This window comes from Faecalicatena sp. Marseille-Q4148, from assembly GCA_018228665.1.
Taxonomy (GTDB): Bacteria; Bacillota; Clostridia; order Lachnospirales; family Lachnospiraceae; genus UBA9414.
This window is the reverse complement of the sequence record CP073692.1, coordinates 1,429,388-1,487,058: the sequence shown is the minus strand read 5'-3', so window position 1 is coordinate 1,487,058 and position 57,671 is coordinate 1,429,388. Positions and strand designations below refer to the sequence as shown.

The 57,671-nt window shown below is 40.8% G+C and carries 49 protein-coding genes (2 of these 49 running past the window's edge); 45 read left to right on the top strand and 4 right to left on the bottom strand.

Annotation, left to right across the window (positions count from 1 at the left end):
- The 18 genes from KFE17_07000 to KFE17_06915 form a co-directional block, all read left to right on the top strand.
- Window positions 1-1,257, top strand: partial view of a hypothetical protein gene (locus KFE17_07000; GenBank protein ID QUO33463.1) — the 3' portion only. The gene continues 672 nt to the left of window position 1, outside the view; only the last 1,257 of its 1,929 coding nucleotides appear in the window; the start codon falls outside the window, past its left edge; the stop codon is at window positions 1,255-1,257.
- 61 nt (window positions 1,258-1,318) lie between these two features.
- Window positions 1,319-5,341 carry a GBS Bsp-like repeat-containing protein gene (locus KFE17_06995; protein ID QUO33462.1) on the top strand — a complete coding sequence of 1,341 codons (4,023 nt, stop codon included), beginning with the start codon at window positions 1,319-1,321 and terminating at the stop codon, window positions 5,339-5,341.
- Between the two features lie 208 nt (window positions 5,342-5,549).
- Window positions 5,550-7,628: a hypothetical protein gene (locus tag KFE17_06990; GenBank protein QUO33461.1), complete on the top strand. Its 2,079-nt coding sequence runs from the start codon at window positions 5,550-5,552 to the stop codon at window positions 7,626-7,628.
- 193 nt (window positions 7,629-7,821) lie between these two features.
- Window positions 7,822-8,382: a dTDP-4-dehydrorhamnose 3,5-epimerase gene (gene rfbC / locus KFE17_06985; GenBank protein ID QUO33460.1), complete on the top strand. Its 561-nt coding sequence runs from the start codon at window positions 7,822-7,824 to the stop codon at window positions 8,380-8,382.
- Window positions 8,383-8,401: 19 nt separating this feature from the next.
- Window positions 8,402-9,178 (top strand): ABC transporter permease, encoded by a 777-nt coding sequence (locus tag KFE17_06980; protein QUO33459.1) that lies wholly within the window; start codon window positions 8,402-8,404, stop codon window positions 9,176-9,178.
- A gap of 9 nt (window positions 9,179-9,187) precedes the next feature.
- Window positions 9,188-9,922 carry an ABC transporter ATP-binding protein gene (locus KFE17_06975; protein QUO33458.1) on the top strand — a complete coding sequence of 245 codons (735 nt, stop codon included), beginning with the start codon at window positions 9,188-9,190 and terminating at the stop codon, window positions 9,920-9,922.
- Window positions 9,923-9,941: 19 nt separating this feature from the next.
- Window positions 9,942-10,547, top strand: coding sequence for a hypothetical protein (locus KFE17_06970; GenBank protein QUO33457.1), 606 nt, complete (start codon window positions 9,942-9,944; stop codon window positions 10,545-10,547).
- Window positions 10,548-10,558: 11 nt separating this feature from the next.
- On the top strand, window positions 10,559-12,997 hold the full coding sequence (locus KFE17_06965; protein QUO33456.1) for a glycosyltransferase: 2,439 nt from the start codon (window positions 10,559-10,561) through the stop codon (window positions 12,995-12,997).
- Window positions 12,998-13,017: 20 nt separating this feature from the next.
- Window positions 13,018-13,860, top strand: a complete 843-nt coding sequence (rfbD, locus tag KFE17_06960; GenBank protein ID QUO33455.1) for a dTDP-4-dehydrorhamnose reductase — start codon at window positions 13,018-13,020, stop codon at window positions 13,858-13,860.
- A gap of 4 nt (window positions 13,861-13,864) precedes the next feature.
- A complete protein-coding gene (locus KFE17_06955; protein ID QUO33454.1) occupies window positions 13,865-14,500 on the top strand; it encodes a GerMN domain-containing protein in 636 nt (211 codons plus the stop codon).
- Window positions 14,501-14,525: 25 nt separating this feature from the next.
- Entirely contained in the window at window positions 14,526-16,373 is a 1,848-nt protein-coding gene (locus KFE17_06950; protein ID QUO33453.1) for a glycosyltransferase family 2 protein, read from the top strand.
- Between the two features lie 205 nt (window positions 16,374-16,578).
- Window positions 16,579-17,994, top strand: a complete 1,416-nt coding sequence (locus KFE17_06945) for a sugar transferase (GenBank protein ID QUO33452.1) — start codon at window positions 16,579-16,581, stop codon at window positions 17,992-17,994.
- Window positions 17,991-18,755, top strand: a complete 765-nt coding sequence (locus KFE17_06940) for a glycosyltransferase family 2 protein (GenBank protein ID QUO33451.1) — start codon at window positions 17,991-17,993, stop codon at window positions 18,753-18,755. The genes KFE17_06945 and KFE17_06940 overlap by 4 nt, the downstream gene beginning before the upstream one ends.
- The gene (locus KFE17_06935; GenBank protein ID QUO33450.1) at window positions 18,734-19,516 is read left to right on the top strand and encodes a glycosyltransferase family 2 protein; all 783 of its coding nucleotides are present in this window, start codon (window positions 18,734-18,736) and stop codon (window positions 19,514-19,516) included. The genes KFE17_06940 and KFE17_06935 overlap by 22 nt, the downstream gene beginning before the upstream one ends.
- A gap of 164 nt (window positions 19,517-19,680) precedes the next feature.
- Window positions 19,681-20,877 (top strand): LCP family protein, encoded by a 1,197-nt coding sequence (locus KFE17_06930; GenBank protein ID QUO33656.1) that lies wholly within the window; start codon window positions 19,681-19,683, stop codon window positions 20,875-20,877.
- A gap of 113 nt (window positions 20,878-20,990) precedes the next feature.
- Window positions 20,991-22,217: an LCP family protein gene (locus tag KFE17_06925; protein ID QUO33449.1), complete on the top strand. Its 1,227-nt coding sequence runs from the start codon at window positions 20,991-20,993 to the stop codon at window positions 22,215-22,217.
- Between the two features lie 14 nt (window positions 22,218-22,231).
- A complete protein-coding gene (locus tag KFE17_06920; protein QUO33448.1) occupies window positions 22,232-23,698 on the top strand; it encodes a hypothetical protein in 1,467 nt (488 codons plus the stop codon).
- Window positions 23,699-23,816: 118 nt separating this feature from the next.
- The gene (locus KFE17_06915; GenBank protein ID QUO33447.1) at window positions 23,817-25,127 is read left to right on the top strand and encodes a trypsin-like peptidase domain-containing protein; all 1,311 of its coding nucleotides are present in this window, start codon (window positions 23,817-23,819) and stop codon (window positions 25,125-25,127) included.
- Window positions 25,128-25,187: 60 nt separating this feature from the next.
- Here KFE17_06915 and coaBC read toward each other — a convergent pair whose 3' ends face one another.
- Complete coding sequence (gene coaBC, locus KFE17_06910; GenBank protein ID QUO33446.1) at window positions 25,188-26,390, bottom strand: bifunctional phosphopantothenoylcysteine decarboxylase/phosphopantothenate--cysteine ligase CoaBC; 1,203 nt, start codon at window positions 26,388-26,390, stop codon at window positions 25,188-25,190.
- A 174-nt stretch (window positions 26,391-26,564) separates the two neighbouring features.
- On the opposite strand from coaBC, the gene KFE17_06905 reads away from it, so the two are divergent.
- The 10 genes from KFE17_06905 (at window position 26,565) to KFE17_06860 (ending at window position 39,255) form a co-directional block, all read left to right on the top strand.
- The gene (locus KFE17_06905) at window positions 26,565-27,227 is read left to right on the top strand and encodes an ECF transporter S component (protein QUO33445.1); all 663 of its coding nucleotides are present in this window, start codon (window positions 26,565-26,567) and stop codon (window positions 27,225-27,227) included.
- A 15-nt stretch (window positions 27,228-27,242) separates the two neighbouring features.
- Window positions 27,243-28,034 (top strand): type III pantothenate kinase, encoded by a 792-nt coding sequence (locus KFE17_06900; protein QUO33655.1) that lies wholly within the window; start codon window positions 27,243-27,245, stop codon window positions 28,032-28,034.
- Between the two features lie 459 nt (window positions 28,035-28,493).
- The gene (locus KFE17_06895; protein ID QUO33444.1) at window positions 28,494-29,543 is read left to right on the top strand and encodes a LacI family DNA-binding transcriptional regulator; all 1,050 of its coding nucleotides are present in this window, start codon (window positions 28,494-28,496) and stop codon (window positions 29,541-29,543) included.
- A gap of 85 nt (window positions 29,544-29,628) precedes the next feature.
- Entirely contained in the window at window positions 29,629-32,703 is a 3,075-nt protein-coding gene (locus KFE17_06890; GenBank protein ID QUO33443.1) for a DUF4981 domain-containing protein, read from the top strand.
- A 32-nt stretch (window positions 32,704-32,735) separates the two neighbouring features.
- Window positions 32,736-33,644, top strand: a complete 909-nt coding sequence (locus KFE17_06885) for a sugar ABC transporter permease (GenBank protein QUO33442.1) — start codon at window positions 32,736-32,738, stop codon at window positions 33,642-33,644.
- Window positions 33,644-34,477: a carbohydrate ABC transporter permease gene (locus tag KFE17_06880; protein ID QUO33441.1), complete on the top strand. Its 834-nt coding sequence runs from the start codon at window positions 33,644-33,646 to the stop codon at window positions 34,475-34,477. The genes KFE17_06885 and KFE17_06880 overlap by 1 nt, the downstream gene beginning before the upstream one ends.
- 24 nt (window positions 34,478-34,501) lie before the next feature.
- Window positions 34,502-35,794 carry an extracellular solute-binding protein gene (locus tag KFE17_06875; GenBank protein ID QUO33440.1) on the top strand — a complete coding sequence of 431 codons (1,293 nt, stop codon included), beginning with the start codon at window positions 34,502-34,504 and terminating at the stop codon, window positions 35,792-35,794.
- A 66-nt stretch (window positions 35,795-35,860) separates the two neighbouring features.
- Window positions 35,861-37,228 (top strand): MATE family efflux transporter, encoded by a 1,368-nt coding sequence (locus tag KFE17_06870; GenBank protein QUO33439.1) that lies wholly within the window; start codon window positions 35,861-35,863, stop codon window positions 37,226-37,228.
- A 7-nt stretch (window positions 37,229-37,235) separates the two neighbouring features.
- On the top strand, window positions 37,236-38,129 hold the full coding sequence (locus KFE17_06865) for a DMT family transporter (protein ID QUO33438.1): 894 nt from the start codon (window positions 37,236-37,238) through the stop codon (window positions 38,127-38,129).
- Window positions 38,101-39,255 (top strand): M20/M25/M40 family metallo-hydrolase, encoded by a 1,155-nt coding sequence (locus KFE17_06860; protein ID QUO33437.1) that lies wholly within the window; start codon window positions 38,101-38,103, stop codon window positions 39,253-39,255. Before KFE17_06865 ends, KFE17_06860 begins: the two co-directional genes overlap by 29 nt.
- 75 nt (window positions 39,256-39,330) lie before the next feature.
- On the opposite strand, the gene KFE17_06855 is transcribed toward KFE17_06860, so the two are convergent.
- From KFE17_06855 to KFE17_06845, 3 genes are read right to left on the bottom strand one after another with little or no spacing between them, the layout of a single operon-like run.
- Window positions 39,331-39,945 (bottom strand): manganese catalase family protein, encoded by a 615-nt coding sequence (locus tag KFE17_06855; protein ID QUO33436.1) that lies wholly within the window; start codon window positions 39,943-39,945, stop codon window positions 39,331-39,333.
- Between the two features lies 1 nt (window position 39,946).
- Window positions 39,947-40,216, bottom strand: coding sequence for a spore coat protein CotJB (locus KFE17_06850; GenBank protein ID QUO33435.1), 270 nt, complete (start codon window positions 40,214-40,216; stop codon window positions 39,947-39,949).
- Entirely contained in the window at window positions 40,213-40,452 is a 240-nt protein-coding gene (locus tag KFE17_06845) for a spore coat associated protein CotJA (GenBank protein ID QUO33434.1), read from the bottom strand. Before KFE17_06845 ends, KFE17_06850 begins: the two co-directional genes overlap by 4 nt.
- Before the next feature lie 133 nt (window positions 40,453-40,585).
- Between KFE17_06845 and KFE17_06840 the strand changes: the two genes are divergently transcribed.
- From KFE17_06840 to murD, 17 genes are all read left to right on the top strand, one after another.
- On the top strand, window positions 40,586-40,828 hold the full coding sequence (locus KFE17_06840; GenBank protein QUO33433.1) for a hypothetical protein: 243 nt from the start codon (window positions 40,586-40,588) through the stop codon (window positions 40,826-40,828).
- 102 nt (window positions 40,829-40,930) lie between these two features.
- Window positions 40,931-41,362: an ACT domain-containing protein gene (locus KFE17_06835; GenBank protein QUO33432.1), complete on the top strand. Its 432-nt coding sequence runs from the start codon at window positions 40,931-40,933 to the stop codon at window positions 41,360-41,362.
- Between the two features lie 209 nt (window positions 41,363-41,571).
- Window positions 41,572-42,480: a quinolinate synthase NadA gene (gene nadA, locus KFE17_06830; GenBank protein QUO33431.1), complete on the top strand. Its 909-nt coding sequence runs from the start codon at window positions 41,572-41,574 to the stop codon at window positions 42,478-42,480.
- 16 nt (window positions 42,481-42,496) lie between these two features.
- On the top strand, window positions 42,497-43,801 hold the full coding sequence (locus KFE17_06825; protein QUO33430.1) for an L-aspartate oxidase: 1,305 nt from the start codon (window positions 42,497-42,499) through the stop codon (window positions 43,799-43,801).
- A complete protein-coding gene (gene nadC / locus KFE17_06820; GenBank protein QUO33429.1) occupies window positions 43,794-44,651 on the top strand; it encodes a carboxylating nicotinate-nucleotide diphosphorylase in 858 nt (285 codons plus the stop codon). Before KFE17_06825 ends, nadC begins: the two co-directional genes overlap by 8 nt.
- A 20-nt stretch (window positions 44,652-44,671) precedes the next feature.
- On the top strand, window positions 44,672-45,190 hold the full coding sequence (locus tag KFE17_06815) for a transcription repressor NadR (GenBank protein ID QUO33428.1): 519 nt from the start codon (window positions 44,672-44,674) through the stop codon (window positions 45,188-45,190).
- Between the two features lie 66 nt (window positions 45,191-45,256).
- On the top strand, window positions 45,257-47,137 hold the full coding sequence (gene asnB / locus KFE17_06810) for an asparagine synthase (glutamine-hydrolyzing) (protein QUO33427.1): 1,881 nt from the start codon (window positions 45,257-45,259) through the stop codon (window positions 47,135-47,137).
- A gap of 22 nt (window positions 47,138-47,159) precedes the next feature.
- Window positions 47,160-48,338 (top strand): cell division protein FtsW, encoded by a 1,179-nt coding sequence (locus KFE17_06805; GenBank protein ID QUO33426.1) that lies wholly within the window; start codon window positions 47,160-47,162, stop codon window positions 48,336-48,338.
- 135 nt (window positions 48,339-48,473) lie between these two features.
- Entirely contained in the window at window positions 48,474-49,313 is an 840-nt protein-coding gene (locus KFE17_06800; GenBank protein ID QUO33425.1) for a DegV family protein, read from the top strand.
- A gap of 19 nt (window positions 49,314-49,332) precedes the next feature.
- Entirely contained in the window at window positions 49,333-49,575 is a 243-nt protein-coding gene (locus KFE17_06795) for a hypothetical protein (protein ID QUO33424.1), read from the top strand.
- 420 nt (window positions 49,576-49,995) lie between these two features.
- Entirely contained in the window at window positions 49,996-50,433 is a 438-nt protein-coding gene (gene mraZ, locus KFE17_06790; GenBank protein ID QUO33423.1) for a division/cell wall cluster transcriptional repressor MraZ, read from the top strand.
- A gap of 26 nt (window positions 50,434-50,459) precedes the next feature.
- A complete protein-coding gene (gene rsmH / locus KFE17_06785; GenBank protein ID QUO33422.1) occupies window positions 50,460-51,395 on the top strand; it encodes a 16S rRNA (cytosine(1402)-N(4))-methyltransferase RsmH in 936 nt (311 codons plus the stop codon).
- A 34-nt stretch (window positions 51,396-51,429) separates the two neighbouring features.
- Window positions 51,430-51,945 (top strand): hypothetical protein, encoded by a 516-nt coding sequence (locus KFE17_06780; GenBank protein QUO33421.1) that lies wholly within the window; start codon window positions 51,430-51,432, stop codon window positions 51,943-51,945.
- Window positions 51,946-51,956: 11 nt separating this feature from the next.
- Window positions 51,957-53,879, top strand: a complete 1,923-nt coding sequence (locus KFE17_06775; protein ID QUO33420.1) for a penicillin-binding protein 2 — start codon at window positions 51,957-51,959, stop codon at window positions 53,877-53,879.
- A gap of 56 nt (window positions 53,880-53,935) precedes the next feature.
- Window positions 53,936-55,690, top strand: coding sequence for a peptidoglycan glycosyltransferase (locus KFE17_06770; GenBank protein ID QUO33419.1), 1,755 nt, complete (start codon window positions 53,936-53,938; stop codon window positions 55,688-55,690).
- A 115-nt stretch (window positions 55,691-55,805) separates the two neighbouring features.
- The gene (gene mraY / locus KFE17_06765) at window positions 55,806-56,765 is read left to right on the top strand and encodes a phospho-N-acetylmuramoyl-pentapeptide-transferase (GenBank protein ID QUO33418.1); all 960 of its coding nucleotides are present in this window, start codon (window positions 55,806-55,808) and stop codon (window positions 56,763-56,765) included.
- An 11-nt stretch (window positions 56,766-56,776) separates the two neighbouring features.
- Window positions 56,777-57,671, top strand: partial view of a UDP-N-acetylmuramoyl-L-alanine--D-glutamate ligase gene (murD, locus tag KFE17_06760; GenBank protein QUO33417.1) — the 5' portion only. Its footprint extends 461 nt past the window's final position; 895 of the gene's 1,356 nt are visible here — the first part of the coding sequence; it begins with the start codon at window positions 56,777-56,779; the stop codon falls past the right edge of the window.

The window sequence follows — 57,671 nt, the reverse complement described above, 5'->3', positions numbered from 1 at the left end:
TATCCGGCATGGCAGATACCGTATGGATACCTGTTTCTTGGCATCTTTATTTGGATATTGGTTGACAATAAAGAAAAATTATCATGGAAACGATTTTTATATTTGATAATTTCAGTAGCAATTGTGTGTGCGATTGTTGCTCCGGGACTGATTATGTCACTGGATGTCATAGAAGCGATGGGAAATACGGTATATCCGGGAGAAAGAAGTGCAGTTGGAGGAACTGGCTGGCAATTAAACTTTTACTATTTACTGTCATGGTTATTTGGAAAATATCCGGTTGTGAATTCGTCAGAAGCAGCGCAGTTTATTAGTCTATACCCATTGCCGATTCTTGTGGGAATATATTTATGTATCAAAAACCATATTCAGCATAAAAAAGACAGTCTGCTAACGATATTGGTAACGATAGCAGCACTTATGACACTTTGGAACTATGTTCCAATGAAATACCTAAGTAAAATTACACTTATGTCAATGTCAACACCGGAACGGTCACAGCTGATTGTGAATGTCATTTGTGTAATCTTATTAATTAAAATTTTGTCAGAGTATGTTTATACGAATAAAAAAAGTGTAAAATACTATTTTGTGTGCGGGTTCTCTTCGTTAGCTGTAGTTTGCGTTGGAATAAAAGCGCTGCAAACGCTGCAGCCAGTATACTTTTCACTGAAAAAGCAAATTTTTGTTTTAGTAATTTTTGGAGTGATTGGATTTTTGTTCATGTTACGTGACAAAAAAGTGAATGGTATTTTGACAACAATTCTCTTAGGAATGTCTGTTATTGTTGTGATTACAGTTCCACCACTGACAAAAGGAACTGGTGTGTTACATGAGAAACCGCTGGCAAAAAAAATACAGGAAATTAAGACTGCGGATGCAGAAGCCGTGTGGCTGGGGGTTGATTCCGGAATTGCGCTGCAAAGTTACGCATTAGCCAATGGAGTAAGAGTACTAAATTCAGTGAATAATTGTCCGAATTTTGATTTTTGGTACATATTGGATCCTGAGAAGAAACAGGAAGATATATATAATAGATATTCACACATTATGTTGGAATTAACAGAGGATGATACAGAATTGGAACTGCTCCAACCGGATTTGGTGAAAGTCATTATGAATGTAACGCAATTAAAAGAATTGCATGTGGATTATGTGATTTCATTTAATGAAGAATTAGAAAAATACAGTAATACTACCGTTAAATTAACAAGAATTTATTCAGAAGATAACACAAGTATTTATAAAGTAGAATGACATATGAAAGAAAATATGTTATACTACTTTAGATAAAAGTTAAAATACAAGGGAGGAAATAATGAATAAGCTGGTAAAAAAAATAAGTGTGATATTAATGATGTGTATGCTGATTTCTTTTTCTGGAATAGAATCCATGGCGGCAGAAATTTCTGAAAATGATGAGAATAAGACAATTATTTCAGAAGAGGAGAATGAAATCTCATTAGAGCAGGAAGCAGAAGCTACTAATCCTGATGAAAATACTCAAGAGGAAGAAGTAGAAAATTCACAAGAAATACCCGAAAATCAAGAAGAAATAGAGTATATCTATTTGGATAAAAAGATTTTAGCGGATGGTGAAGAACAGAATATTGTAGTAGCTTTGGAAGATGAAGAGAAGAAGTTAGATTCAGCGAGTTTGATTTATGAATTCAAGGAAACTGCTGAAAGAAATGAAATCGAAGCCAGCAATATGGTAGATAATACAGTATTATTTACACTTCCATATGATATATTATCTCAGGGCAGTTACCGCCTTATAGGAGTAGAATGTGCTATTGGTGAAGAGAAGATGTTTCTGGAATTTCAAGAGGAAGAAATTGCAGAATTTGAAGTAAGTGCTGAGGATAAAGGGGAAGATACAGAAGCTGTGCCGGAAGTTACTGCATATGCAATGAGTGATGACGGAAATGTTGTGGAGGAATCCGGAGATAATATTACAGAGGCAGTAGAAAGTGCAATCCGGCAAATGGCAGCGCCAACTGCAATTTCACAATTTTCTACCAGAGCAAGAGAAAGCAGAGATTCAGAGTTCGTAATTGCGCTTGATCCAGGGCATGACAGCCATTGCGGGGGAGCGCATGCCAATGGATTAGCAGAGGAAGTACTGACTTTAAAGGTAGCGAATTATTGTAAAGAAGAATTAGAAAAGTATGATGGTGTAAAAGTTATTATGACAAGAACTGGTGCAGAATGTCCGAATCCATTGCCGGGAAGTTATAGCTCAGCAAAAGATATACGACAGAGAGTGCAAAAAGCTGTACAGCAAGGTGCAGATGTCATTGTAAGTTTTCATTTCAATTCTTCAGGAAGCGGTTCAGCAAATGGCGCAGAAGTAATTTATCAGAATCAAAGCTATGATGCAGCAATCGGACTGGAAAGTAAGGCATTGGCTGAAAAAATCCAGAAAGAACTGGTAGCATTAGGTCTGAAAGACAGGGGAATCTATTCTAAAGATTCTACGGACGGTTCCCATGATCCAAATGGTGTGAAAGATGATTACTGGACACTACATAATGAGGCGAAAGCACTTGGTAAACCGGCTGTACTAATTGAGCATGCGTTTGTATCAGGAAATGTGGATTCAGCTAATCTAAAAAAAGAATCTTACTTAAAACAGCTGGGAATTGCAGATGCAAAAGGGATTATTAACCAATATGGCTTACTCAATGGTACTTCTCAAAAAGAGCCAGGGGTAGGAAAAATCGAATTTAAAGCAACAGGTGAAGACACCTTTGATGTAGTCTTGTCTAATGTAAAAAATGAAGAGAAGATTCAGACAATATATGTGCCGATTTGGAGTGCTAATAATAATCAGGATGATATTTATTGGTATGTGGCACAAAGGCAAAGTGATGGTACCTATAAAGTTTCTGTCGATATTAAAAAACATAAAGGTGACAGAGGAAACTATATTGCGCATGTATATATTTTAGATAAGCAAGGAAAACAGAGTTTGGCAATTGATGGTCAATATAAAGTTATTTATCATACAGCATCCATTGAGATCCTTAAGGTAAATCAAGATACATCTGATAAGACAAAATTTGATATCGTCTTAAGTGGAGTTAATGCACCGAACGGCGTTGACCGGATTCAAGCAGCTGTTTGGAGTGAGAACAATGGTCAGGATGATATTGTCTGGTATACAATGAGCAAACAAAGTAATGGCGATTATAAAGTACAGGTCAATATTGCAAATCATAAATATGATGCCGGTATCTATAATATCCATATCTATTTGTTTGATAAAGAAGGCTTATCGTTCTTGCCTAAGGCAACAAGAATCAGTATATCTGTTCCAAATGTTAGTATAGCAGCAAAGCCATTGTCAGACAATAGTACACAAGTACAATTATCAGCATCAAATGTTGGTATCTACGGAAATGTACAGAATGTCCGTTTTGCAGTATGGAGTGCAGAAAATGGTCAAGATGATCTGAAGTGGTATTTTGGAACTAGAAATAATTCTGGAGTTTGGCAAGTTACAATAGACGCTTCCGCGCATACAGGAACAGGCGTCTTTCATGTGCATTCATATTCTATGTTAGTAGATGGAACGGATAAGTTTTTGGGAAATACAGAATTCACAGTGAAAAAACAGACAACAGCTTCTATTGAAAAACTGGAAGTCAATAAAACAAATGAAAACACATTTGAAGTTTTATTAAAAGGTGTAACAGCATCAAATGGAGTAAAGAATATCCAGGTTCCAATCTGGAGTGAAGAAAATGGTCAGGATGACCTTGTATGGTATGATGCAAGCAAAAAAGCAGATGGAACATATTACGTTAATGTAGATATTAAAAATCATAAATACAATACTGGAATTTATAATATTCATGTATATTTATTTGATAATACAGGCAAAGCATTTTTGTTAAAAACTACATCTACAAGAGTAGAATTGGCGGAAGTGAAAATTACTGCCAGTGATATGGACGGAAGTCAGAAAAACTTTCAATTAAAAGCTGCCAATGTCGGTAAATATGGAAATGTACAAAATGTTCGTTTTGCAGTATGGAGTGCAGAAAATGGACAAGATGACCTAATCTGGTACACAGGAAAGCAAAATGGTTCAGGAACATGGACAGCTATAGCAGAGATTGCAAAACATAAGTCTTCAGGAACATTCTTAGTTCATGTATATGCGATGTTAGCAGATGGAACAGATAAGTTTTTAGGACATACTAGTTTTGAAGTAAAGAAACAAGAAATGGCATCAATAGAAAAGATTGATGTGACAACGGATGGAAAAGGTGGTATCAGTATTAACTTGGCTGAAGTCCACACAAACACAGGGGTTAAGAAAATTTCGGTAGCGGTTTGGAGTGAAACAAATGGCCAGGATGATTTAGTCTGGTATACTGCAGGAAAGCAGAATGACGGAAGTTATAAAGTAAATGTTTCAGCAAAGAATCATAAGCATGATACAGGAATTTATAATATTCATATTTATTTGTTTGAACAGTCAGGAGCTGAGTATTTAATTAAAACGACAACTGCTAAAATAGAACAACCGGATTATCAACTGAAAGCACAGGCACTGACAGAGGAAAAAGATTTATATGAAATTTCTGCTGCAAATGCCGGATTTTTAGGAAATGTCAAAACAGTGAAATTTGCTGTATGGAGTGAACCAAATGGGCAAAATGATATTCAGTGGTATAATGCAGAACGTGATGCCACGGGAGTATGGAAAGCGAAAGTTGATATCAATAAACATGATGTTAGCGGAAAATACAATGTTCATGGATATGTGCAGTTTGACGATGGTACTGAAAAATTTTTAGGCAGTCAGATTTTTGATGGTGTAAGAGTGTATAAAATTATGGGAACTGCTGAAGCGACAGCTGAAAAAATGATTTCATATTTTAAAGCAGCGAAGAAGGAGTATCCATCAGAAGCACTTGGAAAAGGGGGAGCACCTACAATTGAAGAGTTTTGTAAGATTGTAGAAAGTGAAGCGCTGGCAGAAGGTGTAAAGGCAGAAGTCGTATTTGCTCAGGCAATGGTGGAGACAGGATGGTTTAAATTTGGCGGAGATGTCAAAATAGAGCAGTTTAATTTCTGTGGTTTAGGAGCAACTGGCAACGGAGCAGCAGGAAATAGTTTTCCGGATGTGAGAACAGGCATTAGAGCACAGGTACAGCATTTAAAATGCTATGCGAGTGATCAGCCTTTGAATCAGGAATGTGTAGATCCTAGATGGGGAAATTGGCTGAGAAATAAAGCAACATCTGTACAGGCTTTAAGCGGTAAATGGGCTGCTGACAAAAATTATGGCAATAAACTAATGGCAGTGATTGATGCAATAAAATAATAATAAAACCGTAACTAAATGAAAACAGGTGAGACTGTTAGTACTTGGTTACGGTTTTTTTGTTGTGGAAAATGTATAAAAAATCAAAAATAATAGAAATAGATTTGTTGTAATTTCCTGCAACTCTGTTATACTAAAATAAGTATATTGTTTAATTAAGGCAGTATCTTTTGATACTGCTTATTCTAACTAACAGAGGAATGGGAATATGGGAATTATTAATGTAGTTTGCTTAAAAGAAAATGATGATTTTGAAACAATTCAACAGTATATAAAAAATATGGAGCAGTATGTAGATCAGATTTACATATTAGAGCAAGAAATCATATCAGAAGAAATAAGAAAGTTTGATAATTATCTGATACATAAAGATAATCTACAGACAAACATAAGCAATCAGGACTGGATTTTCTTTTCAAGATTAGATTATCGGTATGCACCTTCACTGCTGTATCGGTTAAGAGAACTAACTTGCAATCCTTTTCCGGTGGCTTATTCGGCAACAGTTAAATATAGCATAGAAAAGGACGTTTATTGGAAAGGTGTGGAACGGACAGAAATTTTTTTGGTGTCCAATAAAATTGCTTATAAATTTCATGTTCAACAGGAGCATTTTGAAATTGTTATTGAAGAGGAAATGAAACAGAAAGTTATTCTTGTCAATGATGGATATTTCCAAATTAGCAAAAAATATGATTTAGATAAAAAGGGATTCCGGAAAGATATTCCATATGAAGAGGCGTATAGTTTACCGGAAAATAAGAGAGTATTGATCACAAATCTTTTTGTTCAGAAATATACCGGCTCAGAGTTACATACGCTTTCAATTGCGAAGCAGTTTTTGAAAAAGGGATATGAAGTTGTTGTTGCAGTTTTTGCAAAAGCATATCCGCTTATGGAATTTTTTGAGAAAATTCCGGGACTCCATGTGGTAAATTGTCTGGAATATCATTTGCCATTTCGACATTATGATATTTTCTGGGCACAACATTATGCAGTGGCCGATTGGGTTATTTTGAAAAACCAAATTAGTTGCGATCGTTTAGTTGTATCACGCCTAGGGATTTATAATTCACTGGAGGCTCTTCCGTGCTTTACAAAAAAGGCAGATGTGATTTGCTGTGTCAGTCAGGAAACTGAAAATCGGATTCGAGAAGAAATTGGAAAAGAAATTCCAATTGAAAAAATAGAAAATTGTGTAGACGAAGAATTTTTTAATGTATATACAGAAAAGAAGCGGGAAACACTGAAATCAATTGCGGTTGTTTCTAATCATATCCAAGATGATATTGTTAGAGTGGCTGAAATTTTAAGGGAACAAGGAATTGAAGTGAAGTTTTATGGACAGCAATATGAAGCAGTTCTTATGACAGGTAAATTGCTTCGTAAATACGATGTCGTTATTACCATTGGAAAGACGGTGCAGTATTGCCTTGCTTGCGGAACAATTCCATACATATATGATTATTATGGAGGTCCTGGATATTTAACTGAAAACAATTTTGAATGGGCAAGAGAATATAATTTTTCGGGAAGAGGTTTTCAAAGAAAAGAAACAGCAGAAGATATTGTGCAGGACATTTTAGAAAATTATAGTAAAGCGGTTCAACTGCAGAAAGTCTGGCATAAAAAAGCGGAAGCATTGTATCAGATGAATGAGAGATTTGATTCATTTTATAACAAACTCATGGCGTATCCGGCGAAGAGAAAAGAAATGAGCAGCTATTATGATCTAATCGAGAAAGAACGTATATTAAGATATGCGGAAGGAATTAGTGGAACGTTAGAACTTCAGATTTCTACAGCAAAAATTTATTTTGATATGGGAAATGGGTTGAATGAGGTATGTGCAGAAACTTATGATTATGTGGAAGGACAAAAAATTCATCTTTACATTAAAATACCGGAAAATTGTAAAGCAATTCGTTTTGATCCGATGGAAGCATTTTGCAGATGCAAGGTGTTAGAAGTAAGATTTGAGAAAAAGGAGATAGAAATACGTCCGATTGATGCTGTAAAAGAAAAGGGATGGGACATTTTCTTAAATGAAGATCCGCAGTATGATATTGAATTAAAAAAGGATGGTACATTGCTGGAACTTACATTTATGGCAAAATCAATACAAAATGCGGAAATGCTAAAATATGTTCAAAAGCAATTGAATGTACTGGAGAAAAGGTTAGAAGAAAAAGAACAGGTCAATAAAATGCAGCAGCATAAGATCGAAGCGATGGAACAAACTAAGACATGGAAAATGAGAGAAATCATAAGAAAAATCAAAAGATAGAGAATGAAATTGCCCTATTCAAGCCGGAATTTGAGACATATCAGAAGAGATAATTGAAAAATACTGCCAAAGATGTTACAATATTGGTTGATTTAATGTATATTTTGGAATGTGGAGCGGTATTGATTGGATACTGCTATTTGCATTGAGATCAATTGAAACTGATATAGCATAGTAAAAGGAGAAATAATTTATGGGAAAGATAACAGTTGAGACATGTCATATCGAAGGGCTGAAGGTAGTTACACCACAGGTATTTGGAGATGAACGCGGCTATTTTATGGAAACATATAATTATAATGATTTTAAAGAAGCCGGAATTGATGTGGAGTTTGTACAGGATAACCAATCCAGCTCAACAAAGGGTGTATTAAGAGGTCTTCATTTCCAGATTAATTATCCGCAGGATAAACTTGTTCGCGTTGTAAATGGCGAAGTGTTCGATGTTGCTGTAGATTTGAGAGAAGGTTCACCAACATACGGACAATGGTATGGGGTGATTCTTTCAGCAGAAAATAAAAAGCAGTTTTTTATTCCGAAAAACTTTGCACATGGTTTTGTTGTGTTATCAGAGAAGGCAGAATTTGTATACAAATGTTCCGATTTTTATCATCCGAATGATGAAGGCGGTTTGGCATGGAATGATCCGGAGATCGGTGTGGAATGGCCAATGCCGGAAGGAATGACAGAGAATGACTTGATCTTATCAGAGAAAGACAAAAAATGGGGCGGAATTCGCGAATTGAATAAATAAGATTATTGGAGGAAGAGTGGTGACACAATTTATACAAAATTTCATGAAATACAGACCGTTGTTAAGTGAGCTTGTATCTCGTGATATCAAAATTAAGTACCGCAGATCTGTGCTTGGTGTTTTATGGACATTGCTGAATCCATTGTGCATGATGATTGTCCTATCAATTGTATTTTCCAATTTGTTTAAATTTGGAATGGAAAATTTTCCGGTGTATCTGTTAAGCGGACAGCTGATATTCAATTTTTATTCTGATGCGACAACTTCTTCGATGTCAGCAATTATTAATAATGCATCTCTGATAAAGAAGATATATATACCGAAATACTTATTTGTAGTTTCTCGTGTCATTTCAAGTATTATTAATCTTTGTGCATCGTTTTGTGCGATGATTATCGTAATGGTGGCATTGAAAGTAGAGCTTCACTATACAGTATTATTGGCATGGATTCCGATGCTGCTGTTGATGTTTTTTTCATTGGGAGCCGGACTTGTGTTGTCTGCAATTACTGTAAAATTCAGGGATATTATGCATTTATATTCTGTTTTCGTAACAGCATTGATGTATCTGACTCCGGTGATTTATCCAATGAATCTTTTGCCGGAAAAGGTTAAAATGATTGTAATGTGTAACCCGTTGACAAATATTTTGAATATGTTCAGAAATGTGATGATGTATAATACACTGCCATCTGTTACATCAATTATCATTGGTATCGCAGAAGCGGCGGTTATGCTTGCGATTGGTCTTCGTGTATTTTATAAAATGCAGGATGAATTTATTCTTAATATATAGGAGTGTTGTATGGAACAGCAAATTATGATAGATGTCGAACATGTAGCAATGAAGTTTAATCTGGCATCGGAAAAAGTAGACAGTATTAAAGAATATATTATTAAAACATTAAAAAAACAGGTCTCTTATGATGAGTTTTGGGCGTTAAAGGATGTTTCTTTCCAGATTTATAAGGGAGATTCCGTCGGTTTAATTGGACTAAATGGAAGTGGAAAAAGTACGATGCTGAAAACGATTGCAGGTGTTTTGAAACCGACGAAAGGAAGCGTCAGAACTTATGGAACGATTGCGCCTTTAATTGAACTTGGAGCAGGATTTGATTTTGATTTAACCGCGCGAGAGAATGTATATTTGAATGGTGCTCTATTGGGATATTCCAGAAAAGAAATGGACGAGCATTATGGCGATATCGTGGAATTTTCAGAATTAGGAGAATTTATGAATGTTCCTGTAAAGAACTTTTCCTCAGGAATGGTTTCCAGGCTTGCTTTTGCGATTGCAACAATTGGTATTCCGGATATTCTGATTGTAGATGAAGTCCTTTCTGTAGGAGACTTTCGGTTTCAGCAGAAATGTGAGGAAAGAATTCAAAATATGATGGATCATGGGACTACTCTTTTGTTTGTGTCTCATAGCATTGAACAGGTTATGAAACTATGTAAAAAAGTAGTTTGGCTTGAAAAGGGAACTTTGAAGAAAATGGGTGATTCCCAGATTATAGGGGAAGAATACAAAAATTCTTAAGGTAGAGGTCTGATTAATCATGAAAAAATATATTAAGATCCTGTTGGTATCTATAGTTTTCATTGCTCTTGCAGCATTATATGCCAGTGGGATTCATGAAGAACGTATATATAATCCGGATTTTGATGTGGAGTATACGATGTGTCAAAATACAGGGGTTCTGTCACAGGGGACTTTGGTGCAGGAGTTTCTTGCAGAAAAAAATAAAATCAACGGATTTTCGATCAAAACAACTGTGCATGGGGATGTGTCCAATGTAGATGTACAATATATATTGGAAGATGAAAAAGGCACGACATTGACAGAGGGAACGATACCTGCATCTGAAATGCAGAATGATAAGTTCTATAAAGAAAAATTTGATACAGTCAAATTAAATACAGGAGAAACTTACAAACTTATCTTAAAAGAGACAAATGCAACTGCGGAAAATGGAATTGGATTTTATTATACACCGGCAGAGAATGCAAATGAGGTTTTTGAAGTCAATCAAAATGAAACAGCGGGAACTTTAGTTTTAAGAATGCTTGTAAAAGAATTTCAGATGGAAACATTCTTAGTTCTTCTGATGTTTATTCTTTATATTGCTGTGTTCTTAAAAGTACTGTATAAATTGTTTAAGTAGAGGTAGTTTTAATGGAAAATAAATTCTGGGTAACAAATTGGAGACCGGATTTAAAAAATAAGCGTATTATTCATATCAAAGGAATATTTAAAGAGAAAGAGACAAGCGAGAATGAATTACTTGTTTGTGTAGATAAAAAAAAGTTAAAATTTACGATAGAAAAAACAACAGGAGTGATATCCGCAGAGCAGTGCCTCAAGATGGAAGAAATTCCGGTGGAGTATTATATTAAAGCAGTGCTTCCGGAAAACTATCAACAGTATGAAAATATTCAGGTTTTTAATTTTTACAAAGGAGTTGGAGGAGAAGCTTTTTCGCTTCCGGTAAAAAAATTCATAAAACGTCAGAATAAGGTTGAAAAATTTATCGAAGAAGGCAAAAATACTGAAAAAGGAATCTGGTTTAAAGGTTGGTATATTGCAACAGAAGATACGAAAATGACAGTATATGATGGAAAAAAACCATTGAAAATAGAAGTTCAATATCGCCGGCGTCCGGACGTACTGAAGCAGTATCCGGAATGTGCAGAAGAGGAGATCGTAGGGTTTGAAGCATTATGCAAAAACGTTTCAGCAAAAAAAGTACGAATTGTTTTACAGAGTAAAGCAAAAAAATCAGAATATGTTTTAAATCTGCAATCATCCACAGTTGTAAAAGTTATTAAGAAATCCGAGGAAATGGCGATAAAAGGAGTGGCATTTTACCGTCAGTTTGGTCTGCAGAAGGCGTTGATAAGAACATACGAAAAGCTTACGCATCAAGATACAACGACATATGATGTATGGAGAAGAAAATACTGGTCGAATATGAGAGATTTGAGACAGCAGAGAAAAGAAACTTTTTCATATATGCCGAAGTTTTCAATTGTAGTTCCGCTTTATAAAACACCGGAAAAATATTTGGATGAAATGATTGATTCTGTCAGAAAGCAATCCTATGCAAATTGGGAATTATGTCTTTCAGATGGAAGTGGAAAGAATTCGCCGTTAACTGCTGTATTGAAAAAATATGAGCAAAAAGATCACAGGATTAAAGTGATTTACAATAATGAGCAGCTTCAGATTTCCGATAATACAAATAGAGCTTTAGACGCTGCGACAGGAGATTTTATTGTTTTTGGAGATCATGATGATTTACTGGCGCCGGATGCACTTTATCAGTGCGTGAAAGTTTTGAATGAGGAAAGAGGAATTGACGTTATTTATACTGATGAAGATAAAGTGACGATGGACGGAAAAGAATATTACCAGCCTCATTTCAAATCAGACTTTAATATTGATCTGCTGAGAAGTATGAATTATATTTGCCATTTGTTCGTTGTGAAGCGTAGTTTATACGAAAAAGTGGGGAATTTGCGAAGTGAATTTGATGGTGCACAGGATTATGATTTTGTACTGCGTTGTGCAGAGCAGGCAGAAAAAATCAAACATATTCCGAAAATCCTGTATCATTGGAGAGCGCATAAAGATTCGACAGCAGAGAATCCGGAAAGTAAAGCGTATGCATTTGAGGCAGGAGTCAGAGCAATTCAGGCACATTATGAACGGCTTGGAATTGAAGCAAAAGTCGAACAGGTTGAAATGCATGGTGCTTATCGCACAGTATATGGATTAAAGGAAGAACCGTTGGTTTCTGTTGTCATTCCAAATAAAGATCATACAGAAGATCTTGATAAATGTATTCGTTCTCTGGAAGAAATTTCTGATTATAAGAATATAGAATATGTTATTATTGAAAATAACAGTGAACTTCCGGAAACATTTGCGTATTATGAAAAGCTTCAAAAAGAAAACAGCAAAGTCAAAGTAGTTTATTGGGAAAGAGAATTCAATTATTCGGCAATTAATAATTTTGGTGTAAAATCAGCGAACGGAGAATACCTGCTGTTTTTAAATAATGATACAGAAATCATCAATCCGGATTGTGTCAGAGAATTGTTGTCATATTGTATGAGACCGGAAGTAGGAATTGTAGGTGCAAGATTATATTATGAGGATGATACAATCCAGCATGCTGGAGTAATTGTAGGACTTGGCGGAATTGCAGGCCATGCCTTTGTTGGTGAGGCGAAAGAATCTGTCGGATATTTTTCAAGAATTATTTGCGCACAGGATTTAAGTGCGGTGACTGCCGCATGTATGATGGTAAAGAAGTCGGTATTTGAAGAAGTAGAAGGATTTGAGGAAAAGCTGGCGGTAGCATTTAATGATGTGGATTTTTGTCTGAAAGTCCGAAAAGCAGGATATCTGGTTGTGTACAATCCTTATGCTGAATTACATCATTATGAATCGAAATCAAGAGGTCTGGAAGATACAGAAGAAAAAGTCCGCAGATTCCAGGGGGAGATTATGACATTTGCAACAAGATGGAAAGAGTTTCTAAAAGAGGGAGATCCTTACTATAGTCCAAATCTGACTTTAGAAAGAAATGACTTTTCATTAAGGGTATAACAACCAGAAAGGAAACCATTATGAGAATTTTAGTAACAGGTGTAAAAGGACAGCTTGGCTACGATGTAGTGAACGAGCTGGAAAAAAGAGGACATACAGCGATTGGTGTTGACATTGATGAAATGGATATTACAGATGCAGAAGCTGTTGATCGTGTAATTACAGAAGCAGATGTAGAAGCGGTTATTCACTGTGCAGCATATACAGCAGTAGATGCTGCCGAGGACAATCTTGAACTTTGCCGCAAGGTAAATGCAGCCGGAACAGAAAATATTGCGAAGGTATGTAAGAAACTTGACCTGAAGATGGTGTACATTAGTACAGACTATGTGTTTGATGGAGAAGGCGAACGTCCGTGGGAGCCGGATGACAGACGTGATCCACTGAATGCATATGGAATTGGAAAATATGAAGGTGAACTCGCGGTAGAAGAAAATCTCGAGAAATACTTTATTATCCGAATCGCATGGGTATTTGGTGTGAACGGAAAAAACTTTATTAAGACAATGCTGAAACTTGGGGAAACACGGGATGAGGTTAGCGTTGTAAATGATCAGATCGGCTCACCGACATACACATATGATCTTGCAAGACTGATCGTAGATATGGTAGAGACAGAGAAATACGGAAGATATCATGCTACAAATGAAGGCTTTTGTTCCTGGTATGAATTTGCCTGTGAGATTTTCAGACAGGCAGGCATGAATGTGAAGGTACATCCGGTTACGAGCGATGAATTTCCTGCAAAGGCAAAGAGACCGCACAATAGCCGTATGAGCAAAGAGAAACTAAGTGAGAATGGATTTGAGCGGCTGCCGTCATGGCAGGATGCTCTGAAGCGCTATCTGGAAGTGATCCGATAGAGAAATGAGGTGTGCTCTGAAGAGGCGTATTGGAACAGTTGCTGCGATTGTGTTGGTTCTTGCGCTGACTGCATGCGGGGAACAGGGTACCGGTGCAGGAACTGATGCACAAGTTCAGGAGCAGCAGGGAACAGAAGAACAGGATAAGACTGCAGGAAAAGAGGAAGAACCGTCAGAAGATAAAACTTCACAGGATGATGCGGGAGCAGACGAGGAAAAAACAGAAGAAGAACTGCGGGAAGAAACAGAAAATCAGCGTGAGATAGAAGTGTACAGCAGCAATGAAGATGCCACAGAATTTGTCACAACATTGGCAGTTATTCCGGACTTGACAGCAGCGAATATTTTGAATGAACTTGCATACAAGAATGTAATTCCGGAAGATATTGCTGCAAACAGCTGTAAGTTGAAAGAAGAAGGCGGAAAACGACTTTTGGATGTGGATCTGTCAGGGAATTTTGCAGAGTATCTTGGAAGTCAGGGGACAAGTGGAGAAATGCTGACGATGGGAAGTGTCTGCAATACCTTTTTGAAGGCATATGTGTGTGATGGTATCAAAATTACTGTTGATGGAAATATGCTGACGACAGGACATGCAGAGTATGATGGTTACCAGGAATTTATGGAATCAGCAAGATAATGAGGATAAGGTAAGGACTGTTAATATGAGTGATAAGAAAAAACCGGAATACCGGATTGCTTGGATGAAAGTGCTTCGGAAGCTTTCTATTTATAATATAAAAAAGGGACTGCTGTATTTGAGACATTATGGACTGAAAGAATTCTGGTTTCGAATGAAAGAGCGTTTCCAGGCAGAAGCAGCAGATTATGGGAAATGGTATGAGAATCATAAGGCATCTGAAGAAGAGCTTGCAAAACAGCGTAAAGAACATTTTGCGAAAGAACCTTTGATCAGTATCCTTGTTCCGGTCTATAATACTCCACGGGAATTCCTTATTCAGTTGTTAAGATCTGTCGGGACACAGACCTACCATAACTGGGAGCTTTGTATTGCAAATGCCAGCGTAGATAATAAGGGAGTAATCGAGGTGCTGGAACATTATCAGGAGAAAACAAAACGCCTGAAAGTGATTAATGTTCCGGAAAATGAAGGAATCTCTCAGAATACGAATAAAGCGCTGTCGATTGCATCCGGAGAGTATGTAGCGCTTCTGGATCATGATGATCTGCTGTCGCCAAATGCACTTTATGAGATTGTGAAAGTGATTAATAATAAGGAAGATGCGGATGTTATCTATACAGATGAAGACAAGGTAACCGCAGATTTGAAAGAACATTTCCAACCGCATTTTAAACCGGATTTTAGCGAAGATCTTTTGCGTTCCAACAACTATATCTGTCACTTTTTTGTGGCAAAACGGGAAATCGTGAATGAGATTGGCGGATTTCATCCGGAATTCAATGGTGCGCAGGATTACGATCTGATCTTCCGCTGTACAGAGAAGGCGAGAGGTATCTACCATGTACCGAAAATTCTTTACCACTGGAGAACCCATAAGGCTTCTACTGCGGACAATCCGGCAAGTAAAATGTATGCATTTGATGCGGGAAAGAGAGCGATTGAAGAACACTTAAAACGAGTGGGAGAAAAGGGCGAGGTCAGCCATACAAAAGATCTTGGATTTTATCGGGTAAAATATCCGGTGATCGGAAATCCGAAGGTGTCAATTATTATCCCGAACAAAGATGAAATTGCATCTCTTGAGAAATGTATCCATTCCATTCGGGAAAAAACAGATTATAAAAACTATGAGATTATTGTTGTAGAAAATAATAGTGAAAAGAGCGAAACATTTGAGTTTTATAAGAAAATTGAGCGTGACTGGCTGAAGGTAATTTATTGGGATCGAGAGTTTAATTATTCGGCAATCAATAACTTTGGTGTACGGCATGCCACAGGAGATTATCTGCTCTTCCTGAATAATGATGTGGAAGTGATCAACAGTGACTGGATGACGGAAATGCTGTCTCATTGTCAGAGAAAACATGTCGGAGTTGTAGGGGCGAAGCTTTACTATCCGGACAATACGATTCAGCATGCAGGAATTGTTATTGGGATCGGCGGAATTGCTGGGAATATGTTTACCGGTATGTCGAGAAGCTTTACAGGATATCTTCACAAAGCATCGATTCAGCAGGATTTAAGCGCGGTGACGGCGGCATGTATGATGGTGGAGCGTCATGCATTTGAGAAGGTAAAGGGATTCGAGGAAGATCTGGCAGTGGCATTTAATGATGTAGACTTCTGTTTGAAAATTCGAAAAGCAGGATATCTTATTGTATATAATCCGAATGCAGAGTTATATCACTATGAATCAAAAACACGGGGAAAAGAAGACACGAAAGAAAAGCTGAAACGCTTTCAGGGTGAGATTGATTACATGAAAAAGCGTTGGAGTCAGATTCTTGAGCAGGGAGATCCCTATTACAATGTGAATTTTTCGTTGATAAAATGTGATTATTCTTTGAAGAATAACGACAGAAAGTCATAGATTAAAAATGTGCGAAAAGGGCGGGTTTTGTTAAAAACTTGCCCTTTTTTTCATTCAATGGTATAATAAAAAAAGTTTATCCTAAATTTGTGCATATTTTTGAAGCAGTTTGGGCAGATTAAGGAAAATTTAAGACAAAAAATATTGAGTTTCAGAAACTCCTGTTATATGATAGAACAGTCATTTTAGGTAAAGGAATTATATTATGTACAAGAAGAATAAAAAAAGCTGGGTAAAGCATCTTGACTTTTTGCTGTTAGATGCGCTCTGTCTGGAAATTACATTTTATATTTCATATATGATTCGTGTGGATAAGATGTTTCGTTTTCCGGTCATTCAGGATTACTATGACAGGCTTGCACTTGTATTGCTGTTGTTAGATCTTTCGATTGTATTTTTTACAGAGGCTTATACCGGGATTCTGCGCAGGAATCGGGTTCAGGAGCTAAAAGCGGTTGTTATGCACTGTACAGCGATCTTTCTTGGGATTACCGTTTATCTGTGGGTAACAAAGCAATCGGAGATTTATTCTCGCCAGGTTATTCTTGTATTCTGGGCAGCATCTATCTTTGTGGAATATTTTGGAAGATGTATTTTGAAGATTATTGTAAGACAATACATGATCCACAGAAAGAAATTTTCTAAAATGATCATTATTACAGAAGAGAGATATGCTCTGGAATGTGTTTCTGATTTTAGAGATAATCGCTATAAAGAATTTGAAGTAGCAGGCGTGGTGCTTCTGGATGTGGACAAGACCGGTGAAGAAGTGTACGGAGTGCCTGTTGTTGCGGCGGCAGATACCTTTCTTGAGTATGTCCGTCTCAATGTGGTAGATGAGATTTTTATTCATGGAGATACAAGGGAAGGCAGCGAGGCTTTGGCAAATGAGCTGATCGAACTTGGACTGACAGTTCATTTCAGTCTTGTGCGAGAATCACAGCTGATGCCAAATAAGATGGTAGAGCATTATGGAAGATACATGGTCTTGACCTCCAGTATGAAGATTGCGACTACGAGACAGCTGTTTTTAAAGCGGGCGATGGATATTGTTGGAAGTCTTGTCGGACTTTTCATTACAGGAATTGCCTTTCTGATTTTTGCACCGATTGTTAAGATTCAGTCTCCGGGACCAATCTTCTATTCACAGATACGCGTCGGAAAGAATGGACGTCAGTTTAAGTTTTACAAATTCCGCACGATGGTCGTTGGAGCAGATGCAATGAAGAAAGACCTTATGGCACAAAACGAGATGAAAGGGCTCATGTTCAAGATGGAGAATGATCCCCGCATCTTTGGCATCGGAAAATTTATGCGTAAATATTCCATCGATGAACTTCCGCAGTTCTGGAATGTGCTGAAAGGGGATATGAGCCTTGTCGGGACAAGACCGCCGACAGTGGAAGAGTTTAAACAGTATGAGCTTCATCATAAAGCAAGGCTTGGCATCAGACCGGGACTTACCGGAATGTGGCAGGTCAGTGGACGGAGCGATATTAAAGATTTTGAAAAGATTGTGGCACTGGATACCCAGTATATATCCAATTGGTCACTGGGAATGGATATGCGGATTTTGTTCCGTACAGTCCTTGTAGTGCTGACAGGAAAAGGATCATCATGATAGATATTTCAATTGCAATTGTAGCTTATCATAACGAGACGGATGTGAGAAATGCGGTATGTTCCATTGAGGAGCATACCGCTGTGACTATATCCAAACAGATTTATATTATTGATAACAGCATTCAGACGAATACGCTTGCAGATTTGTCCCGGGAATTTTCAGATGTAATCTACATGCGAACAGGAGAGAACCTCGGATTTGGAGGCGGACATAATTATGTGCTTCCGAATCTGGAGTCAAGGTTCCATGCAATTGTGAATCCGGATATTCTTTTGAAAGAAGATACGTTTTCGATTCTTCTTGAATTTATGAAGGATGAGACGATTGGAATGGCTGTGCCAAGAATGGTGGACGAACAAGGAATGCGTCAGGATGCGTACCGGAGAGAACTTACGGTGGCGGATATGGGAATCCGGATGTTTTTGCCGAGGTGTTTCAGGAAAAGGCAGCGATACCATACGATGCAGGAAATGGATTATACAAAAGCTTTTGAGGTGCCGTTTGCGCAGGGAAGTTTTTTGTTTATTCGTACAGAATTGTTTTGCAGGCTTGGGGGATTTGACCCGCGGTATTTTATGTACATGGAAGATGCAGATTTGTGTCGCCGGGTAAGGCAGGAAAAGCGTCTTGTTTATTGCCCGGATACAACCGTGATTCACCGCTGGGAGAAGGGATCGCACAAAGATATGAAGCTTCTGCTCTGTCATGTGATTTCAATGATGAAATATTTTCACAAATGGGGGTGGAAGCTGTGGTAGATCAAATCCGCATTTCGGTTGCTGTTGTGACTTATAATGGAGTGCGTTATCTGGAACAGCAGCTGGTTTCGATTTTGAATCAGCTTGGCGAAGAAGATGAAGTTGTAATTTCGGATGACGGATCAAACGACGGAACAATTGATTTGATTCGTTCTTTTCAGAAGACAGATTCCAGAATACGTCTGATAAGCGGACCGGGAAAAGGCGTTAAGAAGAATGTAGAACACGCGCTTTTGCACACCAGAGGGAAATATATATTTCTGGCAGATCAGGACGATATATGGATAGATACAAAGGTGGAAACCGTTCTGAATTGTTTTAGGGAAAAGCATTGTATGGTAGTGATCCACGATGCCCATGTATTTGCCGGAGAAAACCCTGAAGAATTTATGATGGATTCTTTTTTTGATTTTCGAAATGCAGGAGCAGGAGTTGTGAAAAATATTGTGAAAAACAGCTATATCGGATGCTGCATGGCATTTCGGAGGGAACTTCTTGAAACGGTTATTCCGATTCCGTCCCGGATTGAGATGCATGATCAGTGGATCGGAGTACTGGGAGATGCACTGTTTGGCGAGTCCTGTTTCTACAGGAAGCCTTTATTACTGTATCGAAGGCATGGAGAGAATCAATCCGATATGAAGCATTATGGAATCTTTAAGATGATTCGTAATCGGATCGTATTTGTAAGTTGTTTTGTGACGCGGATGATACGGGAGAAAGTCTGTGGCAGGCAAAGAGGAAAACATAAAGGAGTATAAATATGACAGATCGACGAAATTCTGAGAGAGACAGAAGGCGTCGGCCGGATGACAGGCGGCGCAGCGATGAATATAGAAGGCAGGAGAGCAGGCGGCAGTATGACAGCCAGAGCAGGCCGGAAGGAAGAAGACAGAATCCGGAACGAAGAAGACCGGAAGAGCGTATGAGTGCAGAAGAGCGCAGAAGACGAGAAGAAATCCGGCGGAGAAATGAGCGGAGGAGGTCAGAGGACCGGAGGAGTTATGAAGAGCGAAGCGCAGTCAGAAGAGAGCCAGAAGATTACGGAGAACGCAGGCGTCCATCTAAGAAGGAGGTACGCAGGCAGAAAGAAGAGCTGCGCAGGAAACGCAAGCGAAAACGGATCATACTTCTTGTGTCTGAACTTGTAATTCTGGCAGTGCTCTGTGTTGTTGCATATGGAGTGATGAAGCTTGACAAAATAGATTATACAAAGCTGGATAAAGGAAAATTGGAAGTGTACCGTGATACAGGTCCATATACCAATATAGCGCTGTTTGGGCTGGATTCAAGAGATGGGGAGATCGATGGCGGTGTTCGAAGCGACTGTATGATGGTGGCAAGCATTAATAATAAGACTGATGAGGTTAAGATTATTTCTGTCTATCGTGATACACTTTTGAAACAGGAGGATGGCGAGTTTGCAAAGGCCAACAGCGCATATGCAAGAGGCGGTCCACAGGCAGCAATTGCATTGATGAATCGAAATCTGGATTTGGATATTCAGAACTATATCAGTGTTAACTTTAATTCACTTGTAGACATTATCGATGCACTTGGAGGAATTGAAATTGAGCTGACAGAAGAAGAACGAATACATATGAATAATTACCAGGTAGAGACGGCAGAAGTTGTGGGACAGGCGGTGCAGGAAGTTGAAGAGGCAGGACTTCAGAAGCTGAATGGAGTGCAGGCTGTTTCCTACTCAAGAATCCGCTATACAGATGGAGGAGATTATAAGCGTGCAGAGCGTCAGAGACTTGTTCTGCAAAAGATGGCAGAGAAAGCTCAGAAAGCAAATCTTCTGACATTGAATAAATTGCTTGATAAAGTACTTCCACAGATTTCTACAAGTTTTTCTCAAGCGCAGCTGCTTGGTATGGCGACAAATGCATTGTCTTATAAAATCGGAGAAATGAAAGGATTTCCATTTGAAGTTGCAGGAACAGATAAGATTGCAGGAGATAAGGCATCTTATGTGATTCCTGTTGGCATTGCAAATAATGTGACTCAACTTCATCGATTCCTTTTTGATGAAGAAAATTATGTGCCATCTGATATTGTTCAATCAATCAGCAATGAAGTGAGTGAATTATCCGGAATTTATCCGGAAAATGAATAGAAAGTGGGAAAGATAAGGGGGAATTTCCGCATAAATGTTGAAATTTTTGGCAAAATACGCTAATATAAGTGGGAATTTGAATATTTGTAAACATATCGAGAAAGGATAGGATTATGGCTGCAAGAAGGAGAAGAAGAGGAAGAAGAAAGCAGAAAAGAGGTTTTTCTTCCTGGTCGGCAGGAGCGAAGGTAGCTGCAATTATTGGAGGGACTTTTTTGTTCCTAATGACCTGCGGAATCGTTATTGTTGCACAGAAACTAGGAAAGATTGACTATCAGAAGATAGATCCGAAGCGCCTTAGTATTTCCGAAGAGGTGGAGCGGCAGACGGGGGTAGTAACATTTGCCCTCTTTGGACTGGATTCCCGTACTGGTCAGCTCGATAGAGGTACATTAAGTGATACAATGATTATCGCAGTACTTGACCGGGAGACAAAAGAGATAACGATGTCATCTGTTTATCGGGATACGCTTGTACAGATGGAAGATGGTTCATACAATAAAGCCAATGCAGCATATGCGTTCGGGGGACCACAGGAAGCGATTTCAATGCTGAACCGGAATTTTGACTTAAATATTGAAGATTATGTATCAGTGAATTTTAATGCACTTGTCAATGTGATCGACGCGCTTGGCGGAGTAGACCTTGACGTGACAGAAGACGAAGTTCCGCATTTGAATAACTACCAGGTGGAGACATCGAAGGTAGTGGGACAGGAGCGGATTCCGCTGGAACATGGTGGAATGCAGACGTTGAATGGTGTACAGGCAGTTTCGTTTGCCCGAATTCGTATTATCGGGGGCGATCAGCAGCGTACAGAACGCCAGAGACGTTTGATCCAGGCAATCACAGATAAGGCTCAGACGGCAAGTCTTTCTACGATCAATAAGATTATTGACCAGGTATTTCCGCAGATTTCCACAAGCTTATCGCTTGGAGAAATTTTGGATTATGCCAAAGATGCGTTTAAGTATAAGCTGGGAGAGAGTAAGGGCTTCCCATATGATCAGTTCTACAATACACTTTCCGGTATCGGAAGTGTAGGAGTAGTAAATGATCTTCCGGCGGATGTGACAGGACTTCATCAATTCCTTTATGGTGCAGGAACACCATACACGCCTTCTTCTACTGTTGTAGAGATTGGACAGGAGATGCTGTACCGCGGACAAGGAAATGGCAGCAGTGGTAATAGCAAATATGATAATGATGATACAGATGATAGCTCATATTCCGAAGAGACTAGTAACGAATATTATAGTGATGATAGTGATTCTTATAATGAGGATATTGGAAGTGACGAATCGGAATACAATGAGAGTTCGGGAGAAATGACCGAATAGTCAGGAGGTTTATGATGAATAAGATACGAAAGAAAATAGGAACGCTGTTGGCAATCTGCCTGCTCCTTCCGTGCTTTTCTATAGTGGCACATGCAGCAAGTGGCGAGCTTACGTTTTCGGATCCGACGACGAAAGTGGGAGAAACGGTAACAGTAAAAGTGAAGTTGGATGCTTACGGTTCTCCGATTGGCGACGGGGATATTACAGTAACATATGATCCGGAAAAGTTGGAATTTGTCAGTGGACAGAATGCCAGTGGTGGAAGTGGTACAGTAAATTTATCTACAACCGGTGATGGTTCTGTTACAGAACTTAATTATACAATGGAGTTCCGGGCTTTAGCAGAAGGCGCAACAAATATTGAAGTGTCAGGATATACTGCATACCTTTACAATGACGAGACGCTGGATGTTACACTTGGCTCTTCGGCAGTAACGATTGAACCGGGAGATGGTACTGTGCAGCAGCCGGTTGCTGCGACTGGAACAGGAACAGGGCCGGAAGTGACGGTAAATGGAGCAAAGTATAAAATTAATGGAACATTTGCAGATGTATTGATTCCGGAAGGGTTTGTGCGAACTACACTGACATATGAAGGACAGGAATGCCAGGTGCTGCAGCAGGAAACAAGTGGTCTTTATATGATCTATCTGACAGGTACAGATGAAACAAGTGATATGTTTCTCTATAATGCAGAGACGGGAGAATTTTCTGCATGCGAGAAAATCCGTCTTTCAGATACAAATGATATTTTTTTGATGCAGTTTAAACCGGATATGGAACTTCCGAGTGAATATAAAAGCACAGAAGTAGAAATGAATGATGTTATTTATCCGGCTTGGCAAGATCCTTCCAGACAAGAGTTTTATATTGTATATGCATTAAATAGTGCGGGGCAGAAGAATTTTTATCAGTATGATGCGTCCGAAACTACATATCAGCGTTATGTCGCAACTGTTGTAGACGACAAAGAAGAAAAAGCAACAGGCTTTTTTGGGAAAATTGAATCAAAATTAAAAGAGAATTTAAGTAAACTTTTGATTGGCGTGTGGGCAATATTTATTATTATGTTGATCATTTTAATTGTTCTTGCTGTAAAACTGAAACATCGCAACGAAGAATTGGATGATTGGTATGAAGATTTTGGAGATGAATATGAAGAGAAGCTGAAGGCAGAACAAATTGCAGCCCAAAAGGCGAAGAAGAAAAAGGCAGCGGCGAAATCGTCTCAAAAACGGACACCAGAAAAGAAAAAAAAGAATTATGATTATGATGAGTTGGAAGATGATTATGATGATGAGTTAGATGACGATTTTTATGATGAGCTGCCGGATCAGGGTGATTATGATGCTGACGCTTATGAAGATGATTCTTATGACGACTATGATGACGATTACGATGATTATGAAGACGATTATGATCGTAAGAAACGGGCGAAAGAAACCACTGAGTTTTCTTTAAATTTCATAGATTTAGATTAGTTTGAGCAGGATGGAAATTTTCCATCCTGTTTTCAATTTTTTTTTAAGAAATGAACACATTTCTTTCACAATTAGACAGTAAACTACAATCATAGAAAACAGGAAGGAGACTTATATTATGAGTAATGAATATAGCTATCAGATTCCAAATGATGGGGATCAGAATTATACAGAATCAAATCAGGAACCGGAGAACAAAAGACCGAAGAAAAAAGGCAGGAAGGCAGTTGCGGTTGTCTGTGCCGGAATGGTATTTGGATTAGTGGCGTCTGTTACATTTCAGGCATCGAACTATATGGTGGAAAGAGTGCTTGGTAAATCTGAACAGACAGCGAGTACAACAAAGAATACATCCAGTTCCAGTACCAATGTAAACAGTACAAAACTGACGCAGACAAAAAGCACTGTTACTTCAGATATTTCTGAGATTGTGGAGAATGCAATGCCTTCTGTTGTTTCCATCACGAATATTAGTGTTCAGCAGGTGCAGAGCTTTTTCCAGGGAACGCAGGAATATGAGAGTCAGAGCAGCGGCTCAGGAATTATTATCGGGAAGAATGATTCAGAGCTTCTTGTTGTAAGTAATAATCATGTTGTTTCCGGAAGTGATACGTTGACAGTGACATTTATCAATAATACAAGTGTAGAGGCTCAGATTAAGGGTACAGATCCGGACAAAGATCTGGCTGTAGTTGCAGTTCCGCTTGATAAGATTGATGAGGATACGATGAGCCAGATTGCCGTTGCAACACTTGGAGATTCTTCTGAATTGAAAGTCGGAGAGCCGGTTATTGCCATTGGAAATGCTCTTGGCTATGGACAGTCTGTGACAAATGGTATTGTCAGCGCCAAAGACCGTACATTAAGTTCTTCTAATCCGGAAGGAGAGACAGAAGAGAATTCTGTAAAATATATCCAGACAAATGCAGCGATTAATCCGGGTAACAGCGGTGGAGCTCTTTTGAATATGAACGGTGAAGTGATTGGAATTAACACTGCGAAAGTTGCAGACAGCGCCGTAGAAGGTATGGGATATGCGATTCCGGTTTCGGACGTAAGCGATATTATTGAGGATCTTATGAACCGGACAACACGGACGAAAGTCAATGAAGGAGAGCAGGGCCAGCTCGGTATTACAGGATTTGACGTGGCAGAAGAGAATGCCGCAATGTACGGTATGCCAAAAGGTGTGTATATTTCTAAAATTGCCGAAGGAAGCGGAGCCGAGAAGGCAGGATTAACAAAAGGAAGTATTATTGTGGAATTTGACGGAACGGCAATTGACAGTATGGCAACACTTCAGGAACGTTTGCAGTACTATAAGGCCGGTGAGACGGTTTCTGTGACAGTGCGAGTGCCAAGTGCAACGGGAGAATATACAGAGAACACAGTGGATGTCACTCTTGGAGAACGCACAACAGCAAAATAAAATGATAAAAAGCTGTAGAATATTCAGAGGATTCTCTGATATCTACAGCTTTTTATGTCATTAACAGTCTGAGTCTCTCAGGCGAAGGATTTCGTCGATCAATTCTTTTGCAGCCTCTTCTTTTGTGAGCAGCTGCAGCTCTTTTGTCGTATCTTTTGTAATCAGTGTAATGATATTGGTATCTGTGCCAAATCCGGCGCCGGCTTCTTTTAAATTATTAGCCGCAATCATATCCAGATTTTTTTTCTCTAATTTCGCTTTGGCATGTTCGATTAAATGTTCTGTTTCCATTGCAAATCCGCAGAGAAATTGTCCGTTTTGTTTATGACTTCCAAGAAAAGCGAGAATATCATCGGTCCGTGTGAAGGTAAGAGTCATATCTGAGCCGGACTTTTTGAGTTTTTCATCAGCAATCTGAGCTGGACGGTAATCTGCGACGGCTGCAGCTTTGATGATGATATCCTGCTCCTGACTGCGGGAAGTGACAGCTTCAAACATATCGCGGGCTGAAAGAACCGGTACAACGTCTACAAAAGGCGGTGGTTCAATCGAAGTTCGTCCGGTTACTAATGTGACAGAAGCTCCGCGGAGCATGCAGTTTCTTGCGATGGCATATCCCATCTTACCGGTAGAGTGATTGGAAACGAAACGCACAGGATCAATGGCTTCGATTGTCGGACCGGCAGTCACAAGAACGTGAAGTCCGTCCATATCTTTTGGGAAAGCCAGTTCCCGCAAAATGTATTGAAGCAGTGTATCCGGTTCCGGCATCTTTCCGGCGCCGGTATCTCCGCAGGCAAGATAACCGGTGGCAGGGGTAATAATCTCCATGCCGTATCCGCTTAGACGTTTTAGATTATCCTGTACGATCGGATTCTCGTACATGCGTGTGTTCATTGCCGGAGCGATTAGTTTCGGGCACTGACAGGCAAGAACAGTTGTTGTCAGCATATCATCTGCAATTCCGAAAGCGAGCTTTCCGATGACATTGGCTGTAGCCGGAGCGATCATTACAAGATCGGCTTTCTTTGCAAGAGATACATGTTCTACTTGAAATTCAAAATTCCGGTCAAAGGTATCGACCAGACATTTGCGTCCGGTCAATGTCTCAAATGTGATCGGGTTGATAAAGTTTGTAGCGTTTTGTGTCATGATTACATGAACTTCTGCATGCTGTTTGATAAGCATACTGGCAAGTGAAGCAGACTTATAGGCAGCGATGCCGCCGGTAACGCCAAGAATGACAGTTTTTCCCTTTAACATAATGATAGTCCTTTCCAAAAATTCTGGACTCATTTTATCATATTCCCGCTGAAATTGCACGCAGAAAACAAGGAGAAGTAAGTGGGAAATGTTGTTTTTGAAAAATGTGTGTGCTATAATGTCTCCGTATTGTATCTCCGGAAAGGAGAATAATAACAAGGAGGAAAATTAAATATGAGTGAAACAAAAACAGTAAGAGCAGGAAATTCAGCAAAGACAATGTCAGTTGTACAGATTGCCCTGTTTGCGGCGGTGATTGTTATTATGGCATTTACCCCGTTTCTTGGCTTTATTCCTCTCGGTTTTACAAGAGCGACCATTATACACATTCCGGTGATTATAGGTTCGATTCTCTTTGGGCCGATGCAGGGAGCAGTGCTTGGATTTGTTTTTGGGCTGACAAGCTTTGTAAATGCAACGATGAATCCGACTGTGACATCATTTGTGTTCACACCGTTTTACAGTGTGGGAGATATACATGGTGGGTTTGGAAGCTTGATTATTTGCTTTGTTCCGCGAATTCTAACAGGTGTTGTGCCGTACTATGTATACCGGCTGTTCGATAAGATTGGAAAAAATTATCCGAAGAAACAAACACTGGCGCTTGGAATGGCGGGACTGACAGGTTCCCTTACGAACACACTGCTCGTTATGAACTTCATTTATGTATTATTCGGAGAAAGTTATGCCGCAGTGCAGAATGTATCGGTCAAATCATTATATGGTGTGATTTTGTCGGTGATTCTTGTAAATGGTATTCCGGAAGCAATCGTGGCTGTCTGCGTTGTAACACTTGTAACCCGCACGCTGCTGCATATAAAATTTGTGAGAAGATAAGGATGAGAAGTAATGATGGTACTTGCAATTGATATAGGAAATACAAATATTGTAATTGGATGTCTGCGGACAGCAGAGGACGTTGTGTTTGTAGAGCGCCTCTCTACAGATGCAACAAAGACAGTTCTGGAATATGCAATCAGTATTAAAAATGTATTAGAATTATATGGAATAGAAGGAAAAGATCTGGATGGTGTTATCATCTCTTCTGTTGTTCCTCCGGTTACCAATCAGATGAGAGAATCGGTGGAAAAAGTGACGGGATTAAAGGCAATGGTTGTGGGACCGGGAGTAAAAAACGGCCTGCATATTCAGATGGATAATCCTGCTCAGGTAGGAAGCGATCTGATTGTCAATGCGGTTGCAGCGCTGCATGAGTATCAGCCTCCGCTGATTGTAATCGACATGGGAACTGCGACGACACTTTCTGTTGTAGACCGGGAGCGGAATTATATCGGAGGAATGATTTTGCCGGGAATAAGAGTTTCTCTGGATTCCCTTGTCAGCAGAACCTCTCAGTTATCTAAGATCAGCCTGGAAGCTCCTAAGCGTCTCATTGGGAAAAATACGACAGAGTGTATGAAGAGTGGTGTCGTGCATGGAAATGCAGCCTGCATCGACGGTATGATTGAACGGATCGAGACGGAACTTGGAGAAAAAGCAACGGTGCTTGCTACAGGTGGTCTGGCACAGGTGATTATACCGCATTGCCATCATGAAATTATTGTAGATGATGCGCTGCTGTTGAAAGGATTGCTTCTGATTTACTTGAAAAATCAGGAAGAACCGAAGAAACGGCGCAGATAATCAGATTATCGGTCCGGTATGCGCTATAAGGAAGGCAGAAGAACAGAAAAATAAATATATCAAAAGGCAGTACGTTTAAAGTATGTATAAACTTCTAAACGTGCTGTCTTTTTTTATTGTGAGAAAAAAATAACAGAGAGAAAAGGAAGGAAAGAGAGATATTTTTCGTAACAAGAAATGATTTTAGCAATTTTTTATGCTAAAATTACCAATATATAAGTAAAATACAGTTAAAAAAGGAGGTGGAGTGATATAAAAATAACAAATATTTAGTAATATAATTACTAAATAAAACAAGTAAATTAGTAAAAAGATTAAAAAAGTAATAAAAATATACAAAAAAATAATTAAAAACAGAATAAAATAATAGAAAGGTGCTAAAACAGATGCTATAATTACATTATCAAAAAAGTTCGAAAGTAAAAAGTAGTAAAACTGTTTGGTAAAAAAGGTGGTAAAATGACGACGTTAAAGGATGTGGCAGCAAAGGCAGGCGTATCACAGGCCGCAGTTTCAAGGGTGTTAAAGAATGACAGAACATTTTCCGTATCGGAGGGAACGCGACAGAGGATTTTGAGAGCAGCTGAAGAGCTGGAATACCGGGGGCGTTCAGAACGGTTGGAACATACATTCGTAGACCTGCCGAAGGGAAAGATAGGAATCTTTCTTTTATATCAGGAATTGCTGGAAATTGAAGACAGTTATTATCAGATTGTTCGTCTGAGTTTAAAACGGGAACTGGAAAAGAATGGTATGAAGGTCGAAGAGATCTTTCTGGATACGATGGAAAAAGGAATCGAAAAGTTTTCAGAATTTCAGGGGATTGTCTTAGTCGGTCATCCGGGACTGTGGTTTCATGCAAGCGAGCTGAGGACATTGCTCAGAGAAGCAAATATTCCTGTTGTCTGTGCAGATTTTGAACTGGAAGACGGAGAATTGAATGCGGATTACATTGTCAATGATTTTGAGAGTGTTGTGCAGAAAGCGGTAGAGTGTTTTGAAAGAAACCGATATCAGGAAATTGGTTATATCGGAACGTATGGAATTGAGGTTTATGGGGCGCTAAAGGCAGACAGGCGTTATTTGTATTTTAAAAAGATGTTAGAGCAAAGAGGATTGTTCCGGGAAGAATTTGTCTGGCTGACAAACAATAGCTATATTACGAATGGATATGAACTCGGAAAGAAAATCTTAAGAGAACATCGTAAGCTTCCGAGAGCGGTATTTGCAGAAAATGATAGTCTTGCCATTGGATTTCTGCGTGCGCTGAAAGAAAATGCAGTCAGTGTTCCGGATGAAATTGCAATCATTGGATGCAATGATGTGCAATCAGCAGCATTTATGACCCCGCCGCTGACAAGTGTGAAGTTAGCGAATGATTTGATCGGAACAATGTCAGTGCGGCTTCTACTGGAGCGGATGATGAGCGGAAGAACAGAGAGTGTGAAGGTTGTTGTTCCGAATCACCTGATGGTTCGGGGAAGCTGCAGTGACAGTCAGCCGTTATAACTATAAAAGATAAAAGCAAACTGCCGGTGACGGGCAGAAAAATATTACAAAAACAAAAAAAGGAAATGATTTTAGGAGGGCCGATATGGAATTTAATTATCAACATCAGGACTGGAGCAATCTGAAGGTACTTGGAAGAAACCGGATGCCGGTTCGTCCATTTTACACAGGATGGCAGTCGAAAGAAGATGCAAGAACAAAGAAAAAAGAAGAGAGCGGAAAGTATACTTGTCTGAATGGAACATGGAAATTTGCTTATTTTACATCACCGTTCCTTGTTCCGGAAGGCTGCACAGCAGAAGTGTTTGATGACAGCGAATGGGATCAGATGCCGGTTCCGGGACATTGGCAGTTAAATGGATATGATCATCCACACTATAATGATGCTTACGCATTATTCCCGATTACAGATGATCCGACAATTCAGGCAGACAATCCGACAGGGGTGTACCGCAGAACACTGCAGATTGAAAAACAGGATACATTGGAATATATTTTACGGTTTGACGGTGTGGAAAGCGCTTATCATGTTTGGGTAAACGGACAGCAGGTTGGATATAGTCAGGGACCGAGAAATACAGCAGAATTTGACATTACACCATATGTAAAGCATGGAGAAAATGTGCTTGCTGTTGAAGTTTATAAATATTCTGACGGAAGTTACCTTGAGAATCAGGATATGTGGTGGTTTGCAGGAATCATCAGAGATGTAGCGCTGATTACCCGTCCGCTTGTTCATTTATCCGATTATAAGATTGACGCATTGCTGGAAGAGGATCTTTCCACAGGAAGTTTTCATGGAGAGCTTATCGTTGAAAATCATACCGCAGAGACAGTGGAACTTACGATAGAGACAGAATTATATGACGGAGCGAAGAAAGTTTTTGCAGAAGAACATCCGGTAATTCTTTCCGGTGTAAACGCAGATGATGAGAATCAATGCCGGGAAGGCAAAATGACAGTTGTAATCGATCAGAAGATTCCGGAAGTACAGCCGTGGTCAGCGGAAGTTCCGTATTTGTATGATGTTGTTATGACGGTAAAACAGAATGGAGAAGTCGTTGAGGCATACTCCTGCCGGACAGGATTTCGGACAATCTGTTTAAAAGACGGACTGTTCTACGTCAATGGCGTTCCGATTAAATTAAGAGGCGTGAACCGTCATGACTGGAATGAACATACAGGACGCTGTATCCGGGAAGAAGATATGCTGGCAGACTTATATCTGATGAAACAGAACAACATCAATGCGGTTCGTACATCACATTATCCGCCGACACCGGTATTTTTGGATATGTGTGATACCCTTGGACTTTATGTAATGGAAGAAGCGGATCTGGAATGCAACCAGATGTCTTATACAAAGAAAATGAACCGTATCAGTGATGATACACTTTGGGAAGCAGCTTATATTGATCGTGCAGAGCGCATGGTAAGAAGGGATAAGAACCATCCATCCATTCTGTTCTGGTCTCTTGGAAATGAATCCGGATTCGGTTCCGCCTTTGTGGAAGAAGGAAAATTTGTGAAAGCATATGATCCGACAAGATTAATCCACTATGAAGAAGACAGAGATGCTTCTATTGCAGATGTTTACAGTACGATGTACACAAGACACCATCAGTTGGAGATGCTTGGAAAAGATACTTCAAAACCAAAACCGCATGTGGTATGTGAATATGCTCATGCAATGGGAAATGGTCCGGGAGGATTAAAGGAATACTGGGAAATCTATGAGAAATATCCTCGCCTTCAGGGTGGGTTCATCTGGGAGTGGGTTGACCACGGTTTAAAGAAAACAGATGAAAATGGAAAATCCTATTATACATACGGTGGAGATTATGAAGATCATCCAAACAGTGGCGCATTCTGCTGTGACGGACTGATCCAGGCAGACCGCACACCGACACCGGCAATTCTGCAAGTGAAGAAAGTGCTGGAACCGGTTGTTTTCCACGGCTTTGATCCATGTACAGGAATGATCACGGTAGAAAATAAATATGACTTCCAGGGATTAGAGCATTTGGAAGCAACAGCAGTGATTGAATATCCGGAAGCAGGAACAACTGTAAAAGAAGTTGCAGTAGACTTGAGCGGAATCAAACCGCATGAGATGAAGCAGGTTCAGATTTATCATCCGGAAGAATTACAGCTTGGGGATGCAGCAGAAGACTGTTGGATGACAATCCGTGTTGCGTATCGCGAGAAACCGGTATGGGCAGCAGAAGAACACCATGAAGTTGCATTCCATCAGGAATTATTAAAAGCAGGTGTGAAAGAAGTTCAGACAGCTCCGGCGGCAGAGCTTCAAGTATCTGAGGCAGCAGGAGTGATCCTTGTTCAGGGAACAGACTTTGAAGTTGGATTTGACCGTGTTCATGGAAACCTGTGTAAATATGTATTTAAAGGAGAGACGCTGATCCAGGAAGGAAAAGATATGAACTTCTGGCGTGCTCCGGTAGATAATGATATTAATGCAAGAAAAATCTGGCAGACAGGCATGATCGATCATGTATGCAATGTTGTAGAAAATGTTGCAGTAGAAGAGAAAGAGAATGAAGTTGTGATTGTTGTAAAACAGTTCTATGCGCCGATTATTCTTGAATGGAAGATTTTAATTAAAGCTGAGTATCACATCAGCACAGAAGGAGTAGTCACTGTAAAATACCACGGAACACCGGTTGGAAATCAGCTTCCGGAATCCTTCCCTAGAATCGGGCTGCGTTACGTTCTTCCAAAAGAATGTGAACAGGTAAAATGGTATGGAAGAGGACCTCTGGAAACTTATAAGGACTGCAAAGAAGGAAACAGATTCGGCTGCTTTGAAAGCACAGTGTCAGATTTCTATTTCCCATATGTAGTACCTCAGGAAACAGGAAACCATGAGGATACAAAATGGGTAGAATTTGCAGGAAAGAATGGACGTATTCTCCGCATTGAAGCGAAAGATACATTTGCATTTGGAGCATTGCACTATACGCAGGAAGCGCTTACAAAAGCAACGCATACGAATGAAGTAGAACCGATGGAAGAGACTGTACTTTGTATCGATTATGCACAGCATGGCCTCGGAAGTGCAAGCTGGGGAGCAGAATGTCTTGAGAAAGATCGTCTGCATCCGGAAGTATTCGAATTCGAATGGAGCATCAGCGGAAAATAAAAAAACATTCTGAATAAAAGGGAGGTAAAGGAATGAGCAGCAAAACAGGCGCAGATTATAGTCTGCCAAAGAGAAAAAGCTTAATGACAAGGAAAAATGCACCGTATCTGTTTCTGACACCAATGATTATTTTGTTTGCAGTGTTTATGATTTATCCGGTTATTAAGTCATTAATACTGAGTTTCCAGGATTTTACAGATGGACAGTATATTTTCTGCGGAATTCAGAACTATGTTACGATGTTCAAAGATCCAATCTTTTGGAAATCACTGAAAAACACATTTATTTACCTGGCAGTACAGGTACCGGTCATGGTAGTACTCTCACTGGTACTCGGAGTTATGGTGGAACAGGCTTTCTTAAAGTTCCGCTCCGGATTCCGTATGAGTATCTTCCTGCCGTCAGTAACAGCATTAGTAGCATATGCAATTGTGTTTAAGTTATTATTTAACACAGATTTTGGTCTTGTAAACCATGCACTAAGAGCACTTGGATTCACTGGAGTTGACTGGCTGAATACTGTGTGGGGTGCAAGAATGGCAATCATTATTGGTATCACATGGAGATGGACAGGATACAATACAATCATCATGATCGCCGGATTAAAAGGAATTCCGTTGGAGTTATATGAATCAGCAGATATTGACGGAGCAAATGCGTTCCAGAAATTCTTCTACATCACAATTCCGATGGTAAAATCCATCATTTTATTTGTCAGCATTACATCAACAATCGGTACATTGCAGTTGTTCGATGAATCTTTCATCTTAACAGGCGGAGGACCGGATAATGCTACCATTACAATTGGACATTATTTGTATAATACAGGATTCTCATATTACAAGTTCGGCTATGCAGCTGCAATCAGCTATGCACTCGTTGTAATCATTGGAATTTTGTCAATCATTCAGTTTAGAATGTCGAAAGGAGGAGAAGACTAATGAAGAAAAGTAAAGCAAATGTATCTAAAATCTTTACATATGTATTTCTTATAATTGCAGCATTTGTCTCTCTGTTTCCGTTCTACTTTATGTTTGTATCAGCGACAAATACAAATGCAGATATTTTAAGTGCGACACCAAAGCTTTTCTTTGGCACAAACTTATTAGCGAACCTGGCAAACTTAAATAAACGTCTGGATCTGGGAAGAATTCTGTTGAACTCCTGTATTTTGACATTTACTTATACAGGACTGGCAATGCTTCTCCACTCTATGTCAGGATATGCATTTGCAAAATATGAATTTAAAGGGAAAAACCTTATTTTTGGTATCATTATGGTAACAATGATGATTCCGGGACAGGTAATGTATGTGCCGCTGTTTACATTAATGAATAATATCGGTTGGGCAAATACATATCAGGCAGTTATCCTTCCGGGTCTGGCAGGAGCATTCGGAATGTTCCTGATGCGGCAAAATATGTTGGCATTCCCGACATCACTGATCGAGGCGGCGAGAATTGATGGATATGGCGAGTTCTCAATCTTTATGAAAGTCGTTATGCCTTCCATGAAACCTGCGCTTGGTGCAATGGGAATCTACATGTTCATGAGTATGTGGAACAGTTTCATGTGGCCGTTGATCATTTTAGGAACAAAATCTATGTATAACTTCCCGGTAGCGCTTTCTATGCTGGATGGAGTTGCATGGAGAAAAGATTACGGTGTAATTATGTTAGCGACAGTGTTTGCAGTATTACCAATCTTAATTGTCTTTCTTGTGTTTCAGAAACAGTTCGTTGCCGGCGTTATGGGTGGAGCTGTAAAAGAATAAATTTCATCAAAGGAGGAAAATGAAATGAAAAAGAAACTATTGGCAATTTTAATGGCAACAGCAATGACAGTATCATTAGCTGCTTGCGGCGGTGGCGGATCCGATGCGAAGAAAGAGGGCGGATCTGATGACGGAAAATTATCCGGTGAGATTACAGTATGGAGCTGGGATGTGGCTTTAGCTCATATGGAAGCGCAGGCAGAGAGATTCCAGGAGAAATATCCAGATGTAGAATTCAATTTTGAAGAGATGGGTGTTCAGCAGGTATACCAGAAAATGACAACATGTCTGCAGTCTGGAATCGGACTTCCGGATATTGTATCTCTCGAGGGTGAGCAAATGGCAAAATTCGGTGAGAAGTTCCCAGGTAAATTTGAAGAATTTACTGATATGATCAATAAAGATGATTTCTTCCCGATTAAGATCGCCGAATGTACAAGCGATGACAAAATTATCGCATATCCGTGGGATTCCGGCCCGTGTGGAATGTTCTACCGTGCAGACTTATTTGAAGAAGCCGGAATCAAAGCTGAAGATATCGTAACATGGGATGATTTCATTGAAGCCGGTAAAGTTTTGAAAGATAAAACAGGTGTTGACATGCTTTGTATGGCAGAGTCAAGAAGTGATGCTACATATCGTTTCATGTTAATGCAGCTTGGTAAGTTCTATTTTGATGCAGAAGGAAATCCGCAGGTAAATTCCGAAGAATCTATTAGAGCAATGGAAATGTGCAAAAAAATGTACGAAGCAGGTATTACATTTAATAACTCATCTTGGGATGATATGGTAGCAGGTATGACAGCTGACAAATTTGCATGTATCGCAGAGGCTGTTTGGATGGTTGGTTCTATCAAAGATGCAGCTCCGGATCAGGCAGGCAAATGGGCATGTATGCCACTTCCAAAATTTGATGCAGATGCAGAAGCAATGGGCGCATCTAACGGTGGATCAGTTCTTGCAGTTCCGTCAGCAAGTGAAAATGCAGAAGCAGCAAAAGAATTTGTAAAATTCTGTATGGAAGATGTTGATGCAAACGTAGAAGGATTCCAGAACTATGGTTTATATCCGTCATACCTTCCGGCATTAGAGTCAGAAGTATTCCAGGAAGGCGATGAATACTTTGGCGGACAGAAATTATTTGATATGTTTACAGAGATTGGTAAAACAGTACCACAGGTAAACTATACTTCTAACTTCGCAGAAGCAATTGAAATGTCTAAAAACTGTGTTGCAAGAGTGCTCCTGGAGGATGCAGATCCTGCAAAAGTTTTAAGTGACGAACAAGAAGAAATGGAAGCAAAATTCGGTAAATAATAATCGGGATGAAAGATAAGTGTTGGGGGTTTTCCCCCGGCACTTATTTTTAGAAGGGAGGATTATTTGTACGAGACAAAGAAGATAAAACGAGAGATCTACCACATCATTATTCCGATGATCCTGGAAAACATTCTCCAGATTTCAGCGAGTCTTATTACAACAGCGATGGTTGGAAGACTTCTGGCAAATGATATTTCTGCACAGGGGATCTGCGTCAGGATAACGGATACGCTGTGGGTATTTTATAAAGGAGTGGCAATTGGTGCTACGGTTCTGATTGCGCGCGCCTATGGTGCAGGAAAGAAAGAAAACTGCAGAAAAATTATGGAGCAGACGTTGCTGACAGAATTAGCAGTCGTTCTGCTTGTGCAGATTTTTTTATTTTTCCGCGCGGATATTTTCCTCGGATTCTTTTCGAAAGATCCACAAATTCTGACACTTGCACAAAGTTATATGAAAATTGTAGTGATAGGATTTACAGGAAATGTTATAATGACTCTTGTTACAGCAGCGTTTCAGGGATATGGAAATACAAAAACACCAATGTATATTGCGGCAGCAATGAATATTGTAAACATTGTCTGCGGTTATGTATTCATTTTTGGGATTGGTCCATTGAAAGGAATGGGAATTCAGGGTGCAGCTGCAGCGCTTGTTACAGCGCAGACATTTGGAGCTGTTCTTGGATTGTATTTGCTGTACAATAAGAAAAAGGGATTATTCTCAGATACGGTACGTCAGGGAAGTTTCTTTAAGCTTGACCGTAAATGCATTTATGAAGTATATACAACAGGAATTCCGGCAGCTTTGGAAAGCATGTTCTGGCAATTTTCAGCTATCATTTTAAGTAAGATTATTCTTTCTTACGGAGCGGCGGCATTTGCAGCTTATCAGCTTGGAATCCAGGCGGAAACGATTACGGAAATGCCTGCGATCGGCTTTAGTACGGCTTCCACAACATTGGCGGCGCGTGCAATCGGAAAGAGGGATCAGAAGCTGCAGAAAATATACTTTAAAGAACTTTTGAAAGTAGGAACAGCTATCAGTGTTGTAACATCGCTTCTGTTGATCCTGCTGCCAAAAGTATTTATGCAGATGATGACGAACAAACCGGAACTTCAGGCAATTGGTGTTGTATATGTGTTTGTGATGGGATTTATTCAGATTCCGCAGAACTTATCAAGAATATACAATGGAACAATCCGGGCGCTTGGTTATAAGAATACGCCAATGCTCGTAGCAGGATTTGGAATCTGGATCGTCAGAATTCCGCTTTGCCTGCTGGCAGCATTTGTTCTGAAGCTTCCGATCACAGCAATTTGGATTGTGATTGCATTGGATCAGCTTTCAAGATTCTGTCTAAGTGTATTTTTGTACGGACGTATCGGCAAGAAGAATCTATTCCCTGCAGATACATTAGAAATGGAGTAAAGAAACAATGAAAAACAAATTAGGAATTGCAGGACTTCTGGCAGTAACAATCATATGGGGAGGGGGCTTTGTAGCCAGCGATATTGCGCTTGTAGGGCTGACGCCTTTTCAGATTATGGCAATCCGTTTCCTGATTGCAACGATTGTAATGGCAGCACTTGCAGGAAAAGAGATTAAAACGATTCGGAAAGAAGAATGGAAATGCGGTGCAATTCTTGGATTCTTTCTGTTTGGAGGATTTGCACTTCAGATTATTGGACTTCAGTATACGACACCGTCCAAAAATGCATTTTTAACAGCTACGAATGTAGTGTTTGTTCCATTTATTGCGATGGTACTTTATAAGAGAAAAGTAAAAGCACAGTCTCTGGTAGGAGCGGCGATGGCAATCATAGGCGCCGGAGTGCTCTCGCTGCAGGCAGATTTCAGTATGGGAATCGGCGATGCCCTTACCCTTGTCTGTGCGGTCTGCTTCGCATTCCAGATTTTCCTGACAGGAGAATTTGTTGGAAGAATCCGGCCTATGGTACTGAATTTTATTCAGATGGCGATGGCATTTGTATGCTCTTTGGTGGGCTATCTCTTTTCAGGGGAGCTGGCGTTCCATGCAGATAAAAACAGCATCTGGGCAGTGTTATATCTTGGTCTGATCAGTACCTGCCTGACTTACTTTTTACAGACACTCTCACAGAGATATGTGGAAGAAACGAAAGCAGCTATTATTCTTTCAATGGAAGCAGTATTTGGAACAGTCTTTTCTGTTATTCTGCTTCATGAACAGGTAACCGCGAAGATGTTAATCGGATCAGCGCTGATCCTCGGAGCAGTGCTCGTTTCAGAACTTCCTGTATTTGCAGGCAAGGAGGCAAAAAATGTCCAGAAATTGGGAGAAAATCAATAGACAGATTGATACGTTTATTGAAAACAATCAAAATGAGATCATTGAAAATGTATGTCGTCTCGTAGGAATACCAAGTGTCGAGGAAGAAGGATGTACAGCATATCCATACGGGGCAAAATGTGCAGAAGCGCTGGACTTTTGTGCAGAGCTTGCCAAAGAAAAAGGATTAATTGTGGATAATTATGATTATTATGGCCTGGAGATCAGACTGCAAAAGGAGCAGAGTGGAAAACGACTGCTTTTTGCAGCACATGCGGATGTTGTTCCGGCATCGGAAGGAAATCTGTACCCGCCTTTTCAAGGAATTGTGGATAAAGGCTATATAATTGGACGCGGGGTGGTGGATGACAAAGCGCCGCTGATCGCGCTTTTATATGCGCTGGCATTTTTAAAAGAAGAAGAGCTGATTCCGATGAATGATATCCGACTGTTTGTAGGTTCCCACGAAGAAACAGATATGGAAGACCTGAAATATTATCTTCAAAGAGCGGGGCAGCCGGAGTTTGGAATTGCAGCGGATGATGATTTTCCGATTACGAATGGTGAGAAAAGCGTGTTGAAATTTCAGCTTAAAGGGAAAGAAACTGTTGATGAAGTCAAAGAACTATTGCAAAAAGACAGTACCGGAGAAGTGTTTGGACTGTCGGTAATAGATCCGGTTTGCGGAAGATCTCGATGCAAAGTGACAGAAGAAATCGATGAGATGACAAAAGAAAGAATTTTGTGCTGCGATCTGAGACTTCCGTCCAGCGAAAACCTTGATGAAGCTGAGAAAAAAATCCGCGCCTTTGCGGAAAAACAGGGATTAGAGATGACTGTTCTGAGACTGGATCAGGGGTATTGGATCTCAGAAGAGGAAGAAATCCCATCGCTTCTTGTAGAGTTGTATCATAAGCTGACAACATTGGAGGATCGTCCATATATTATGGAAGGATGTACCTATGCAAGACATTTTAAACAGGGATGCGGCTTTGGTGCGGGACAGCAGGGAGAGAAGAAACCATTTCCCGAAGGTCACGGAAGCGCTCACGGACCGGATGAGGCACAGAATATTCAGGTGCTTTTGCGGGCGTTAAAACTTGATATTCTGGCGGCATTGGCAATTGATGAGCTGTGGAGCAAGTAATCATTATGAATAAAGGGAGCTGGGCAGATGAGTGCGCCAGCTCCTTTTATCTGTGAATACAGGAAAATGCTTATGCTATGATGTCTGGCAGTTTCTGCGGTCAAATTCCGGATTGAACGCATAGAAATTGCGGCTGTCGAGACGATCCTGCACATGTCGCAGTGATTCACCGAAGCGTTGATAGTGGACGATTTCCCGCTCTCTTAAGAAGCGGATCGGATCACAGACTTCAGGATCTTTTACGAGACGGAGAATGTTATCGTAAGTTGTTCTTGCCTTTTGTTCTGCTGCCATATCTTCGTGCAGATCAGTGATAGGATCCCCTTTTGACTGAAAATAAGTTGCTGTCCAGGGAGCTCCGCTTGCCGCCTGTGGCCAGAGCGCCAGTGTGTGATCTACATAATATGGAGCAAAACCGGATTTTTCGATTTCTTCCGGAGTTAAATTGCGCGTAAGCTGATGGACAATCGCACAGATCATCTCCATATGGGCGAGCTCTTCGGTGCCGATGTCAGTCAGGGTAGCGGTTACTTCGTTGTATGGCATCGTATATCTCTGGCTCAGATAGCGCATAGAGGCAGCAAGCTCGCCGTCCGGGCCACCAAACTGACTTATGATGACTTGCGCCATTTTGGGATTCGGTTGTGAGATTTTTACAGGGTACTGCAGTCTTTTTTCATAATTCCACATATTAACATCCTCCTTCCTGCCACGGCCACGGATCATTGATCCAGTTCCACGTATAAGAATCGGAGCGCATTGCGTAATCTACCGTGAGAGGACCGAATTCTTCAGCATATTTTTTCAGAGCTTCATTGCGGAGACGGCTGTATTCCTGATAGTAATTTAGCGCTTCCTGATTGTCCGGGTGCGTATTGAGAAATAATTTAATGTCATCTACAGCAAAGCTTACAACATTAATGTGATGGAGCATTTCCTGACGCCGGGATTGATTTCTCATCGCATCATCCCTCCTTTTGGCATAAATGGTTTATCGAGGGCCTCGAAAATAGTTCCGCGGCAGAAGCCTTTTGTTGCTTCATATGGGCAGGCCCATTGCTGCCACGGAACATAAGCCATAGCAAGCGGCATGCCTTTTAATGGATCTTCGACAGCAGTCTGACGTATGCGGGTACATCCGCAGCTCTGACGATTTGGCATTCTCTGAGGCACATTCATATTTGGATAGTTTTGCATGTGCAGTTACCCCTTTCATTGAATTTACAATATATAGTATGAAAAATATAAGAAAGCGTGCATCTGTATGTGAGTCAGGATTGAATTTCTTGCGTCAGAATGTTATAGTAAGCAGAGGAAGGAGGCTTGTCGGATGAGACAGGAAGAATTTAGAATGGAACGCCCTGGACTTGTGAAGGCAGGCGATGTGGTTAAGATTACGGAGCGTGCGAACGGAAGTCTTTACAGTTATATTATCGAACCATCAGTGGCTATGTCAGGGATTTTCCGGAGTTTTGAGCGGATCAGATCGAAAGAGGGCATTGTCCATGAAGTGAAAGATACCCCAAGAGGGTTTCAGGTTGTAGTTAATTTTGATGAAGAACCGCGCAAATAGCGATGTTTTCTTTGAAGCAGGAAACGCATTGGCTTTGGAGAATGGAAGGTTCAAATAGATGAGCAGTTGGCAGAAAGAAGCGGCATGAAGGAGGAAGAGGACATGACAGTAAAACAGATTTCGGTATTTGTGGAGAATACAGCGGGAAAGCTGGCTGAATTTATTCGGGTGCTGTGTAAACACAATATTAATATACGGGCACTTTCACTGGCAGATACGAGAGATTTTGGAATACTCAGGCTAATTGTAGATGACACTTATGAGACGGTGCATATGCTGGAAGATGAAGGGTATGTATTTTCTATTACAAAGGTACTGGCAGTGGCAGTACCGGATGAGCCGGGATATTTGTACCGTATTTTGACAATTCTTGGAGATAATGACATTAATATTGAATATACATATGCGTTTCATCATAAGACGCAGGAGGTAGCTTATATGATCTTCCGTGTGGAAGATAATGAGAAGGCGGTAGAAGTGCTGACAAGAGAGGGCGTGAAGATGATCGATCAGGAGCATCTGAGAGAGATTTAACACGACAGTATTTTCTGAAAATCAGTTGGCAGATAATCATGGCAGAAGAATAAAGACATTCCGGAGAGGTTGCTCTGGGATGTTTTTTATTGTTTTTTGCGGGAAATTGCTTTGAAATTGTCTGTATTGACAAAAGTACAACAACTGTCTTGTCAGTTGTAAAGTTTTGGTGTATAATCCGTGGGAATGATAAAAAGGAGGCTCGGAATATGGGAGCGTTGGAGGAAAAGATTTTAAAACTGAAACAGGAGAAAAATGCTGTGATCATGGCTCATTACTATGTGCCGGACGAGGTGCAGGCAATTGCGGATGATATTGGCGATTCGTATTATTTAAGTGAGCGGGCAACGAAGACAGATGCAGATATCATTGTGCTTTGCGGTGTTTCCTTTATGGGAGAAAGCGCAAAGCTTCTGAATCCGGAAAAGAAGGTACTGCTTCCGGATCTGCAGGCAGATTGTCCGATGGCGCATATGGCAAGCCCGGAACGGATTCGTATGGTAAGAGAACAGTATGAAGATGTGGCAGTTGTGTGTTATATCAACTCTACGGCAGAATTAAAAACACAGGCAGATGTCTGTGTAACTTCTGCAAATGCGGAGAAGATTGTGCGTGCCCTGCCGAATAAATATATTTACTTTATTCCGGATCAGCATCTTGGACAGCATGTGGCGGAGAAAGTTCCGGAGAAGAAATTTATTTTTAATGACGGATATTGTCCGATTCATCGTCAGATCCGAAAAGAAGATGTGCTTAGAGCGAAAGAAGAACATCCGGATGCGGTATTTCTTGTTCATCCGGAATGTGCGAAAGAAGTCGTGGATCTGGCAGAGTATGCAGGAAGCACTTCCGGAATTATCAAGTACGCATCTGCCAGTGAGCAGAAAGAGTTTTTGATCGGAACAGAAGCGGGAGTTTTTTACGAATTAAAGAAACAGAATCCGGAGAAGGTATTTTATCCAATTAATATTCATCAAGACTGTCCGGGAATGAAGCTTGTTACATTGGAGAAGATTTATGATGTGCTTCTGCATGAGACAAATGAGGTGCAGCTTGACGAAATGACGATGGAGCGGGCGAAACAGCCTTTGACCAGAATGCTTGAGTTGGCGAAATAAAGACAGGTGGAAGGAAATGGAAAAGACATATGATGTAATCATCGTTGGATGCGGGGCGGCAGGATTGTTCTGTGCGCTGCATCTTCCAGAGAAAATGAAAATACTGTGCATCACAAAGGATGAGGCAGATAAGAGCGACTCTTTTCTGGCGCAGGGAGGAATCTGTGTTCTGCATGATGAAAATGATTATGACAGTTTTATGGAAGATACATTGAAAGCCGGGCATTATGAGAACAGGCGTACTTCCGTTGATAAAATGATACGCTCATCCAGAAGTGTTGTAAATGAGTTGATTGAATATGGAGTGGCATTTGCGAAAAAGGACGGAGAGCTGAATTACACAAGAGAAGGGGGACATGCAAGACCTCGTATTTTGTTTCATGCAGATGTGACCGGTAAGGAGATTACAAGTACATTGCTTGCCCATGTAGAATCCAGGGCAAATGTAACGCTTCTGGAATATACCTGGATGGTGGATCTGATCACAGAAGGAAATCGCTGTCTTGGTGTTGTGTTGCGGGATAAAAATGGAGAGTTCCATACTGTAAGGGCAGATGATACTGTTCTGGCCTGCGGCGGCGTCGGGGGGCTTTATGAACATTCAACGAATTTCCGGCACATTACGGGAGATGCGTTGGCGATCGGATTGAAACATGGGCTGAAGATGGAACATCTTGACTATGTACAGATTCATCCGACAACACTGTATTCCAAAAAGCCGGGGAGAAGATTTTTGATTTCAGAGTCTGTCCGGGGAGAAGGCGCTCTTTTATACGGTGCAGACGGGACACGTTTTACGAATGAACTGCTTCCGCGGGATATTCTCACAGGTGAGATCAGAAAACAGATGGAGAAGGACGGAACAAAACATGTGTGGCTTGATATGAGACCGCTTGGAGAAGAGATGATCTGCAGTCATTTCCCGAATATAAGAGAAAAGTGCATGGAAGAAGGCTATGATGTGCTGAATGAGTGCATCCCGGTTGTTCCGGCACAGCATTATTTTATGGGAGGTATCTGGGTAGATACGGAACACAGCAGAACGTCTATGGAAGGGTTGTATGCGGTTGGGGAAACAAGCTGTAATGGTGTTCATGGAAGAAACCGTCTGGCAAGCAATTCGCTTCTGGAGAGTCTTGTATTTTCAAGAAGCGCCGCAGAACATATCCGGGAACTGGAAGAAGAGAAGAACGGCTCAGAGGAAGTACAGCAGAATGAAAGCATAGATTTCAGTTGCTATGAGGACGCAGAGGCGCTTCGGGAAACATATAAAACGATGATATTGAATGAGATGGAAAGGATGCAAAAAGAGCATGTATAATCAGATTACAATGAAGGTCAATGCGGATCATCTGATCCTGCAGGCATTGGCAGAAGATATTACGAGTGAAGATATTACAACAAATGCAGTGATGCGAAATGCCTGCAAAGGAGAAGTGGAGCTGATCTGTAAACAGGATGGAGTGATTGCAGGGCTGGATGTATTTGCCCGTGTATTTGAACTGCTGGATGAAACCGTGGAGATTGAACGTTTCTGTGAAGACGGAGATGAAGTGAAAAATCAGCAGCTTCTGGCAATTGTGCGCGGAGATATCCGAGTGCTGTTATCCGGCGAGCGGGTTGCTTTAAACTATTTGCAGCGCATGAGCGGAATTGCAACATACACACATGAAACGGCAGCGCTCCTTGCAGACTGCAAGACAAAGCTGCTTGATACGAGAAAGACAACACCGAATATGCGTATTTTTGAAAAATATGCAGTAAAAGTAGGAGGAGGCAACAATCACCGCTATAATCTCTCAGACGGAATTCTTTTGAAAGATAATCATATCGGAGCTGCCGGAGGGGTAAAAGAGGCGGTAGCTATGGCAAAAGAGTATGCGCCGTTTGTAAGAAAGATTGAGATTGAGACAGAAAACCTTGAGATGGTAAAAGAAGCTGTTGAGGCCGGAGCAGATATTATTATGCTTGATAATATGAGTGTAGAAGAAATGAAGGAAGCAGTTCGGCTTATTGACGGTCGTGCTGAGACAGAATGCTCTGGAAATGTAACAAAAGAAAAGATTGCAATGCTGAAAGAAGTGGGTGTGGATTACATTTCCAGCGGCGCACTGACTCATTCTGCACCAATCCTTGATGTTTCTCTAAAACATCTTCATCCGATTGAATAGACAGGTTGGAGGAAAGCAGTATGAATGGAGAAGAACGAAGAAAGGCAATGCTTGACTGTATCAGGAAAAGCAATGCGCCGCTGTCCGGCTCCAGACTGGCAGAGCTGTTCGGAATCAGCAGACAGGTTGTTGTGCAGGATATTGCCCTTTTAAGAGCAGCAGACTACGAGATCATTTCGACGAACAGAGGGTATCTGTGCGCGTCAGGACAGCGCGTCAGGCGTATTTTCGAAGTGAAACATACAGAAAAAGAAATCGCAGAAGAACTCTATGCGATTGTGGACTGCGGCGGAACGGTGGAAGACATCTTTATACGGCATGAGGTATATGGAGAATTGCGTGCAGAGATGCATCTGAGTTCGAGGCGTCAGGTAAAAGAATTTTTAGGTGAGATTCAAAATGGCGGCTCTGCTCCGTTAAGCCATATTACATCCGGATATCACTATCACACGATTTCGGCAGAATCAGAGGATGTGCTTGACAGTATTGAAGAAGAACTGAGGGAACTTGGATATCTGGTCAAAAAACAGTTGTCTTGACAATCGGACAAGGGTATAATATTATAGTACGATAAAAACCCGGTCAGGGAATAAAGGAGATTGAATATGTGCGGATTTGCCGGATTTGTCGGAAAATTGGACGAGAAAGAACAGGTACTGACATCGATGATGGATACGATCGTTCATCGCGGACCGGACAGTGCCGGAATGTACTGTGACGAAGAGGTGGCTCTTGGTTTTCGCCGTTTAAGTATTATTGATATTACAGAGAGCGGAGACCAGCCGTTGTACAATGAAGATAAAAGCAAGGTACTTGTATTTAATGGAGAGATTTATAACTATCAGGAACTGCGCAGGGAACTGATTGAGGCTGGGCACGTATTTCAGACCAATACAGATTCCGAGACGCTTCTGCACGGATATGAGGAGTGGGGAACACTGCTTCTGAAGCGGCTCCGGGGAATGTTTGCATTTGTAATTTGGGACTGCAAAGAGAAGAAACTGTTTGCCGCCCGCGACATGTTTGGAATCAAACCATTTTACTATGCGCAGATGAATGGGACATTGCTGTTTGGCTCGGAGATTAAGTCCTTTGTAGAACACCCGCATTTTGACAAGGTGTTTAACGAGAAAGCGCTCGGCAATTATCTGTCTTTCCAGTTTGTGCCGACGAATGAGACTTTTTTCAAAGGCGTTTTTTGCCTGCAGCCGGGATACTATATGACTTATGAAAATGGAATTTTGGAGCTGAAGCGGTATTTTGAACCGCAGTTCCATGAGAAGACGGACCGGTCTTTCGAGGAAGTGGTAGACGATGTGGAGCGCGTGATGAAGGAATCAGTGGAAATGCATAAGATCAGCGATGTAGAAGTTGCATCTTATTTGTCCAGTGGAGTGGATTCCAGCTACTTGACGTATCTGTCTCAGGTAGATCATACATTCACAGTAGGCTTTGATGAACAGAAATACAGTGAGATTCAGGATGCGAAGGAATTTGCCGATAGTATCCATATGAAGAATGACAGTAAGGTGATCGCGCCGGATGAATACTGGGACAATCTCTCTGATATTATGTATTATATGGATGAACCGGTAGCAGATCCGGCAGCGATAGCACTTTATTTTCTGAGTCGTGAGGCATCGAAGAAAGTAAAGGTAGTGCTGTCAGGAGAAGGTTCTGATGAGCTGTTCGGAGGCTATAATATTTACTGTGAGCCGCTTGAATATACCGGTTTTAATAAGATTCCATTCTGGATTCGCAGACTGCTCGGAACATTTGCAGAGAATTGTCTGCCGCGGGGCATGAAGGGAAGAAGTTTCCTGATGCGTCATGGAAAGACATTGGAAGAACGGTACTTTGCAAATGCAACGACAATCTTTACAGAGAAGGAGGCGAATAAGCTTCTGAGAAAGGGCTGTGAACCGGGAATCCGCAGGGTAACAGCGCCTCTTTATGCGAGGGTAAAAGACAAAGATCCGGTAACGAAGATGCAGTATGTGGATATGCATCTCTGGCTTGTCCATGATATCCTGATGAAAGGGGATAAAATGGGAATGGCGAACTCGATCGAGGTGCGTGTTCCGTTTCTGGATAAAGAAGTATTTAAGCTTGCCAGCAGTCTTCCGATGGATTACAAAGTAAGAGCGCCGAAGACAAAGGTAGCGCTTCGGGCAGCGGCAGACCGTGTCATCCGCAAGAAGACAGCGGAGAAGAAGAAGCTTGGTTTTCCGATTCCGATCCGTGTATGGCTTCGGGAAGAGAAATATTATGAACGTGTGAAAAAGATGTTTGCCACAGAGGCAGCAGAACAGTTCTTTCACACAGAGTATCTGAACCGTCTGTTAGAGGAACATAAAGAAGGAAAGCAGGATAACAGCAGAAAGATCTGGACAGTTTACATTTTCCTAATCTGGTATGACAGATTTTTTGTCAATGGAAAACCAGTCCATCCATCTGCAATGAAAGGTGAGAAACCTGCGGCATAGAATAAAGACAAGGAGCGATGATATGCGTAGAACGGCAGGGAGAAAGCCGGTATCCAGAAGAAAAAAACAACCGAAGACAATTCAATATTTCGATTACAGTCTGTTGGCAACGATTATCTTTCTGGTTTGTTTTGGGCTTGTAATCCTGTACAGTACAAGTGCTTACAGCGCTCAGGAAAAATTTGGCGATCCTATGTGGTACTTTCGAAAACAGGCAATTATTACGGTAGGAAGTCTGATTGTGATGGCAATCGTGTCACGGATCAATTACCATGTATATGCAAGATTTGCAAAGTTATCTTATGTTGTAGCATTTATTCTGATGCTGCTGATCCTGACGCCATTTGGAATTGAAGCAAATGGGGCAAGGAGATGGGTAGGAATTCCGGATACGCCGTTGCAGATTCAGCCCGCAGAGGTGGTCAAGATTGCGGTTATCCTTTATATCCCATTTCTCGTATGCCGCACAGGCAAATACATCGAAAAGTGGGATCATCTGAAAGAAATTCTAATCTATGGAGGAGCAGCCGGAATCGGTGTGCTCATTCTGACAGACAACCTGAGCAGTGCGATCATTGTACTTGGAATTACTGCGATTATTTTATATGTATCTTATCCGAGGACAAAGAAAATCGTGCAGTATTCTATGCTTGCAGGGATCGTTGGATATATTGGAGTTCGGCTGTGGGCATCTTCACTGGCGAAAAGTGATAACTTCCGGCTGCAGAGGATTATTGTGTGGATTAATCCGGAAAAACATGCCGGCAATAAAGGATTCCAGACGCTTCAGGCTTTGTATGCAATTGGTTCCGGCGGTTTTTTTGGAAAAGGTCTGGGAGCCAGCACACAGAAAATGATTATTCCGGAGGTGCAGAATGATATGATCCTTTCAATCATCTGCGAAGAACTTGGAGTATTTGGAGCGATTGTTGTACTTGTAATGTTCGGAATGATGCTCTATCGTCTGATGTTTATTGCTCAGAACGCACCTGACAAATATGGTTCTCTGATTGTAACAGGAATTTTTGCCCACATTGCGATACAGGTTATTTTAAATGTAGCCGTTGTGACGAATCTGATTCCAAATACCGGAATTACACTGCCATTTATCAGCTATGGAGGTACATCGATTTTGTTCTTGATGATTGAGATGGGGATGGCTCTCAGTGTGTCGAGATCAATTCAATTTGATGAATCATAAAAAACTCTTTTCAGAAAGAAAAAAATGTGCTATTATAATGTAGTATTTAATACTACTTGTAATAGAAATAGTTATATAAAAGTGAGCAGTATTCTTATTGAGCGTTAGGAAAGAATACATGCGGGAGGATAGGAAATGAGTTATAAGATTGTAATCGACAGCTGCGGTGAATTGACAGAAGAGATGAAAGTATCAGGAATTTATGAAAGCATAGCATTGGGAATTGATATTGATGATCATCATATTGTAGATGACAAGACATTCTGTCAGCAGGAGATGTTGCGTATGATTAAAGAAAGTCCTAATTGTCCAAAGTCATCCTGTCCATCTCCGGAAGCATATATGGAAAGTTATCGGTGCGAGGCGGAGCATGTGTATGTGGTAACGTTGTCAGCGAATTTGAGCGGATCTTATAACAGTGCAGTACTTGGAAAGAATCTGTATCTGGAGGAATATGGTGAGAAACAAATTCATGTATTTGATTCTAAAAGTGCATCCGTAGGGGAGACACTGATCGGTCTGAAGATTGCTGAATGTGAAGAAGCCGGGATGAATTTTGAAGAGGTAATTGCACAGGTAGAAGCATATATTGAAGAACAGCACACATATTTCGTATTGGAGACATTGGAGACGCTGCGAAAGAATGGAAGACTGACAGGACTGAAAGCCGTTATGGCGACAGCGCTGAATATTAAACCATATATGGGATCGACACCGGAAGGCACGATTCAGCAGCTTGGTCAGGCAAGAGGGATTACGAAAGCACTTGCTAAGATGTGTGATACTGTTTTGAAGGAAGTGAAGGATCCGGAGAAGAAGATTCTTGGTATTACACATTGTAATTGCAGAGAGCGGGCAGAAAAAGTGCGTGATCTCATTTTGAGTAAGATTTCTGTGAAAGATGTGGTGATTCTTGATACAAGAGGAATCAGTACAATGTATGCCAATGACGGTGGAGTGATCGTTGTAATCTAAGATAAAAAGGAGCAGAACAATGAGTCAGGAGAAAGTAGATAAATATAAACAGGAAAAAGCAAATCGTAAGCAGATTATGAAGAAAGAGAAGCGAATGAAAGTAGTTCGCAGATGTTTTTATTCTGTGATCGGAATTGCGCTTATAGGATGGCTTGGCTATTCTGCATATGATAATTATCAGGCGAATCAGCCGAGAGAAGTTGCAGAAGTGGACTACAGTGCATTCGAGAATTATCTGAACGAATTGAACAGCGCAGAGTAATCAGAAGAGAGAAGATTCCGACAAAGGGAGTCTTCTTTTTTGAGTTTTTTATCAGGTTATAAAAGCTTTAAGAAAAATTTAAGAAACCAAAAAATATATACTGAAAAGTCCGGTTAAATGTGGGGGATAGGGATTCACCCCCACAGCCGGTCTGTTTTTTTGTCTAAAAATACTTCTGGGAAGTGTTTAAAGGGAATTTGATGTAAAACACACCCCACTTTGCCCCACTAAATTTTAAAAACCTTAAGAAAATGCTAATTTTCTCTGTATTTTACCGGAATTTGCCAGTCCACTTTTTTGAAAATAGCACTTGAAATCACTATAAAAGTAGTTTACAATAAGTTCAGGTGGTAAAAAGTGGTGACAAGTGGCGCAAAGTGGCACGAAAGTGGCAGGCCACTTTGGAAGTAGGTGTTTTGGATGCTGACAGGTGAATTTAATCACAGTATTGATGCAAAGGGCCGGTTGATTATTCCATCAAAGTTTCGGGAAGATCTTGGGGAGGATTTCCTGATAACGAAGGGGTTTGATCACTGCTTATTTGTGTATCCAAATAGCGAATGGAAAGCACTGGAAACCAAGTTAAAAGCCTTACCACTCAATAATCCGAACGCAAGAAAACTGACACGATTCCTCGTAGGAAGTGCGGTAGACGGCGGCGTGGATAAACAAGGTAGAGTATTAATCTCTTCTGCCCTCAGAGAGTTTGCAGGACTGGACAAGGAAGTTGTTCTGGTTGGCGTACTGAATCGTGTTGAGATTTGGGACAAAGCAAAATGGGATGAAACAAATGCACTTGTGGAAGAAGATGTAGATGACATTGCAAGCGGTATGGAAGATCTGGGGTTAATGATTTAAAAATATTTTCCGGGGAGCGATTGTAAATGGAATTTAATCACACATCTGTATTATTGGAAGAGACAGTAAATGGTCTGAACATCAAGCCAGACGGCATTTACGTGGATGGAACGCTTGGTGGCGGCGGACATGCCTATGAGGTATGTAAGCAATTAAGTCAAATGGGGAGATTTATAGGAATAGATCAGGATGAGGCGGCGATTGAAGCTGCCGGTTCCAGATTGCGTGACTTTGGGGAGAAAGTTACAATAGTGCGGAGCAACTATTGTGATATGAAGTCGCGGCTCCGTGAACTTGGCATTGACAAAGTAGATGGGATCGTACTTGATCTGGGTGTATCGTCTTATCAGTTGGATACAGCAGAGCGAGGTTTTTCTTATCGCGCAGATGCTCCTTTGGACATGAGGATGGACAGGCGTCAGCCTGTAACGGCAAAGGACATTGTCAATGGCTATTCCGAGAAGGACCTGTTTCGTATTATCCGGGACTATGGGGAAGATCGTTTTGCGAAGAATATCGCAAAGCATATTTGTCTCGCACGCGAAAAAGGTCCGATTGAGACAACAGGGGAGTTGGCTGAGATTATCAGTCATGCAATCCCTATGAAAATACAGAAAACATCAGGACATCCGGCAAAAAGGACGTTTCAGGCAATTCGGATTGAATTGAATCATGAGCTGGATGTATTGAGAGATACGCTGGATGAGATGATCGATCTGCTGAATCCGGGTGGAAGGATTTGTATTATTACATTTCATTCGCTGGAAGATCGCATCGTGAAGAGCAATTTTAAGAAGAATGAAGATCCATGTACATGTCCGAGTGATTTTCCGGTCTGTGTGTGTGGTAAGAAATCAAAAGGTAAAGTAATTACGAGAAAGCCAATCCTTCCGGGAGAAGAAGAACTTTCGGTAAACAGTCGCTCGAAGAGCGCAAAGCTCCGGATTTTTGAGAGAAGATAGATTGGCAGAACAAGAAGAAAGGAAGACGTGCAAAGTGGCAAACAGAAGGCATGCAGGACAAATAAATAGACAGCCTTACTATGTATACGGCAATACAGTGCGGAAGGAAGAGATACTGCCGCAGCAGGAACAGCCGGTGGAGATGCCAAAGAAACGCGCAAGTGTTCAGGTACGGAGAAACCGCAGAAATGCAATGCATATGAGTCCGGGATATGTGGTGTTTTTAAGCGCTGCAGCAATATTGGTATTGGCAGTTTGCGTTTCTTATTTGAAACTTCAGAACGAAGCTGTGAACCGTTCGGAAACGATTGCTGTGATGCAGCAGGAGCTTGCAGCACAGAAAGAAGAGAATACCACACGCTACAATGCACTGATGGATAAGATCAATCTGAATGATATCCGCACGCGGGCAATGAATGAACTTGGGATGGTATATGCTTCAAAGGATCAGGTGATTTCTTACCAGAGCCCGACCAATGACTATGTGAAGCAGTACGAAGCGATTCCGGACAGCGGTGTTGTTGCCAGAGCTGAAAAAGCAGAGAAATAACAGGTGAGTGAATGGCGAAGAAAAAAAAGAGAAAATTTGAATTTTTGCGGAAAAAATTTCCGATGAAAATGCAGAAAAAGCTGGTAATGCTATTTATGGCAGTTATACTGGCTTTTGTTGGTTTAATTATTCGAATTACATACATTAATGCATCCAGCGGAGAAAAGTATACAAAAATCGTTTTGGATCAGCAGCAATATGACAGCAAGATCATTCCGTTTAAGCGGGGAGATATTCTCGACAGGAACGGCAGTAAGTTAGCGACAAGCGAGAGAGTATATAATGTAATTTTAGATGCAAAGGTGTTATTGTCAGATGAAAAGAAGCAGGAAAAGATTATTTCTGAGACAGCATCTGTTGTGCAGGAATGTTTCGGAATTACAGAAGCAGAACTTCGTGCAACTTTAAAAGAGAAACCGGAAAGCCGGTATATTATTATGAAAAAGCAGATTGATTATGATACGGCAAAGAAATTTGAAGAAATGGATGCGGACAATGAAAATTATCCGCTTCTTATGGGAATCTGGCTGGAAGATGATTACATCAGATCCTATCCGTATGATACGCTTGCCAGCGATGTGCTTGGATTTACGTCTTCCGGAAATGTGGGAAATGGCGGTCTTGAGAGTTCTTACAACGATATTTTAAATGGAACCGATGGAAGAGAGTATGGGTATCTTGATTACGATTCCTCGTTAGAGCGGGTAGTAAAAGAAGCAAAGAATGGCGACCATATTGTTACAACGCTTGACCTGAACCTGCAGAGTATGGTAGAAGAAGTTATTGCGGAATTTAATAAAGAATATGAGAAATATGACGAGACAACCGGACGGAGAACGGAGCTTGGAAGTAAAAATACAGCTGTGATTATTATGGATCCGAATACAGGAAGCATTCTGACAGAGGCGACTTATCCGTTTTACAATCTGAATGATCCAAGAGATCTGACTTCTTTCTATTCGGATGAAGAAATTGCGAATCTGGAAAACACAACGAATGAAAAAACAGGTGTGAATGGAAAGATTGAAGCGCTTCAGGAAATCTGGAAAAACTTTGCGGTGACAGATACATTTGAGCCGGGTTCAACAATGAAACCATTTACCGTGGCAGCGGGACTTGAAAGTGGAAAACTTACCGGTAACGAAACATATGTCTGCGGCGGTTCGCTTCGGGTTGTGGAAAATGCAGCGCCGATTCCATGTCACTACAAAGATGGACATGGAACGGAAACAATTCAGGATGCGGTGGCAAATTCCTGTAATGTGGCTCTGATGCATATGGCAAGCGCTATTGGTCCGGAAGAATTTTGCAAATATCAGAAGATTTTTGGATTTGGCGAGTATACCGGAATCGATTTACCAGGAGAAGCGCTTGGTATTTTATATCAGGCAGAAGATATGGGACCGATTGACCTGGCGACCAACTCTTTTGGGCAGAACTTTAATGTGACGATGACACAGATGGCAGCAGCATTTTGTTCGCTCGTAAATGGAGGCAATTATTATGAGCCGCATCTCGTGAAACAGATTCAGGATGCAGATGGAAATGTAATTGAGAATAAAGATCCGGTCTTAATGAAAAAAACAATTTCCCAGAAAACTTCTGATATGGTAAAAGAATACCTTCGGGCAGTTGTTGAATACGGAACCGGAACCGACTATCAGATTGAAGGCTATGATATTGGAGGTAAGACAGGTACAGCGCAGAAGCATCCGAGAAGTGAAAATAAACATTTGCTTTCATTTGCCGGAGCAGCGCCGATTAGCAATCCGGAAGTCGTGATCTATGTTGTGATTGATGAGATCAATACGGATAATCAGTCCAACAGCGCTTATGTGGCAGACCTTTCGAAAAGAATTATGGAAAAGGTATTCCCGTATCTGGGGATTACCCAAATAGAACCGGCGGCAGATGATGTGCCGGCAGAAGAATAGGAATAACCCTGTGGAATCATTAATAAACTGTATCAATGATTCTGCAGGGATTTTTTATGCGAAATAAGACTTATAATAAGAAGAAAATGTTTGTAATCTTTCTCTGTGCCGGCGCTGTATTGCTGGCGCTGGTTGGGCGGCTTATCTACTTAATGCTGTTTGATGCAGAATACTATCAAAATCGGGCAGAACAGCTCCATGAGCGGGAGCGGGATATTAAAGCAGCCAGAGGAGAAATTGTAGATGTAAATGGAAAAGTATTGGCGACAAACAGGACGGTATGTACGATCTCTGTAATTTATAATCAGGTGGAAGACAAGGAAGCAGTAATACAGATGCTTGTAAGAGAGCTTGGAATGTCAGAAAGCGCTGTGAGGAAACGAGTAGAGAAAGTATCTTCGATTGAACGGATTAAGACAAATGTGGATAAAGAGACCGGGGATAGGATTAGAGGTTATGATCTTGCGGGAGTGAAAGTGGATGAAGACTTTAAGCGATTCTATCCGTATGAAGATCTTGGCGCCACGGTAATCGGCTTTACCGGTGGAGATAACCAGGGAATTATTGGTTTGGAAGTAAAATATGAAGAGTATCTAAAGGGAGTCAATGGGAAAATATTGACTACAACAGATGCGAGAGGAATCGAATTAAATGGAGTGGCAGAGGATAGAATGGAGCCGGAGACCGGACATACACTGCAGATCAGTATGGACTATAATATTCAGGAATATGTGCAGCAGGAAGCTGAAAAAGTTATGGAACAAAAACAGGCAGATGGGGTATCGATTCTTTTGATGAATCCGAAAAACGGTGAGATAAAGGCTATGGTAAATGTACCGGAATTTAACTTGAATGATCCATTTACATTACACGAAAAGGAAGAAGAAGGTGAGCTGACGCCGGAAGAGAAACAGGATCGGCTGAACCGTATGTGGAGAAATCGTTGTATCAACGATACCTATGAACCAGGTTCCACATTTAAAATCATTACCTCTTCAGCCTGCCTGGAAGAAGGTGTTGTTACACCTGAATCAACTTTTTCCTGTCCGGGCTATAAGATTGTGGAAGATCGGAAGATCCGGTGCCATAAAGTGGGAGGGCATGGAAGTGAAACCTTTGTCCAGGGAGTTCAGAATTCCTGTAATCCGGTTTTCATGGAGATTGGTTTGCGGCTTGGTGCGGAAAAATTTTGTGATTATTTTAAACAGTTCGGATTGATGAATCTGACAGGGGTGGATCTTCCGGGAGAAGCAGGAACGATTATGCATAAGCAGGAAGATATCGGACTGGTGGAGCTGGCAACGATGACATTTGGACAGTCATTTCAGATTACTCCGGTACGGATGGCTGCTACAGTAAGCGCTCTGATCAATGGAGGAAAGAGCATTACGCCTCATTTTGGCATGAAAGTACTGGACAAAGAAGGAAAAGAAATTAAAACATTTCAATACAAAAAAGATGATCGGATTGTATCAGAAGAAACTTCTGCGTTAATGCGAGAAATCTTGGAAAGCGTAGTGTCGGAAGGCTCTGGAAAGAATGCCTATATTGATGGATATCGAATCGGGGGGAAGACGGCAACTTCACAGACATTGCCGAGGAGTGCGAGAAAATATATTTCTTCCTTTATAGGGTTTGCTCCGGCAGATGATCCGCAGATTCTTGGCATGGTCATTATCTACAATCCGCAGGGAATTTATTATGGGGGAACGATTGCAGCGCCGATTCTTAGGGAAATCTTTGAAAATGTTCTTCCATATATGGGACTGGAGAAAGATCCGGCAATTATGCGGGAGACAAAAGAGGAGTAATTACTGCATTTCAATGGAGACAGATCATCGCAAATGTGGCAGAATAGTTGAAAACAGAGGGAAAATAAGGTATACTGAATAAGTTAAAAAAACAAAAGAGATAAAGAGGTGGCGTATGAATTATTATATCATAGTAATACCAGTATTGATTTCGTTTGTACTCAGCGTGCTGATGGGGCCGGTTGTGATTCCGTTTCTGCGCAGATTGAAGATGGGGCAGACAGAACGTGTAGAAGGTGTCCAATCGCATTTGAAGAAAGCCGGAACTCCTACAATGGGCGGTGTGATGATCTTGATCAGTGTACTTGTAACATCCCTGTTTTATGTGAAGGATTACCCAAAGATCATCCCGGTACTTTTTGTGACGGTCGGATTTGGTTTGATCGGATTTCTGGATGATTATCTGAAAGTTGTAATGAAACGCTCTGATGGACTATTTCCGATGCAGAAGATGGCGCTTCAGATCGTTGTTACGGCTGTGTTTGCATTTTACCTTGTGAAGTTTACAGATGTTTCGCTGACGATGCTGATTCCGTTTTCCGGAGGAAACTATCTGGACATTGGCTGGCTTGCGATCCCACTGCTGTTTATTGCGGTGATTGGTACTGTAAATGGTGTGAATTTCACAGACGGTCTGGATGGTCTGGCATCAAGTGTTACAGTTCTTGTAGCTACGTTTTTCACGGTCATTGCTGTTGGAACAAAGAGCGGACTGGAGCCGGTTACATGTGCGGTTGTCGGAGCGTTGCTTGGATTCTTATTGTTTAATGTTTATCCGGCAAAGGTATTCATGGGAGATACCGGTTCACTGGCGCTTGGAGGATTTGTTGCATCCACAGCGTATATGCTGCAGATGCCGATCTTCATTGTAATTGTTGGAATGATCTATTTTGTGGAAGTTCTTTCTGTTATGATCCAGGTTACATATTTTAAAAAGACCGGAGGAAAGCGTTTCTTTAAGATGGCACCGATCCATCATCATTTTGAATTATGCGGATGGTCAGAGACAAGAGTTGTTGCGGTATTTTCAATTATTACTGCAATTCTCTGTCTGATCGCGCTGTTGGCGTTATAGGAGGAAGAATCATGGATGTTAGAGGTCAGAATGTACTTGTATTCGGTTCCGGAAAGAGCGGGATCGGAGCATGCCGTCTGTTGGAACACCAGGGCGCTTCCGTCATTCTCTACGATGGAAATGCAGCGCTTTGTGCAGAGGAATTAAAAGAGAAAATAGGGTGTGACAGTATTGAAGTCATACTGGGAGAACTCCCGGAAGAAGTGATTGAGAAACTGACGCTGGCGGTACTAAGTCCGGGTGTGCCGACAGATATTGAACCGGTAAACCGCATGCGGGAAAAGGGCGTGAAGATCTGGGGAGAGATTGAACTTGCCTATACATATGGCAAGGGAGATGTACTTGCCATTACCGGTACAAATGGAAAGACGACAACAACGACATTGCTCGGAGAGATTATGAAAGCATGGAAAGAAAGTGTCTTTGTTGTTGGGAATATCGGCAATCCATATACAGAAGAAGTGGAGAAGATGACCGGGGAGAGCGTGACTGTTGCTGAGATTTCCAGTTTTCAGCTTGAGACAATTGAGAAATTCTGTCCGAAGATCAGTGCGATTCTGAATATTACACCGGATCATTTGAACCGGCATCATACAATGGAGGCTTACATTGAAGCAAAGAAAGCCATTGCAAAGAATCAGGGTGCAGAAGAGTACTGTGTGCTTAACTATGAGGATGAAGCGCTTCGTTCGTTCGGAGAAGAGATTCAGACAAATGTATTTTATTTTAGCAGCAGAAGAACACTGTCAAGAGGAATTTATCTGGAAAATGGCAATATGATATATAGAGACGGCGAACAGGTGACTCTCTGCCATGTAGAGGAACTGAAACTTCTCGGTGTGCATAATTATGAGAATGTAATGGCAGCAGCAGCTATGGCACTGCTTTATAAAGTACCGGTGGAAG

Coding starts and splice junctions, on each gene's coding strand:
- KFE17_06995 (QUO33462.1), top strand. CDS start 1,319: ATGAATAAGCTGGTAAAAAAAATAAGTGTGATATTAATGATGTGTATG.
- KFE17_06990 (QUO33461.1), top strand. CDS start 5,550: ATGGGAATTATTAATGTAGTTTGCTTAAAAGAAAATGATGATTTTGAA.
- rfbC (QUO33460.1), top strand. CDS start 7,822: ATGGGAAAGATAACAGTTGAGACATGTCATATCGAAGGGCTGAAGGTA.
- KFE17_06975 (QUO33458.1), top strand. CDS start 9,188: ATGGAACAGCAAATTATGATAGATGTCGAACATGTAGCAATGAAGTTT.
- KFE17_06970 (QUO33457.1), top strand. CDS start 9,942: ATGAAAAAATATATTAAGATCCTGTTGGTATCTATAGTTTTCATTGCT.
- KFE17_06965 (QUO33456.1), top strand. CDS start 10,559: ATGGAAAATAAATTCTGGGTAACAAATTGGAGACCGGATTTAAAAAAT.
- rfbD (QUO33455.1), top strand. CDS start 13,018: ATGAGAATTTTAGTAACAGGTGTAAAAGGACAGCTTGGCTACGATGTA.
- KFE17_06955 (QUO33454.1), top strand. CDS start 13,865: ATGAGGTGTGCTCTGAAGAGGCGTATTGGAACAGTTGCTGCGATTGTG.
- KFE17_06950 (QUO33453.1), top strand. CDS start 14,526: ATGAGTGATAAGAAAAAACCGGAATACCGGATTGCTTGGATGAAAGTG.
- KFE17_06945 (QUO33452.1), top strand. CDS start 16,579: ATGTACAAGAAGAATAAAAAAAGCTGGGTAAAGCATCTTGACTTTTTG.
- KFE17_06940 (QUO33451.1), top strand. CDS start 17,991: ATGATAGATATTTCAATTGCAATTGTAGCTTATCATAACGAGACGGAT.
- KFE17_06935 (QUO33450.1), top strand. CDS start 18,734: ATGGGGGTGGAAGCTGTGGTAGATCAAATCCGCATTTCGGTTGCTGTT.
- KFE17_06930 (QUO33656.1), top strand. CDS start 19,681: ATGAGTGCAGAAGAGCGCAGAAGACGAGAAGAAATCCGGCGGAGAAAT.
- KFE17_06925 (QUO33449.1), top strand. CDS start 20,991: ATGGCTGCAAGAAGGAGAAGAAGAGGAAGAAGAAAGCAGAAAAGAGGT.
- KFE17_06920 (QUO33448.1), top strand. CDS start 22,232: ATGAATAAGATACGAAAGAAAATAGGAACGCTGTTGGCAATCTGCCTG.
- KFE17_06915 (QUO33447.1), top strand. CDS start 23,817: ATGAGTAATGAATATAGCTATCAGATTCCAAATGATGGGGATCAGAAT.
- coaBC (QUO33446.1), bottom strand. CDS start 26,390: ATGTTAAAGGGAAAAACTGTCATTCTTGGCGTTACCGGCGGCATCGCT.
- KFE17_06905 (QUO33445.1), top strand. CDS start 26,565: ATGAGTGAAACAAAAACAGTAAGAGCAGGAAATTCAGCAAAGACAATG.
- KFE17_06900 (QUO33655.1), top strand. CDS start 27,243: ATGGTACTTGCAATTGATATAGGAAATACAAATATTGTAATTGGATGT.
- KFE17_06895 (QUO33444.1), top strand. CDS start 28,494: ATGACGACGTTAAAGGATGTGGCAGCAAAGGCAGGCGTATCACAGGCC.
- KFE17_06890 (QUO33443.1), top strand. CDS start 29,629: ATGGAATTTAATTATCAACATCAGGACTGGAGCAATCTGAAGGTACTT.
- KFE17_06885 (QUO33442.1), top strand. CDS start 32,736: ATGAGCAGCAAAACAGGCGCAGATTATAGTCTGCCAAAGAGAAAAAGC.
- KFE17_06880 (QUO33441.1), top strand. CDS start 33,644: ATGAAGAAAAGTAAAGCAAATGTATCTAAAATCTTTACATATGTATTT.
- KFE17_06875 (QUO33440.1), top strand. CDS start 34,502: ATGAAAAAGAAACTATTGGCAATTTTAATGGCAACAGCAATGACAGTA.
- KFE17_06865 (QUO33438.1), top strand. CDS start 37,236: ATGAAAAACAAATTAGGAATTGCAGGACTTCTGGCAGTAACAATCATA.
- KFE17_06860 (QUO33437.1), top strand. CDS start 38,101: ATGTCCAGAAATTGGGAGAAAATCAATAGACAGATTGATACGTTTATT.
- KFE17_06855 (QUO33436.1), bottom strand. CDS start 39,945: ATGTGGAATTATGAAAAAAGACTGCAGTACCCTGTAAAAATCTCACAA.
- KFE17_06850 (QUO33435.1), bottom strand. CDS start 40,216: ATGAGAAATCAATCCCGGCGTCAGGAAATGCTCCATCACATTAATGTT.
- KFE17_06845 (QUO33434.1), bottom strand. CDS start 40,452: ATGCAAAACTATCCAAATATGAATGTGCCTCAGAGAATGCCAAATCGT.
- KFE17_06840 (QUO33433.1), top strand. CDS start 40,586: ATGAGACAGGAAGAATTTAGAATGGAACGCCCTGGACTTGTGAAGGCA.
- KFE17_06835 (QUO33432.1), top strand. CDS start 40,931: ATGACAGTAAAACAGATTTCGGTATTTGTGGAGAATACAGCGGGAAAG.
- nadA (QUO33431.1), top strand. CDS start 41,572: ATGGGAGCGTTGGAGGAAAAGATTTTAAAACTGAAACAGGAGAAAAAT.
- KFE17_06825 (QUO33430.1), top strand. CDS start 42,497: ATGGAAAAGACATATGATGTAATCATCGTTGGATGCGGGGCGGCAGGA.
- nadC (QUO33429.1), top strand. CDS start 43,794: ATGTATAATCAGATTACAATGAAGGTCAATGCGGATCATCTGATCCTG.
- KFE17_06815 (QUO33428.1), top strand. CDS start 44,672: ATGAATGGAGAAGAACGAAGAAAGGCAATGCTTGACTGTATCAGGAAA.
- asnB (QUO33427.1), top strand. CDS start 45,257: ATGTGCGGATTTGCCGGATTTGTCGGAAAATTGGACGAGAAAGAACAG.
- KFE17_06805 (QUO33426.1), top strand. CDS start 47,160: ATGCGTAGAACGGCAGGGAGAAAGCCGGTATCCAGAAGAAAAAAACAA.
- KFE17_06800 (QUO33425.1), top strand. CDS start 48,474: ATGAGTTATAAGATTGTAATCGACAGCTGCGGTGAATTGACAGAAGAG.
- KFE17_06795 (QUO33424.1), top strand. CDS start 49,333: ATGAGTCAGGAGAAAGTAGATAAATATAAACAGGAAAAAGCAAATCGT.
- mraZ (QUO33423.1), top strand. CDS start 49,996: ATGCTGACAGGTGAATTTAATCACAGTATTGATGCAAAGGGCCGGTTG.
- rsmH (QUO33422.1), top strand. CDS start 50,460: ATGGAATTTAATCACACATCTGTATTATTGGAAGAGACAGTAAATGGT.
- KFE17_06775 (QUO33420.1), top strand. CDS start 51,957: ATGGCGAAGAAAAAAAAGAGAAAATTTGAATTTTTGCGGAAAAAATTT.
- KFE17_06770 (QUO33419.1), top strand. CDS start 53,936: ATGCGAAATAAGACTTATAATAAGAAGAAAATGTTTGTAATCTTTCTC.
- mraY (QUO33418.1), top strand. CDS start 55,806: ATGAATTATTATATCATAGTAATACCAGTATTGATTTCGTTTGTACTC.